Below are 56,263 nucleotides of genomic sequence, written 5' to 3' on the forward strand. Positions count from 1 at the left end.
TCAATCGCTGCGATTACTTCTGGCTAAACGCCGTCAATATTTGCCCGATATACCGTGTATAGCTTGCCAGAGCTTGATCAATGTGTGGCACCAGCATTGGTAAAGAAAAATACATCGCCGCAAAACCCACCGCCAAAGTCAGTGGAAAACCCACCGCAAACACATTCAACTGTGGCGCAGCCCGCGTCATTACACCAATCGCTAAATTGGTAATCAATAACGCCGCCAACACCGGCAATGACAACAACACCGCTGTGCGAAAAACAATCGCACCTAAATTGGCAATTTGTTTAAAGCCCCCCGCTGAAAGCGATATGCCCCCCACAGGCAGCTGCACCATGCTGTCAATTAATACCTGCAACACCATTAAATGACCGCTAATGGACAAAAACGCCAGTAACATAAATAAACTCATTAACTGAGAAATCACCAAGCTATTGTTAGCGCTTTGCGGTGAATAAAACGTGGCAAAGCCTAAGCCCATTTGTAAACCCGACAAATGCCCTGCCAGCTCCACCGCACTAAAAATTAGCCGCATCACAAAGCCCATTGATAAGCCAATCAATAGCTCACGCAATGCAATCAATATCCCTTCAGGAGAGACCACGGCAACACTTGGCATCGTCGGCAATAAGGGCGCGACCAGCACGGTGAGTAACAATGCCAAGCTAACACGCACTTTAATCGGAATCGAACGACTAGAAAAAAATGGATCTGCCAATAACAGACCTAAAATACGCAAGAATGGCCACCAGAACAAGGCCAGCCAAATTTCAATTTGGACTTGAGTAACTGTAATCATCCAATCAACTGAGGAATGCTTTGATACAGGCGAATGGTGTAATCACTTATTGTTTCAATCATCCACGGCAAAGCGAGTACCAGCACCAAAAAACAAGCGAGGATTTTAGGGATAAAAGAAAGCGTCGCCTCATTAATCTGCGTTGCCGCCTGAAAAATACTCACAATCAAACCAGCAATAAGCGCAGTGAGCAACACCGGCGCACCGAGCAAAATCATGACTTCCATCGCTCTTTGTAATAAAGTCACTACCGTTTCTGGTGTCATGAATTAACTCGGAATATAAAAACTTTGCACCAAGGAGCCCATCAAGAGCGTCCAGCCATCAACCAGTACAAACAACATAATTTTAAATGGCAAAGAAATAATCACCGGCGACACCATCATCATCCCCATCGCCATCAAAATACTGGCAATGACTAAATCAATAATTAAAAATGGAATAATGACCAAAAAGCCAATCTGAAAAGCAGTTTTCAACTCACTAGTCACAAAGGCCGGCACCAACACCCGCAAACTCACGTCTTCTGGTCCATTCGGTGCTTTTGCGCCGGACACCTCAATAAAAAACGCCAAATCCTTTTGCCGTGTTTGCTTGAGCATAAAATCTTTAAGCGGCACAGCGCCTTGCTCTAAGGCTTGATTAAAGGTGATTTTTTGTTCCGAAAAAGGCTGATAAGCCGTGGCGTAAATTTTGTCAAAAGTCGGTGCCATAATAAATAGCGTCAAAAACAGCGACAAGCCGACAATCACTTGATTGGGCGGACTTTGCATCGTACCCAAAGCTTGTCGCAACAAAGACAGCACAATGATAATTCGCGTAAACGACGTCATCATCAATAACATCGCCGGAATAAAGCCCAGCGCAGTCATAAACAGCAAGGTTTGAATCGGCAAAGAATACGCCGTTCCCGCCGCCGTTTGTGAGGAACTCATAAAGGGTATACCGGCAGGTTCAGCTGCCAGCAATACCGGACAAAGCAATACCCCGGCGAGTAGAACGATTTTCTTCATGATGAGGTATTCCGTTTAGCCATTGCCGCTTGCAGCCATTGTGCAAATGCAGGGGTTGCTGGTGTTGTCACTACATCCGCGGGCTTATCCAAGGTATGCAGCAAATTGACTTGCTGATGAGTGACGCCAACAACCAGCCAAGTCCCATCCACCTCAACGATCACCACCCGCTCTTTGGTGCCCACCATCACACCGGAAACAACCCGCAAATGCGTATTGCCAGCCCCCGGCACTAAGGCATAACGGCGCATCAGCCAAGCACCGCCAACAATACACGCCAGCACCAGCAACAAAGCCAAAATCACTTGAATCAGCTGCCCAACACCTGGTCCCGGTGCAGTTTGCGCTGCCGTTGCAGCCATAACGGAGAACGGCAGCCCCACAAGGCTGCCGCAAAGCAATCGAATTAGATTCATATGATTGGATTATTTATGCAAGCGACGAATGCGCTCTGCAGGGGTAATAATATCAGTGAGTCGAATACCAAATTTATCATTCACCACCACAACCTCACCCTGAGCAATCAAACAACCATTGACCAACACATCCATCGGCTCACCCGCCATCCCATCGAGCTCAACCACTGAGCCTTGTGCCAGCTGTAATAAACTACGAATTGCGATCTTAGTGCGCCCTAATTCCACCGTCAAATTGACCGGAATATCTAAAATCATATCAATATTATTCGGCGCATTGCTCGGTGCAGCCGCAGTATCAAAACGCTGAAAAATATCCGCCGCTTGTACTGTACTGGCAGTATCACTGGCGGCGTCGGTGACCTCTTGTTCAGCGAGAGCCGCCGCCCAATCGTCCATAATATCATCAGGATTTTCTGCTGCACCCGTGGTTTCTTCAGCCATTACCTTCTCCGCTATTCTCTTCGTCTTGCACGCCGTTCAAAGCCTCAGCTGAGCCCAGTACTTTGTCGACTTTTAATGCATATTGACCGTTAAGAATACCATACTTACACTCAAGCACTGGCACGCTATCCACGGATGCAATAATGGCTTCTGGAATATCCAAAGAAATCACATCACCCGTCTTTAAATTCAAAATATCGCCCAAAAGTAATTTTAGCGTTACCCAAGGTTGCCACCAGATTGACATCCGCATGATGTAATTGTTTGCGTAGCAACGATGACCAGCGATTATCCGATTCGATGCGATCCGTTTGCATCGAGCTATACAACATATCTCGAATCGGTTCGATCATTGAATACGGTAAGCAAATATGAAAATCACCGCCGCCAGCACCCAATTCAATTTTAAAGGTATATGCCACTACGACCTCAGTGGGTGTCGCAATATTGGCAAACTGTGTATTCATTTCTGAGCGCATATAACTAAATTCGCACTCAAAAACCGGCTTCCACGCTTTTTGATACTCTTCAAAAACCACTTCAAGCAAGCGCTGAATAATCCTTTGCTCGGTTGGCGTAAAGTCTCGCCCCTCAACCCTAACGTGGTAACGACCATCAGAGCCAAATAAATTATCCCACCACCAAAAAAACAAAATTCGGATCAAAAATAAATAAGCCTGTCCCACGTAACGGCTTCATTTGAATCATATTCAAATTGGTTGGTACGACTAAGTTGCGAATAAATTCACTGTATTTTTGCACCCGAATGGGGCCAACGCTAATTTCGGCGTTGCGACGCATAAAATTATACAAAGCTATTCGTAAGTTTCGTGCAAATCTTTCGTTAATAATTTCCAGCGTCGGCATCCGCCCACGCACAATGCGCTCTTGTCGACCAATATCATAATTGCGGACAGCCGATTGATCGACGTCATCGGCACCATCGTCCTCTTCACCAGTCACACCGCGCAGAAGCGCATCGACCTCTTCTTGAGAAAGAATATCGTCAGCCATTATCTCTTTTTATAACTCGGTTCTAATTTTTAACAAACTACTGATAAAAATACTTAGTAAAATTAACGCTTAATACACCTTCGTCTTTTGCTTCAACTTCTAAAATTGCATTAATTTTTTCTCTAATTTGTCTCGCTAATTCCTCTTGTCCCTGCGATGTTTTAACTTCTTCTAAGGTTTTGGCTCGCAATATAAACGATTCACCGCATCTAATATTTTAGGCTGCACGGAGGTAATTCGCTCTTTATCGGCTTCTTCAGCGAGTTCAACCATAATTTCAACTTGTAATACCGACTCAGCCTCCCCGCTTAAATTCACTGTAAATGGCTGATCTTGTAATTTGGCAAATACTGGCTTAGCGTGCTCATCCGCTTTTTTTTCTTTTTTCTTTTCTTTTTCTTTTTTTCTTCACCATGCGCTGCAGCTTCTGCAGTGGCTTCTTCAGCGTTTCCTTCAGCAGGGCTTTTCAATAAGAAAAAAGCTAGCGCGCCGCCGAGAACTAAAATTAAAACTAATACAGCAGCAACGACAATAAGCAGGATATATTTTTTTTGATTTTGGAGCGGCTTCTGCTTTTGCTTCCGACATATTGCATCCTTAAAATGAAAGCTCATGAATAGATTATCTTTCATGATTAACTTGAAATAACTATGCCCCAGCGTAGCCAGGGCGTAAAACTTCGCCAATATAGCGAAAGAGATACTATAAAACAAGCGCTAAGCAAGCATTATTGCGGCAGAGCATATGAAATCAGACAAATAAATTCAAGCCCCCTTTTTGGATGGGTAATCGCACCATCGCTGATTCCAGTGATTTTTCATCGACCATCCCCGCGGTCATTCCGTAAGTTAATCCCAGTTCTCGACCATTCTGAGCTTGCTGCTGACCTTGATTCATCCCAGCCCATTGCGATTGGTTTTGTTGTGCTTGCTGCTGTTGATGATGCTGCTGCTGCAAAGTATCTGAAGCCACTTGCACATTACTTAAAGTAAAACCTTGCTCAGCCAATAAAGCGGTCAAGCGCGGCATCGCCGCAGCGAGCGCATCGCGAACCGCCGCATTTTGCGAACTAAACACCACACTTGCTTGATCTTGCGCCACATTTAACTGCACTTCCATTGGCCCCAAATGCGCGGGGTTCAATTGCATTTGAATTTGTTGCTCTTGCCGTCCTAACATCAGCCCAACTCGTTGCGCCAACGCATCACCCCAGCGCATTTGCCCAACCGGCTCAGCCAAGTGATGCACTGGCACAGCGATTTCCTTATTCGGCAAAGCGGTGCTCACAGGATTGTTCGCAGCAAGGCTTCGCTGCTCATTCAGGGCAGTTAATTGCGTTTTAAAGTCGGTATTGGGCATTAACTCAAATGGGGTTTCGATGACTTCAGTGGCGTTTAATGTTGCCGTATCGACGGCAAGGTTTGCCGTTTCAGCGACATCCACTTTAGACTGCGACATCGCCGCTATTGCTGATGATGCGGTTTGATTGGCTTGCTTGTCAGTGCCCAGTTTGGCGCTATCGGTATTTTCGCTACTGCTTGCTGGATTTTTTACCATCAGTGCAGTCAATGGATTGAATACTGCTGGATTTTCCGCGTCAGGATCAGTGGCAATATCAGTCAGTGGCGCCGCTTCCTCTGTCAGCGCAACGCTCGTTCCAGTAGGCACAACTAAGGTGTTTTGTAGCATGGCTAACCAAGGATCAAGTACTGCCGCTTGTGTTTGCGGTGATTCGCTCGCTGGAGTTTCTTCTTTTTTGTCCGATTTTGCTGCGACTTTATTATTCGGCGTTGGCGTAGGCGCTTCTGCCCGATCTCGGCCTAATTCACGCTTAAATTCATCTTTAAAGTCACTTGCTTGACTCGATTCACGCGCAGTACGCGACTCAACTGCACGGCTCACAGGAGCTTGAACTTGCACTGGCACCGCAGAAGTTGTTGCCATAATTACACCCAATAAGAAGACTTTGCCTAGTAATAAGCAAAGACAATGCCAGCCACTGAAAACTGCAGGTAAACTTGCGCCATGGCAGAAGATTCAGACCTAGAAAAAACCGAACCGGCCTCCCCCAAGCGCATTGAAGATGCGCGAAAAAAGGGACAGGTCCCGCGTTCACACGAGCTCACCACCTTTGCCACCCTGATGGCAGGGCTGGTTGCGGTATTTACGCTCGCGCCGGATATATTTCATTCAATCCGCGAAATCATGGTGGATAACCTCAGCTTTGATCGCACAGATTTAATCAGCGCCAAGCAAATGCCCGAAGCCTTAATGGCGGCGATGCGCATAGCACTGGTGGCCTTACTACCTATTTTTGCTGCCTGCGCCTTAGTGGCGATTATGGTGCCAATTGCCATTGGTGGCTGGGTCTTTAGTACTGAAGCACTAGGGCCTAATTTTGAAAAACTCAGTCCAATCGCCGGTATTGGCCGAATTTTCTCGGTGCGCACCATTATTGAAACGCTCAAAACGATTTTAAAATCGGGATTAATCGGTGGCATTGCAGGCTGGATTTTATGGGATGAAAAAGAACAGTTTATTGCTCTGATTGCCATGCCTCCAGATGTTGGCTTTTATATGTTATGGCAAATGCTCAAATACACTCTCTTGATGACGGTCAGCGGGATGGCGATCATTGTGTTAATCGATGTGCCGTACCAACTTTGGGATTATTACAAAGGCCTTAGAATGACCAAAGAGGACGTTCGCCAAGAAAGTAAAGAGTCTGAAGGCGATCCGCATGTCAAAGGGCGCATTCGCCAATTACAAAGAGAAGCGGCTCGTAAGCGCATGATGGCGGAAATCCCCAAAGCCAATGTGGTGGTCACCAATCCAACGCACTATGCGGTCGCGATTCAATACGATGAGGCAATGCGCGCCCCCAAAGTGGTGGCCAAAGGGTCTTTTTTATTGGCCGAGCGCATTATTGAATTGGCCAAGGAACACAAAGTCACCGTTGTACGCACGCCACCTTTTGCGCGCGCGCTGTATCACCATGCCCAATTGGGCGAAGAAATTCCCGCTGCGTTGTATACTGCCGCTGCTGAAGTTTTAGCCTACATCTACCAGCTCAATCAATATCAAAAAGAAGGCGGCTTAGCGCCAACACTCAATACCGATTTACCCGTTCCTGCCGAACTCGACCCTGAGTCAGAAAAACAGGGTATATAACTGCAAGCAATATATAAAATAATGTTTATTTATACATACACTACACTAGGTATCTTAGATGTGGCGTAGCAAACTCACCACACTGGCCATGCCAGCAATGGTTTTGATGGTATTGGGCATGATGATTTTGCCCTTACCACCGGCCGTGCTCGACTTCTTTTTTACTTTCAATATTGCACTTTCGATCATCGTGTTGATGGTCAGCTTATATACCCATAAACCGCTGGAATTCTCTAGCTTTCCGACCGTACTGTTGATGACCACGCTACTGCGTTTGTCGCTCAATGTGGCGTCGACCAAGCTGGTCCTTACCGAAGGCCACGCCGGCGGCGATGCTGCGGGTAAAGTCATTGAATCTTTTGGTCACGTGCTGATTGGCGACAATATCGCCGTCGGGATTGTGGCGTTTATTATTCTGACCATTATTAACTTTGTCGTGATCACCAAAGGTGCTGGGCGTATTGCCGAGGTGTCGGCCCGCTTTACCCTAGATGCCATGCCCGGGAAACAAATGGCAATTGATGCCGATTTGAATGCCGGTTTGATTGGTGAAGAAGAAGCCCGAACTCGACGCGCGCAAATTTCTGACGAAGCCAATTTTTTCGGTTCGATGGATGGTGCCAGTAAGTTCGTTCGTGGAGACGCTGTCGCGGGTATTTTAGTGATGGTGATTAACCTGATTGGTGGCTTGCTGGTTGGTATGTTGCAACATGATATGTTGTTTGCCGATGCGGCCAAAACCTATACCTTGCTCACCATCGGTGACGGTTTGGTGGCCCAAGTTCCGGCGCTGATTATTTCGGTAGCCGCCGGTATTGTCGTCTCTCGCGTCGGTACTGACCAAGATTTATCCGATCAAATTTTGGGCCAATTGTTTGCTCGCCCGCAGGTGCTCTACGTCACCGCTGGCGTTTTGGGCCTACTCGGTATTATTCCGGGGATGCCGCACATTGCATTCTTAATGATGGCTGCAATCGCCGCTGGTTTAGCTTGGTTTGCCGAACAAAATATCCTCAAAGCCGCGACCGCCACCGCCACCGGTGGGGCACTACCAGCGGGCGCAGCACCGCCGCCACCTGTGGATGCGCCATTACAAGAAGTCAGCTGGAATGATGTGCAAACGGTCGATCCGGTGGGGCTGGAAGTCGGTTATCGGCTGATTCCTTTGGTTGATCGCAACCAAGATGGTGAACTATTGCGCCGCATTCGCGGGATTAGAAAAAAAATCGCCCAAGAATTGGGGTTTTTAGTGCCGGCAGTGCATATTCGCGACAATCTCGAACTGCGCCCCAATCAATACCGGATTCAACTTAAAGGCGTTGACGTTGGCGCTGGTGAAGCATTTGTCGGGCAATGGTTGGCGATTAATCCGGGCAATGCCGCTGGCACTTTGCCTGGCGCAGCCACCACCGATCCCACTTTTGGTCTGCCTGCAACTTGGGTTGACGCCAGCTTACGCGATCAAGCGCAAGCGATGGGTTACACCGTGGTTGATGCGTCGACCGTTATCGGTACGCATATCTCAAATATTTTGCAATCGAATGCCGCTGAATTACTCGGCCGCGAAGAAACCCAAGCGCTAGTCGATCACTTTGCCAAAGAATCGCCCAAGTTGATTGAAGAGCTGGTTCCTAAAGTGGTGCCCATTGGTACGCTGCAAAAAATATTGCAAGCACTACTTGAGGACGGACTGCATATTCGAGATTTACGCACCATTATCGAGACGCTGAGCGAACAAATTTTACGAACTACGGATATCGACGAATTAACCTCGGCAGTGCGGGTCGCATTAGGGCGCTCGATTGTTCATCAACTCTTTGCTGGGGAGCAAGAACTACAAGTTGTCGCATTAGAACCACAACTAGAAAGCATTTTACTCTCGGCCGCCAGTGGCAAATCGCAAGGCGGCTTAGAACCCGGCCTTGCCGAGCGCTTGCTCCAACAAGCCGCCGCCATGACCGAGCAACTGGAAATGCAAGGCATTAATCCCGTTTTAATTACCCCAGCGCAATTAAGACCGATGTTATCGCGTTTTTTTACGCCGTTCAATTCCCGGATTACGCGTCATTGCGCATACCGAGATTCCTGACAGCAAAACTTTACGCATTATTAACGTCTTAGGAGCATAAGAGCACAGTGTGAGGTCTCGGCAAAACGCCAACAATCCCTTATCGTCAGTACGCTATTCAATTGTGCAGAAGCACAGGAACAGTGATAATCATTGCTCGACCCCTTTTCTGGCGCGCACCAGAGGCAAAAAAAAAAACTACTTATTGCTTCTAGTTGCGAGTTTAATTTTTTGAGGCTGACTTTGTTGATGCAATTGAAAGCGCAACCGCGGTGATCATCGTTTCTTATGCTGGTTAAAAAATTCTTTGGTGCTACCACCCGTGACGCGCTGCGCCAAGTTCGCGATGAACTTGGCCCAGATGCGTTGATTCTGTCCAACCGGCAAGTGGCGGGTGGCGGGATCGAAATCATGGCGGTGGCCGACGCCGACGTCGCCGCACTCACCAGTATTCAAACCGTCGCCAGCTGCGCCCAAACCGGCAACGCGCGCGGCGCAAAATGGCGCGCGCTTAATGAGTTCCGCGCAACAAACCCCGGTCACACCGCATATCTCCAAAGCCTTGGCGCGCTCATACGCCATTCCTGACGATGAGCAAGAGCCCACGCTCGACGATGTACCTTATGAAATTCCGTCGGTGTTGCGCAGTAACCGTGCGCCCAAAGCCAGCACCATACGCAATGACCCCCCAATGAAGTAGCATTTACCGATTACATCAATCGGCCCGAAACAATCGCGCCACAGCCGCGAGTACAAGACAAACCCGCGCCATCGGCACCACGCGAACCGGAATTAAGTCACGAAGCCGAACGCCGTCCAATCCCACCACGTCGTCCAGCTGTGGCGGAGAAACCATTGCCAACCTTTAGTTTTGACGATGCGTCCGCTAAAAATGCGGCACCCGTTGCCGATCAAGCGGCAATGCAAGATATTGCGCGCGTGAAATTCGGATGCTACGCGGCTTGTTAGAAAGCCAAATGGCGGGCATGGCGTGGGGTGAATTATCCAAACACGCCCCTGAAAAATTAGAAATTTTGCGCCAACTACTCGGCGCTGGATTTTGCGCCGCACTGTCACGTCAGCTCATTGATAAAATGCCTGCGGCGATGAGTTTGGATACCGGAATGAAGTGGGTCAAAGCCGCGCTCACCCATAATTTACCCACCGTTAGCGCCAAAGACGATATCGTTGAACGCGGCGGCGTGTACGCCTTAATTGGCCCAACGGGCGTTGGCAAAACCACCACCGTTGCCAAGCTGGCTGCGCGTTGTGCGCTCACCTACGGCCCACAATCGGTCGCCTTATTGACCACCGATAGCTACCGAATTGGCGCTCACGATCAACTGCGAATTTATGGCCGAATTTTGGGTGTGCCGGTGCATGAAGTCAAAGATGAAACCGATTTACAACTCACGCTCGGCGAGCTCACCGATCGACATTTAGTACTGATCGATACCGTGGGCATGGGGCAGCGCGATCAGCGCATCGGTGAACAATTAGCGATGTTTGGGCATGATAATGTCGGCACTGTGTTGTTATTGTCGGCCAATGCTCAAGCGAGCACACTCGATGATGTGGCTCGACGCTATAAAAACAGCCATTTAGTCGGTTGCATTTTAACCAAGTTGGATGAAACCATGGCGCTGGGGGGTTGCCTTGATGTAGCGATTCGGCATAAATTGCCGCTGCACTTTGTGACCAATGGCCAGCGTGTTCCGGAAGATCTGCATCGGGCGAATTTGGCCTATCTGGTGGATCGTGCCTTTCGCAACCCACAAGAAAGTAGCGTATTTCAATTGCATAAAGACGAATATCCACTCTTTATGAGCACCCAAGATATTCCGACTGATTTTAGCCTTGCCACTTCACCACGATGAATCTGCTTTTTAGTTATTCCCCAGTAGGACCACATCGTGCCTAAACGCTGGCCAGACCAAGCCGCAGGTTTACGGCAACTTGTTGCCACGCCCAGCTGCCGCACCATTAGTTTATCGGGTGGCCGTGGCGATGCCGGTACCACCAGCTTGGTGATTAATTTAGCCGCCGCCTTGGCCGATCGACAAAGACAAGTCGTGGTATTGGATGAATTTACCGGTTTAAACAATATTGCGCATCGCTTGCATTTAACGCCTCGCTTTGCGCTGGAACAGGTGATACGGCGTGAAGCACGCCTGCTCGATACCTTAATCGAAAGCCAATACGGCTTTGGTATTTTACCGATTGCCGCCCCGCCGCATTTACTCGCCCAGCTCAATGACAATGAGCAACGCAGGTTAGCGAGTGAATTTGCGCAACTGACCGAATCGCTAGATTACCTCTTACTCGATACACGCCCTGCGGTGGCGCAAGGTGTGCCTAGCCTATCGCTTGCCGCTGATGATGTTGTCATTATTCTATCGAACCGAGCCGAATCCCTCACCGATGCTTATGCCACCATTAAGCAATTGGCGACTGAATATGCACGGCGTGATTTTCGAGTGCTGGTCAATCGCGTCGCCAGCTTAGGCGAAGCCATGACTTTGTTTGACCGGGTTCGCGTGGTGGCCCAGCAATATTTGGGGGAAGAAATTCAACTCAAATTGATTGGCTATGTCCCAGAAGATGAATGGCTTAACCGCGCCACACGCCTTGGTCGGCCGGTGCTAGAAGCCTTTCCCGATGCCGAGGCCAGCGCGGCAATTCGCCAGCTGGCTGACGCCTTATTACGCTGGGCGCCACCACGCCAAGCACAAGGTAATATGGCGAGCTTTATTTATCGTTTAATCGAGTCATCGCGTTTACTGGCCAATCGAATCGATCATGCGTCCTATTGAAGCCCAATTACGCCCTAGCACCACAGCCACTCAGTTTGAACTTTGCGGTGATTTAACCTTATCGACCACCGCAGCGCTATGGCAGCGTATTCAGCAACAACAATGGGCAGCGATTGAGATTGATGCCAGTGCCGTACAAATCATTGATGGCAGGAGCGGCGTTATTATTTGAATTGCAGCAACGCGGCGCGCAGATTTTAGGCTTACCAGCGCAAGGGCAACGTTTACTCAGTGCCCTATCTCCAGAATTGCCACTCTTAAAGCCTGCGCCCAAACAATCTATTACACCCATCGCCCAGCTGGGATCACAAGTTCGGCGCAGCAGCGTCGATTTTTATCAGCAGATCAGCTTTTTAGGTGGTATTTGTGCTGCGCTATGGCATAGCCGGCACTCGCTGAGACGCTTTCGTTGGCGCGAATTTGGTTTGCAGTGCGAGCTTGTCGGCGCCAATGCGGTACCGATTATCGCCTTAATCTCCATCTTGTTTGGCGTCATCCTCGCGTTTCAATCGGCGATTCCGATGCGGCAATTTGGCGCCGAACTGTATGTCGCCAATTTGCTCGGCCTGTCATTAGTTCGTGAACTCGGGCCCTTAATTACCGCCATTTTACTGGCTGGCCGCACGGGCGCCGCTTTTGCCGCCGAACTAGGCACGATGAAGGTGAACGAAGAAATCAATGCACTGGTCACTTTTGGTTTTGATCCCATTCGCTTTTTAGTCTTGCCGCGTTTATTAGCTGGCGTATTGATGGCGCCACTGCTGACCTTATTTGCTGAAGTCATCGGTCTATTTGGCGGTGCTTTAGTGATGAAAGGCTTTGGAATTCCGTTTGCTACGTATTATTCGCAAATTGCCGGTCAAGTGAACTTAATCGATTTGCTGTCGGGCCTGAGTAAAGCGGCTATTTTTGGCTTTATTGTCGCCGCTGTCGGTTGTTTTCGTGGCCTTTCTACTGGGAATGGCGCGAGTGCCGTCGGCGCAGCAACCACCCAAGCGGTGGTGCAAATTTTGGTGTTATTGGTCGTCGCCGATGGTTTATTTGCCGTAGTTGCTTACCATATGGGCTGGTAAAATGAGCGCCTTAATTGAAGTGCAAGGTTTAAGCTGCGGTTATGGCAACAAAACCATTTTAAAAGACGTCACCTTCAGCATTGAACGCGGTGAAGTAGTAGCGATTTTAGGCGGCTCAGGTTGTGGTAAATCCACCTTACTCAAACACCTGATTGGTCTGTATTCGCCACAAGCTGGCAGTATACGGATAGCAGGTAATGAGCTGGTGGGCACTACGGGCGCGGATCGCGAGGCAATACTGCGTCATTTTGGCGCAATGTTTCAAGCCGGCGCTTTATTTGGCTCAATGAGCGTACTCGACAATGTAATGCTGCCTTTGCAAAGCTTTAGCCAACTCGATGCGCACGCGATTGAAATCATTGCTCGCCTTAAATTACGCCTCGTTGGGCTAGAAGCTTTTGCTGACTATGCCCCCGCCGCACTATCGGGCGGGATGCAAAAACGCGCAGCGATTGCGCGAGCCATGGCACTGGATCCGGAAATATTATTTTTAGACGAGCCCTCTGCCGGTTTAGATCCGCTCACCTCGGCCGAACTCGATGCGCTCATTCGCCGCATCGCCGAAACCCAGCACGTTACCTGTGTGTTAGTGAGTCATGAATTGGCCAGCATTCATGCCATCGCCGATCGCGCCATTATGTTAGATCAATCAACACAAGGCATTATCGCCATTGATACACCGCAAGCGCTGGCACAATCGAGCGATGCACGCGTCAGTCGCTTTTTTAACCGTGGCCAAGTGATCGCGCCACCCGATTGCGCCGCCAGCGAGCCAACCCATCAAGGCTAAACCATGGAACAAAGATCTAATTTTCGCTTAGGCCTATTTATTCTCGTTGCCATTACCCTCGCAGCGGGACTAATGATCGCACTGGGCAGTGGCAAATGGTTTCGCCAGCAATTCATGCTCGAAACCTACTTTAATGAGTCGGTACAAGGCTTAGATATAGGCTCCAAAGTGCGCTATCGCGGCGTGGTCGTTGGCGAAGTCAGCGCGATTACGTTTACTTATACGCGTTACCAACAAGCACTACCGAGCGCACAGCGCTATCAATACGTCTTGATCGAGTCGCGGTTAAATACCGAAATGATGAGTGGAAAAGGTCTGCCAGCCCCGACGCAAGCGGCACTCAATGCTGAAATTGCCAAGGGCTTACGCGTTAAAATCGCCCCGCAAGGTGTCACTGGCACCAGTTATTTAGAAATCGACTATATGGGGGCCAACGCCGGCCAGCCCTTGCCCATCGCGTGGACGCCCGAACAACTTTATATCCCGTCCAATCCCAGTACCGTTAATCAAATCGTCACGGCCACGCAAAACTTAATCGCCAAAATGCAGCACGTCGATATCGAACAAACCATGGCCAGACTCGATCAATTGCTGCTCACCGCAGAGCAAAAACTCGCACCACTGCCTTTATTGAGCATGAGCGAAAAAATGAATACCGTTTTAGATCATGTTGCCCAATTGCCAATGGCCAGCATGGCCAAAGAAACCCAAGCTTTACTGCTTGAAGCACGGCAAAGCAATCAAGCTTTACAACATATTTTGGCGCAGCCCGGTTGGCTCAGTGCCCCAGCCGATTTAGCCATTGCCGCCGAAAGCGCCAAGAAAATCGCTACCGACCCACAAATCGCCAGCACGCTACAACGGATTGACCGGGTAAGCCAACGCCTCGATCGTCTGAGCAGCAATCGCGAAGCCGATGTAGACGCCTTGATTGAACAACTTAGCAGCGCCAGTTTGAGCCTGCAGCAATTACTCAACAAAGCCGAGCAACAGCCCAGCCAGCTGCTATTCTCTAACCCGCCGCCAGTGTATACGCCGCCAAAACCATGAAAACTATCCTGACTCTTTGCTGTATCAGTGCCTTGTTATTCGGCTGTAGCAGCACCACGCCGCCGCGTAAGGATTTTTTACTATCGAATTTGCCAACCAGCCAAACCAGCACAGACCGCTTGGCGACGCCGCACTTTAAAGGCAGTTTGCAAGTCGAAGATTTACATGCGCTCTCGCCCTACCGCAGCACATCGTTGATTTATCGCGAAAGCGCGCAGCGATTTGTACTCGACCCCTACAATGGTTTTCTCGCGCCGCCAGCCCAGCAAATAAGCAACTTGACGCGACAAGCCTTGGCAGCGAGCGGTTTGTTTACCGCCATCTTGCCGGTAGGCTCTAGCCTATTGCCAAGCTGGCGCTTAGAAGGTGAATTACAGCAGCTGTTTGTGGATGTAACCAACCCTGCTCAGCCCCGAGTTACCCTGAGCATTCGTTATGCTTTAAGCCAAATCGAGCACAATACACCGCGTATTTTTGCGTTCACACAAACTGAAGCCATTGTTGATGCCAGCCCCGAGCAAGCTGTAATTGGCTTTAATCGCGCTTTAAACACTATTTTATTGCAACTAGAATCGTCACTGCTTACCGTAAACACACCGTAGTGAGCTACACTAAGCAAGACGCCACTTAATTAAATGCCATGTCAGCCCATCGCGCGCTCTCTCTTTATCGTCGCACCCAAAATAGCAGCGAAGATCTTCGTGTTGAAAAGCACGCGCCTTTGGTGCGTAAAATCGCCTATCACATGATGAGCCGGCTGCCGGCCAGCGTGGACGTCGATGATTTAATTCAAGTCGGTTTTAATTGGCTTAATGGAAGCAGCGCGCAATTTTGACCCTGATGCGGGTGTGCAATTTGAAACCTTTGCCAGTCAACGCATTCGCGGTGCCATGCTCGATGAATTGCGCAATGCCGATTGGTTGCCACGCCAAGCACGGCGCAATATGCGTGAAATTGAACGCGCCACAGTGCAGTTAGAGCAAGTTTTAGGCCGTGCTGCGCTAGAGTCTGAAATTGCGCAAAAAATGAATCTGCCGCTCACCGAATACCAAGACATGCTTGGCGATGCGCGTGGCCATCAGTTATTGCATTATGAAGATTTCGAACAAGATGGCGATAATGATCAACTCGATCAATATGCGGCGGACACGCACAATAACCCAGCACAAGTGCTCACCGATGCCCATTTTCGCGATCAATTGATTGCCGGCATTGCCTTGCTACCCGAGCGAGAAAAGCTGTTGATGGCACTGTATTACGACGAAGAACTCAATTTAAAAGAAATCGGCGCGGTACTCGGCGTTTCAGAATCACGCGTTTGCCAGCTGCATAGCCAGGCAATTGCCCGCCTGCGCGGCAAATTAAAGGATTGGCTGGGCTAATGGATAAAATCAGCGTATTTGGCGTTATTTTAGGGCTTGTTGCTATTGTTCTCGGTCAATGGCTAGAAGGTGGCCATATCAGCTCATTGCTGCAATTTACTGCCTTTTTAATTGTGATGGGCGGCACCATTGGTGCGGTCATGCTACAAACGCAAATGCGCCACTTTATTGCTGGCATCAAAATGCTGCGCTGGATTTTTTTCCCGCCGGCAATGGATTTCAAAAAGCTACTGGCGACTTTAGTGAACTGGGCAACACAAGCTCGTCGTGGTGGATTGCTGGCATTAGAAGCTTTTTTTAATAGCGAAAAAGATCCCTTTGTGCGTCGTGGCTTACAAATGGTCGTCGATGGTGCCGAACCGGAAACCATACGCCGTGCAATGGAGCTCGATATTGACGCCTACGAAGATCAAGCTCGCGCCGCAGCTAAAATTTGGGAAGCTGCTGGCGGTTATTCTCCGACGTTTGGCATTTTAGGTGCCGTTTTAGGCCTGATTCATGTGATGGAAAATCTATCTGATCCGTCCAAATTAGGTGCCGGCATTGCCGTGGCTTTTGTGGCAACCATTTATGGCGTTGGCGCCGCCAATATGTTTTTCTTACCCGTGGCCAATAAATTAAAGCACTATATTTTGCTCGAAGTACGGCGCCGCGAAATGGTTGCCGAAGGGCTGGTCACCATCGCCAATGGCGAAAATCCCCGTTTACTTGAGAATAAACTCTCTGGTTTCTTGCATCATTGATTGATACATCCAATAGGTATGTCTCGCTAATTATTCGTAGAAAAGACCGAGCAAGATATACCCATAAATCAAGCAAACTCATCCTCAGCAATCAAAACACGCCTTTTACCATACCATACCTTACTATCACCTATAGTTAAATCCAGTTATTGATTTAAGGTATGCCATGCTTTGGCTGATTCGCGTCCTGATACGCAGCATTGCGGTGTTGGATTTACTGCTATTTACATTACTGATGCTGCTGCTTGCCGCATTACCACACGCCCTCATTCACGCCATTTATCCGCGTTTATTTCAAGCATGGTGTCGCTGTTTTGTTCGCGCCTTAGGCGTGCAGCTGCGCATACACCAGCACGCGCCCTTACCTGAGCAGTATATTTTGATCGCCAATCATCCTTCGGCACTCGAAGACGTTGGCATTCCTTCCTTATTTAAGGTGCGCAGCTTAGCCAAAATTGAAGTTCGCGATTGGTTTTTAGTTGGCAAAATTGCCACTGCGGCAGGCACTTTATTTGTACGACGAGAAGATAAAGCCTCACGGCAAGCGGCTTTGGCTGAGCTGATTGAGGCTGTCAACGCCGGTGATAATATCGCGATTTATCCTGAAGGCGGTTGTCACGGCAGGCTATTGGCCGAGCGTTTTCAGTTTGGCGCGTTTTCAGTCGCCTTCGCCACCAACACGCCGATTGTGCCGGTGTTTTTACATCATGAAGCACAAATCAGTTTTGAGTGGCGGGCCAATGAAAGCTTATTACAAAAAATATTCGCCATTTTTACCAGCCCGAATCCAGTCGTTCACTACCATGTTTTTCCGGCGCTTTATCCGGCTGACTTTGAGAATAAAGAAATCTTTTGTGAAACCTGCTATCAACATTACCTAACTTGGCAGAAACGTTTTTTAATTTAAATGTTTCAATTGTGATGATTGCCAACACCATGCGATTCATTTACAGCACTCAAAGCGCAAGCTTGCCCTTATAATCGCCTCAGCTTCTTGTTCCTTGATATATATATGCCCTTATTTCGCAAGAAAAACGTCGCCAATGTTTCGACCCGTGCTGCCTTACCGCCAGGCATGGCCAATTTGCTGCGCGAATCTTGGTGGTTAATTTTAGTCGTTTTGCTCGCCTACTTAGTCCTCGTGCTCTCTAGCTACCATCAGGCCGACCCAGGCTGGTCGCATAGCGCCACTGAAGCTCGAATTTATAATCGTGGTGGCAGTTTTGGTGCTTGGTTATCGGATGTGCTGCTGTATACCTTTGGTTTTTCGGCTTGGTGGTGGACGGTGTTTTGCTTGGCCGCCATTTTATGGGGCTATCGCCGCATTGATCGTGTCGCCGAATCATCACGTCCGGTGGTTTTTTTAGCGTGTAGCGGTTTTTTCCTGATGCTGATCGCCAGTAGTGCTTTTGAAGCTTTACGACTGCATTCCCTAACTGCCCCGTTGCCTTATGTGCCAGGCGGCATGTTGGGTTTAACTGTGGCCAGCTGGATGTCGCTTAGCCTTGGTTTTAGCGGTGCCACCTTATTTTTAATTACCCTGTTTGGTTTTGGTGTTTCATTATTTACTGGGCTGTCTTGGTTCAATGTGATGGAAAACATCGGTACTGTGGTTGAAAACAGTTTTTTCAACGTACTCAATGCCATTCAAGCGGCAAAAGATCGGCGTATCGGCCGCGAAACCAAAAAAGTTCGCAATGAACAAGTGGTCGCCGCCAAACAAAAACAAGCGGGCAAAGAGCCGCTGATTATCGAGCCCGCACAACTGGATATCCCCGTTGCGCGCCAAGTTGAAAAGCGCATTGTGCGAGAAAAGAAAGAACTCGAAAAACAACAAGTCGAAGTGGCTAAGCAAGCCGCGCAGCCCTTGTTATTTGCTGAAGATGATCTGCCGCCAGCCCCCATCAAACGCGCCAATATCAGCAACAAAACCGATGAGTCACTCCCCGCACTGGGCTTGCTTGCTCCTGCACAGCAGTCGCAAGAAACCATTAGCAAAGAAACGCTGGAATTTACCTCGCGGCTAATTGAACGCAAGTTGGCCGATTTTAATGTCGAGGTGAAAATTGTCGCCGCTTACCCTGGCCCCGTGATTACCCGGTATGAGATTGAGCCTGCTGTTGGCGTAAAAGGCTCACAAATCGTGAATTTAATGAAAGATTTGGCGCGGGCACTGGGCTTGGTATCGATTCGTGTGGTGGAAACCATTCCCGGCAAAACCTATATGGGCTTGGAATTACCTAATCCAACACGGCAAATGATTCGTCTTTCTGAGATTTTATCCAGCGAGCCGTATCACGACATGGGTAGCAAATTAACGATCGCGCTTGGTAAAGACATTACCGGCAAACCGATTGTCACCGATCTGGGTAAAGCGCCGCATATGTTGGTTGCCGGTACGACGGGTTCAGGGAAATCGGTCGGCGTGAATGCGATGATTTTGTCATTGGTCTATAAAGCTACGCCAGACGAAGTACGCTTTATTATGATCGACCCAAAAATGCTGGAGTTATCCATCTACGAAGGCATTCCGCATTTACTGGCGCCAGTGGTGACCGATATGAAGCTCGCTGCCAATGCGCTCAATTGGTGTGTTGCTGAAATGGAAAAACGGTTACCGCCTACTCAGTGCGATGGGCGTGCGCAATCTAGCGGGTTACAATCAAAAGATCAAAGACGCCGAAAAAGCCGGCAAGCACCTCACTAATCCGTTTAGTCTCACACCAGATGATCCTGAGCGGCTAGAACATTTACCGTTTATCGTCGTCGTGGTTGATGAATTTGCCGATTTAATGATGGTCGCAGGCAAGAAAATCGAAGAGCTCATCGCCCGCCTAGCGCAAAAAGCCCGTGCTGCTGGGATACATTTGATTTTGGCGACCCAGCGCCCGTCGGTCGACGTGATTACCGGTTTAATCAAGGCCAATATTCCAACTCGATTGGCGTTTCAAGTTTCAAGTAAAATCGATAGTCGAACTATTTTGGATCAAATGGGGGCCGAAGCCTTGCTCGGCCAAGGTGATATGTTATTTTTACCACCCGGTTCAGGCTATCCACTCCGAATTCACGGCGCATTTGTCGCCGATGATGAAGTCCACCATGTGGTTGATTACCTAAAATCTTTAGGTGAACCCAATTATATTGATGGCATTTTAAACGGTGGCTTTGATGCTGAAGCCGCCGCAGGCAGCAGCGGGAATGCAGATGCTGGTGAAGGCGACGCATTGTATGATGAGGCGGTGGCTTTTGTACTTAAAAGCCGCCGTGCATCGATTTCATCGGTACAGCGGCAACTGCGTATTGGCTACAACCGCGCAGCTCGCTTGATTGAGCAAATGGAAAGTGCCGGATTAGTCAGTTCTATGGAAACAAATGGCAACCGGACTGTACTTGCGCCACCAATCAGTGAATAATGTCGCCTGAGCATTTTCGCGATGCATTATGTTGTAAATCAGTCACTTCAGCGACTAAAGTCTGGAGTTTTTTCATTAATGGACTTGAATCGAATCTTCACTTTGTGATATAAACGTGGACTTTTCCAGTTCCGAACGTCAGGACAGAATCATGGCACGAGTATGTGTAGTCACGGGCAAAGGCCCAATGACAGGGAATAACGTTTCCCACGCCAATAACAGAACTAAACGCCGCTTCCTACCGAACCTGCAATCCCGCCGGTTTTGGGTTGAGAGCGAAAACTGCTTTATCCGCTTGCGCGTTTCGACCGCAGCTCTGCGCACCATCGATAAGAACGGCATCGATGTGGTTTTGGCAGATCTGCGCGCGCGCGGCGAACTGTAAGCTAAGGACTATAAATCATGCGTGATAAAATCAAGCTAGAATCTTCTGCTGGTACTGGTCATTTCTACACCACGACCAAGAACAAACGTACCATGCCAGAAAAAATGGAAATCAAGAAGTTCGATCCTGTTGTTCGTAAACATGTGATCTACAAAGAAACTAAACTGAAGTAATTCAGGGCAGTGACGCCATACTCGAGAACCCCGCTACCTCAGCGGGGTTTTTGTTTTTGATCAGCGGAACAAGCAACTCACAACTCGCTGGTTGTTAGCGCTAAAAATAGAATGTATACACCCCAAAGCTAAGGCCTAATTAGACCCTAGCTTAATACCCATTACTGGATAAGACACGCCGATTCTTCCTGCCATGTGGTACGCAAAGCTTTGATCAGCATATCAATCATGGGATCTTTTTCTCGATCGCTGGAATAAATAAACTGCAATAAAGCGCGCGTAGCCACTTCACCATTGCGCCACAACACAATCGAGCCATCCGCCGCATAGCGATGCGCCGTACGCTCAGCCAAAATCGCAATGCCAACACCCGATTTAATCAATTCGAGCAGCGTGGCCTCTTCATCAAACTCACCGACTAATTTAGGGGCAATATTTTGGCTGCGCCACAGCTCTTGCGAAATATCGGCCAAGCTAGTGAACTGCGATAGACCCAACCACAAAGCCGACCCCAAAGTCTTCCAATCTGCATCTTGCAAATACGCCATGGTCGGCGGCAATGCCACGCAAAAACCAATTTCGCTCAATGGCACAGTGTTAACATTTTGGTACGGATTTCGTCCTAAATAAAATCCAGCATCCAACATTTTTTTGCGAACTTCGTTCAAGATCCCAACCGAAATCCCATGCGTGGTCTGCACGGTCAATAAAGGATAACTTTCTCGCAATTGCGCTAACCATGGGCCGAGCTTTAAACGTCCTGGCACACCGATCGTACCAATTCTGACTTTACCTTTGGGTTCATTTTGCAACGCTTTAGCTCGATAGAGCAGGCTGCGGGCTTGCGCCAAGATCTGCTGTGCATCGGGCAGGATTAATTTCCCCGCCTCAGTCAGTTGGACGCCGCCGGGGTAGCGCTCAAATAACGCCACGCCAAATTCTTCTTCCAACGCCTTAATCTGTGCCGTCACTGCCGGCTGGGATAAATGCAGCAATTCAGCGGCTTGCGTGAGATGCCCCTGCTGCGCCACGGTAACAAATGTGCGAAGTTGATAGATTTCCATCTGCCGATTATCACCTACTCCTTGCCTTTTTGTGAACTAATTACACGAGTTATGTAGCTTTAAAATCAGTAATTACAAACACCTTCGTAAGGTGTACGCAATGCAACATAAGTCGAACTGATTTAGAGCATCAAAAAATGCAATTAGCTTAAGTTAGCCACTCTCACATAAATTAGCGGCACAACACCCATCTGGGTTTGACGATTGATTTATCCGAGGAGGCAACGCATGCAAGATCATACGATTGAACGCATTCAGCAGAACCCCAAATTTCAAGAATTGGTGCGGAAAAAATCCAGCCTCTCTTGGCTACTCTCTTTTGTGATGCTGGCGATTTATTACGGCTTTATTCTGGTAGTGGCTTTTTCACCGGCTACGCTAGGGCAGTCACTTTCTGGTGGCGTCACCACGATTGGTATTCCAATTGGCGTGTTAATTATTTTATCGGCGTTTGTGATTACCGGTATTTATGTACGTCGAGCCAATACAGAATTCGACCAATTGACCCGTGAAGTCGTTGAGGACGCGAAAAAATGATCAAATCTACTTTGCAACGCCTGTCTCTCGCTAGCTTGATGCTCGCTAGCAGTCTACCGGCTTGGGCTGCTGGCAGTATTGACGGCGCAGTCGAAAAACGTCACGACCTCAATCTCCCTGCAATTGTGATGTTCTTGATTTTCGTTGCCTTTACTCTAGGTATTACCTACTGGGCAGCACGCCGTACCAAATCAGCCAAAGACTTCTACGCTGCTGCGGGCGGTGGAATTAGCGGCTTTCAAAATGGTTTGGCGATTGCGGGTGACTATATGTCGGCCGCATCGTTCCTCGGTATTTCCGCGATGGTGTTCGGTGTTGGTTACGATGGTTTGATTTATTCCATTGGCTTTTTGGTCGGCTGGCCTTTGATCACCTTCCTGATTGCCGAACGCTTGCGTAACTTGGGTAAATACACCTTTGCTGACGTGGCTTCGTATCGCTTATCCCAAACACCAGTGCGTATTTTTGCGGCAACCGGCACTTTAGTCGTGGTGGCGCTGTATTTGATCGCGCAAATGGTTGGCGCAGGTAAATTGATTCAAGTGTTGTTTGGCTTGGATTACACCTATGCCGTCATCTTGGTCGGTATTTTGATGATTATGTATGTCACCTTCGGCGGCATGTTAGCCACCACTTGGGTGCAAATCATTAAAGCCATCTTGTTGCTGTCAGGCGCATCATTTATGGCCTTTATGGTAATGAAACACGTTGGCTTTAGCTTTGAAACGCTATTCCAACAAGCTGTTGCGGTAAAACATGCTGGCGCTGAAGCCTTGGCACTCAAGGCCAACGTGGCGGCAGAAGCAGCGGCGGCGGCGGTTGCTAGCAATGCACCGAACGCCTCTGCGGCGGTTGCTAGTGCTGCTGCGGCTTCAAAAGCGGCGGTTGCTGCTGCTAAAGCCAATATCATGGCACCCGGTGGCTTGGTATCGAATCCTATCGATGCGATTTCTCTGGGTATGGCCTTGATGTTTGGTACTGCAGGTTTGCCACACATCTTGATGCGTTTCTTTACCGTATCGAACGCCAAAGAAGCCCGTAAATCAGTATTTTATGCGACTGGCTTTATCGGTTACTTCTATATTTTGACCTTCATCATTGGCTTTGGTGCGATTGTGCTGTTGTCGGGCGAAGCAGGGATGAAATTTAAAGAAGTCTCTGGCGCCTTGATTGGCGGCTCGAATATGGCGGCGATTCACTTGTCTGACGCAGTCGGTGGTGATTACTTCCTAGGCTTTATCTCGGCCGTCGCATTTGCAACCATTCTTGCTGTCGTTGCCGGTTTGACCTTGTCGGGCGCATCAGCGGTTTCGCATGATATTTACGCCTCGGTCATCAAAAAAGGCAAAGCCAACGAAGCCGATGAGATTCGCGTTTCAAAAATCACCACCATCGGCCTTGGCGTATTGGCGATGTTCTTGGGGATTGCCTTTGAAAAGCAAAACATCGCGTTCATGGTCGGTCTAGCGTTCTCGATTGCGGCATCGGCTAACTTCCCAGTGCTGTTCTTGTCAATGTTCTGGAAAGGTCTGACAACCCGTGGCGCAGTGGTGGGTGGTTTTGTTGGCTTAATCAGCGCTCTGGCACTGATTATCCTTGGCCCATCGGTTTGGGTTGAAGTACTCGGTCACGAAAAAGGCAGCGAATGGTTCCCGTACAAAAACCCAACAATCTTCTCAATGACGCTGGCCTTCATTGTGATTTGGTTGGTTTCAGTACTCGATACCAGCAAGCAAGCGGCAGAAGAAAAAGCTAAATTCATGCCACAATTTATCCGCTCTATGACAGGTATTGGCGCAGAAGGCGCAACTGATAAGCATTAAGAGTAGATACATCGCAACACGCCCTACACGCTTCGCGATGTAGGGCGTTTTTGATGCAAGGTACATTATGTCGACGCTATTTGAGTTTTCTGCTCTCCCTTATCGCAGCCTAAAGCCCAGTGAACGCGAACGCTTTGAAAATGCGCTCGATATTCAATACTTTGCCAGTGGCCACACCGTTATTGCGGCTGGCGCCCCCCATCATGCACTGCTGATTTTAAATAAAGGACTGATTGCTGAAGAAGAAAACAGCGAGGTATTAACCGTCTACAGCGAGCTAGAAACCATTAACAGTAAAGCGCTGCTCAATGAAACCGCCCAACAGCAATGGGTGGCGATTGACGACAGCATTGTCTTTAGCATTCCACGCGAATTAATTTTAGAGCTCATCCGTAGCAACCCACAGTTTGGCGCCTATTTTTATCAAGATATTGCCGTACGGATGACGTCCTTGGCGCATCAAGCCCCCGAAGAAAATGAATTACAAGCTTTGCTACTGGCCCCCGTTACGGCCGCCTATATTCAGCCAGTGAAATGGCTGAGCGCCGATGCCAGCATCCTTGATGCCGCCCATCGCATGCAAAGTGAGCACTGCACTGCGGTGCTGATTAAAAATGCCGAACACATTGGCATCTTTACTCAACGAGATTTACGCGACTTCGTGATCAGCGAATTGCCAGCACGCAGCACCGCGATCGCCAATTATGCCCATTATCGTTTGCATAGCGTGGCCGATGACGAACCGATCCATGCCGCCATGCTGTTAATGACTAAGCACACCATTAGCCGAGTGATTGTGCGCCGCGCAGATGGGGCACTTGGGATTTTAGAGCAAGTCGATTTGCTGGCTTTTCTCACGCAACATTCACACTTAATTCAAAGTCAAATTGAGCGCGCGGTGTCGATTGATGAATTGGCACAAGCGTGGTCGCACGTCGATCAATTGATACGGCAGCAACAGCGTCAAGGCGTTAAAGTCACGCTGATTGCCGATACGATGCGTGAGCTACACCGCAAATTACTCGCCAAAACTTGGCAACTCCTCGCGCCAGCAGAGATCAGCGCCAATGTCTGTTTGCTGTGCTTGGGCTCAGAAGGACGCGGCGAACAAATTTTGGCCAACGATCAAGACAATGCCTTGATTATTGCCGATGGCTTTAGCCACCCCGATTTAGCCGCCATCTGCGCAGCATTTAATCACGCGCTGATTCGCTTTGGTTACCCGCCCTGCCCTGGGCAAATCATGGTCAACAATCCGTATTGGCGGCGTAGTGAAAGTGAATTTAAAATTTTACTCGATGAATGGCAGGTACAAACGCATCGTGAAAACATGCTGCATCTGGCAATTTGGCTCGATGCCTATCCGGTGTATGGCAATAAAGCGCTGTTTGCCCGATTGCGCGATTACTTTTATCAAAGCCTGGTTGAAAAATGACAGCCTACTGGCGCACTTTGCTTTGCCAATCGAACAGTTTGATACGCCGCTGGGTTTTTCTCCCAATTGCGTAGCAAGGGGGGCTTACTCGATTTAAAAAAAGGGCGGCATCTTTACTTTAGTGCATGGTATACGCAGCTTAGCCTTGAAGGCGAAGCTCTCAGAGCGTAATACCTACCGAAGAATTGAAATACTCAAACAAAAAGAAATCCTCTCGCCAACGTTAGCTAGCGACATTCGAGAGTCACTGGCCTACCTGCAAAGTTTGCAATTGAAATATGGCTTAATCAAAGCACAGCAAGGCAAATTACTCGACTACGGCATTGAACTGGCCCAGCTCACAACACTCGAGCGCGACTTACTCAAAGATACGCTCACCGTAGTGAAGCGCTTTAAACAGACCATTGCCCATCAATTTAAATTGAATACGCTATGATCCAAACATTCAAATACTGGCAGGCCAAGCGACGTTTACGCGATCCACAGTTTGAGTTTTTATTTGCCAAACCACCGCATAATGAATGGGTCAGTATTGATTGCGAAACCACCAGCCTCAATCCAAAGCAGGCCGAAATCCTCTCCATTGCTGCGGTGATTATTCGCGGCAATTGCATTTTAAGATCCAGCAGCCAGCAGTGGCTCGTTAAGCCCAGCGGCGCGATTGATCCCAAAACGATTCCGATTCATGGCCTACGCCAGCAAGACGTCGCCCAAGGTTTAACACTTCACGAAGCGCTGAGCCAATTACTGCATTTCATCGGCAGCCGGCCCATTGTGGGGTATTACCTTGAGTTTGATTTAGCGGTGATTAATCGACAGCTCAAGCCATGGTTGGGCATTACGCTACCCAATCAAGGCATTGAAGTATCGGGCTTGTATTACGACAAAAAAGTCAGTGCTTATCGGCCTGATGTGGATTTGAGCTTAGAGACAATACTCACCGAGTTAGATATTCCCACGCTACCTCGCCACAACCCGCTCAACGATGCCGTGATTGCCGCGCTGATTTTCTTAAAACTCAAAGCCAACACCGATTGACTCACATTACGCGCTCTTGGTCTCAATCTGTCCTCGGGATTAAGGGCGAAAAAACCAAGTAATTCAACTCATTGCCCAGCACATCAGCCTGACTGATTTACCGCATCAAAAAAGACAATTAGCTTTCAGCACTGTAATCCCATAAATTTGATCTCAGATTATTTCCAACTCAGTTTCTTTCCTAAGGGGTTCACTCATGAGTGGTATCGATTCAGTATTAAAAGAAAACCGTTTATTCCAACCCTCTGATGAATTTCGCACCAATGCGACCGTCTCAGGCATGGAAGGCTACAACGCGCTGTGTGAAAAAGCCACAGCCGACTACGAAGGCTTTTGGGCTGATTTAGGCCGCAATCTACTGAGCTGGAAAAAACCCTTTACTCAAATTTTGAATCAAGACAATCCACCGTTTTTTAAATGGTTTGAAGATGGCTTGATTAATGTGTCGTACAACTGTCTGGATCGCCATTTAGAAAGCAAAGCCAATAAAGTCGCGATTATTTTTGAAGCCGACGATGGCTCAGTAACTCGCGTAACTTACCGTGAGCTGTATCACCGCGTTTGCCAATTTGCCAATGGCCTGAAAAGCCTTGGTGTGGTCAAAGGTGACCGCGTTGTCATCTATATGCCACACACCGTTGAAGCTGTGATTGCCATGCAAGCTTGCGCTCGTATCGGCGCGATTCACTCGGTGGTATTCGGTGGCTTCTCCGCCGGCGCCTTGCGTGATCGCATCCAAGATGCCGCAGCCAAACTGGTGATTACGGCCAATGAATCAATCCGTGGCGGCAAACCAACGCCACTTAAATCAATGGTCGACGAAGCCTTGGGCTTAGGTGGCTGCGATTCAGTCGAAAAAGTCATTGTTTTCCAACGCACCAGCAACAAACCAGAACACTGGAATGCTGAGCGTAATGTTTGGTGGCACAAATTGGTGCAAGACCAAGCCGACGTGTGCGAACCAGAATGGGTTGAATCTGAGCACCCACTATTTATTCTTTACACTTCAGGTTCAACGGGTAAACCAAAAGGCGTACAACACTCATCAGCGGGTTACCTGCTCGGCACGCAAGTGACGATGAAATGGGTATTCGATTACAAAGAAACCGACGTTTATTGGTGCACTGCCGACGTGGGCTGGATTACGGGTCACAGCTATATCGCCTACGGCCCACTGGGCATTGGCGCAACACAAGTGGTGTTTGAAGGCGTGCCTACCTATCCAGATGCATCACGCTTCTGGCAAATGATTGAAAAACACGAAGTCACCACGTTCTACACCGCACCGACTGCGATTCGTTCATTGATCAAACTCGGTGGCGATTTGCCAAAACAATATGATCTCTTTCATCATTGCGCCTATTGGGCACGGTGGGTGAGCCGATCAATCCAGATGCATGGATGTGGTACTACGAAGTAATCGGCGGTGGCCGTTGCCCTATCGTTGATACTTGGTGGCAAACCGAAACCGGTTGCAATATGATTGCACCGTTGCCAGGCGCAGTTGCGATCAAACCGGGCTCTTGCACCTTGCCAATTCCAGGCATTATGGCCGATATCGTCGATGAATCTGGCGCGCCAGTCACGGCAGGCAAAGGTGGCTTCTTGGTCATTAGCAAGCCGTGGCCATCGATGGTGCGTAATATCTGGGGCGACTCTGAGCGCTTTGCCAAAACCTATTTCCCAGAAGACTACAACGGTAAATTGTATCTCGCTGGCGACTCAGCGCATTACGACGAAAACGGCTACATCTGGATCATGGGCCGCATTGACGACGTGCTGAACGTTTCTGGTCACCGCCTTGGCACCATGGAAATTGAATCGGCTCTCGCCGCCAATCCATTGGTTGCTGAAGCTGCCGTAGTGGGTAAACCACACGATATTAAAGGCGAAGCTGTGGTGGCTTATGTGGTGCTCAAAGGTCAACGCCCAGAAGGCGACGACGCCAAACGCATCGCCAAAGAACTACGTGAATGGGTCGCGCATGAAATCGGTAAGATCGCCCAACCGGACGAAATTCGTTTCGGCGACAATCTACCGAAAACCCGCTCAGGCAAAATCATGCGTCGTCTGTTGCGTGACATCGCCAAAGGCCAAGAAATCACAGCGGATACTTCAACCCTAGAAAACCCAGCGATTTTGGAACAACTACGCCAAAGCGCGATTTAATCGCCAGCGTTCTCAGTTTTACGAGAGTCTTCATACCCCGTCCTTGTGGCGGGGTATTTTTTTGCGCGGCCAAAGATAGCACTCACATTAACTTCCCGATTTTTAAACGCTCATCAATCAGCGCTCAGCCGCTCCACCGCCTTGACGCTTATTTTCCTACTAGCTCTTAGCGGCAGTAATTCGTCGATGCGGCTGTTTGGCCAAGTAGGAAGCTTTCCTAGGGTATCGGTGAGCCAGGCCATTGGATCGAGTTCGTTGAGTTTGGCTGTGCCCAGCAGCGTTTGGATCGCGGCGGCGCTTTGTCCGGCCCGTTCACTCCCCGCAAATAACCCGTTTTTTTGCCAATCGCAATCGGCCGAATACTGTTTTGGACTGGGTTATTGTCCATCAGTCCGATGCCACTTTGGGCGTGGCGTTCAAACGCCACCCAACACCGTTGGCTATAAATAATCGCTTTGGCTAATGCGCTACTGGGTGCAACTTTGCTGTCGGTTATCTTTAGCCTGCGCTTGAAGTGCATACAGATTTTACGCGCGTTTTTTACCCCGCCAGCAATGGCGGGTATTTTTTGCCGGCGTGAAAAAAGCAGGTCTACATAGGTCTCATATGAGACCCATAATTGCGCTTAAAATCCACTCCTTGAAAAGGATAGGCCATGAAATCTGCAACTAAAATGATTCATACCCGCGTGGATAGTGCATTAATATGGGCGAATTGAAAAAGGCCATGCTGCTACTGATCGCCAATGACGAGCCACTACCTGCCGCATCCCTCGACCACCCACTCAAAGTGGATTGGGCGAGCTATCGAGAATGTCATATTGCATATTGGCGGCGATTTTCTGTTGATTTATCAGACACTAGACAGCAGCGTTTACTTTGTAAGAACCGGAACGCATAGCGAATTATTCAAATAAGGGTCTAGTGCAACTGCTGCGACCGATTTAATGACTACCATCGCGTACCAAGCGCTGACCAGCCAGTACGCCACGCAATACGCAATTACTCACCCAGCAGAGTTAAATAGTCGGTCACCCAAGCAAAACCCACTCTTTCCTGCTCCAAACGAATCTGTTTTACCAGCGCACCACTTTGATGGCTAGCACAAAGGCGCTGATAAACAGCAGTTTCTGCTGGATTCAAACGCGGCAATTCGCGCAACACGGGCGTCAACTCAACGCCCCACAACGCCTGATGCGCCAGCAAGGTCGCTTGGTCCATCAGCAGTGATTTCGCCAGCGGAAACACCGCGCGCAATTGATCAAGAATCGCAAAACCGTGCGTATCAATATCGCCCCAGTAGTGTATTGGCTTGTCGTGCAGCCAATCGGCGCCTGCCAGCATTTCAAAACCATAACCCGCACCGAATATGACCATGCTACGTGCGGGTAGCGGCAAACTTAAAAAATTGATTTCATTTTCAGTGATTAACACCCGCTCAACAGCGGCATTCAATTGCGCAAAATCAGCCTGAGTCAGCGTCACATCGGTCCCACCCAATCCCAAATCAGCCCAGCGAAAACGCACCCGCAGCGGCTTATCCAAAAAACCATAACGCTGGCAAAATCCACTCACACCTCGAGCTGCGTCATTAATATCTGTACTGGGCAGCGCTAGATCAAGTAATTCAAGCAGCACACCGCGATGCGCTTCGATCAATTTGCTATGCACACCGGGCAAATCAATCTGCCGCAAATAAATACCGGGGCGCGGATGCGCTTGCAGCCATTGCACCACCGCCAGCAATAGCGACCAATCGGCCCCTAAATCCAGCAATTTCAAACTGCGTTTTTGCAACCACGGCAACAGTACAACAGACAAATGCGCAGGCACTTGCGCCAATAAAGCCTGATAACGTATCGCTTCGCGGGTTTTGCCAATCAAAGCCAAGGCCGCCGCTAAATCATCCAGCCAAACCGCCTGCGGCAATACATTATTGCCAATGATTCGGTGCGCAATCTCGCGCATTTCCAGTCGAAAATGGCGTGACTGCTGCAAAGCAATAATCCAATCTTGCACCGCGCCAAACTGGTTCGCCAGCTCACTGCTGCTTGGGCCTTTTAGCGCAATTCGCAGCGGAAACAATGGCGCATCGTCCAGCAGGCTAGCCAATAGCTCACCTTTGTCCCAACGCTTTTGCAATTGCGCTTTAATTTCTTTCTCACTGGTCCAACTCATTGCTGTTGCTTCTCTTGCTGATACTGCGTAATGCTTAAATTTCGTAAGCGCGAAGCGCGGCCTTCGTGGTTGTGCACAAAGCCAACGCAAGCGACAAAGGGCTCGATGATATGAATTTTTTGCAATGGTGTCACAATCAATAGTTGCAAATTAAGCTGCTTAAATAGGTGTAATCCATAGCGCGCCGAATCATCCGAACCTCGGCCAAAAGCTTCATCAATCACCACAAAACGGAATGATTTCGAACGCACCGCGCCCCATTCCAAGCCAAATTGATACGCCAAACTCGCGGCCAAGATGGTGTAGGCGAGTTTCTCTTTTTGCCCGCCCGATTTACCACCCGAATCAGAATAATGCTCATGCTCGCTATCATCTTCGCGCCAGCGCTCGCTGGCCGAAAAGCCAAACCATTGCCGCACATCGCTCACTTTGGCAGTCCAGCGCTTATCCAACTCGCTTAAGCCATCCCGCCCGCGAAAACGTTGGATAATCGCACTCACCTGAATGAATTTGCGTTCAGAATATTGCTCATCCTCCGAGCCCGTTAACGCGCCTTCAGTGCATTCGCGCAGTTGAGTTTGAAACTCGCGTACTTCTGCATCGCCAGTGAGCTGCGCCTCCAGCACAATATAACGGCCAGGATTGTAATTAATCTGCGTCAGCGACTGATTAATCAGCGTAATGCGCTCTTTAATGGTTTCGCGTTCTTGCGCCAGTCGCGATTGAAAATTGGCCACTTCCCGAATGGTGTTTTCATTGAGTAGCTGTTTGAATCGCGCTTCAAAACGTGGCAAATCATCGCTATTGAGTTGCGCCAACATTTGAGCGTATTCAGTAGCGGCCGCCACACTCGCGTCGACCTCTTGCGTGTCGAGTGGATAAGCTAATTTATACTCGCTCATCGCGCGCACAATTTTGCCTGCCAGCGTACTGGCATTACCACTTTTGCTATCAATCGAAGTCTGCAACACCGAACGCAGCTCAGATTCTCGCCCGTCGGAGGACTCCACCGTCAAAGAACTAGCAGGGGTATTGTCACGTAGCTCTTGTATCTTATCGAACTGAATCGTATACCCTTGATAGTCATCCGCAGCTAAAATCAGGTTCACGCTTTGCAATGCGGCGCTTGCATTGCTGATTTTGACCTCAATCCCGCCGAATAATTGATGCTTGGTAGACAACGCCGCCTCGGTCTCTTTCATATCCTGATTGAGCATAACTAAGCGTTCATTCAAATAGCGCAATACATCCGATGCCGCTTCTAGCTCGGCTAACTCCGTCGCCAAAGTAGCAATCTGCGCGGCGGGCGCGCGCCAGTCAAAAGCATAAAAATCATCGTACTCCACCAATTTGCTGAGCGTATCGAGCTGCTCACGCAGCGTTTTTTGCTCGGTTTGCAAGCTCGCCATGTGAGCGCCTTGCTCAGCCAATTGCTGCTCCACGCGCCGTAGCTCAATGGCTAAAGCGGCAATTTTGGCGCTATTACTCCAGCCCAATACATAACGCCTTTGATCATCAATGCGACTGCGATCATCTTTTTCATGCCGTTCGCCTGCCGATTTAATTTGCCCAGCACGGCTTAAGGCGCGGCTTTCACGCCGAAATTGCTCGGGACTGGCGCAGCAGGCCAAATCAAACCGATGCGCCACTTCACGCTCCAGCCAGTCATACAGCGGTGAATCAGGCTTGAGCGCCAATTTTTTCACCAGCGAATCGGGATGCAATAACGGCATCTCCCTGCTGGAGCTACTCCGCGCACGAAAATACACCAAGCGCCCGCGCAAGTGCGTCTGCTCAACCCACTCTACGACCTTGGTATAATGTTGCTCAGGCACAATCAGCGATAGTGCAAAACCATGCAGCACCCGCTCAATCGCGCCTTGCCAGTCTTTCTCATTATCTCGCACCTGAATCAATTCACCCGCAAAGGGTATATCGCTCTCAGCCAAATCTAAAGCAGCACACAAGCGCATACGTAGCTCAATTTGCTGCATATCAATATTACTGCGCCGCGATTTCAGACTGCTAACTTCAGCCGAAAGCTCGGTGTGTTCACGCCGTAAAGCTGTAAAGGCATAATTTTTTTCGCCTAAAGCGTGCAAGATTTCATCTTCGCGCTGCTCAACCTGAGCGCGTGCCGTGAGCAGCACTTGCTGCTGCGCGACAAACATCGCTAGCGTTTCAGGCGCGGGCTGCGCTAGTTTTTGCAAAAGTTCACTGTAGCGCTCGAAGCATTTTAACCGTGTGTTTTTTAGCTGTTCTTGCTGCGTGATTTCAATGCCAAGACGAGCAATCCGGTCACCGCCATTTTGCGCAATCTGCTCGCCCAGTTCGCGCTGTTGCAATAATTGCGACTCTTTTTTATCGAGTAACTTGATAATTTGTTGCTGTTGCCGTTCCAAATCCTGCGCTAGCACCACGAGTCGCTGCGTGAGCAAATCGGCTTTTTTTCATGGCAAAAAAAGCTTTCAGCGCTTCACGGCAAGCGCGCAAATCGGTAATTTCAATATTTAGCCCCGCAAAACGATCACAATCGATCATCATCGGCGTGAGCAATGCCACTTGTCGCTTGGTTTTCAATACGGCCTCGTGCGCCCGATTTAGATCGTCAAAATGCGTAATCAAGGCCGCAATCCGTGGCGCGACGTCGAAAGGCTCTAGCATATGGCTGCGAATAAAATCGGTGAGATTGCCAACCGATTTCAATGATACGGTTTGATGAAATAACTCCAGCGCTTGCTCATGTTCAATGCCAAAGCGCCGCCTAAAATGCGCACCATACGCTGGAAAGCTATCAAATAGCTCGACTCCCGTGCGGCGTAAACGCTTACGCAACTGGCTCATATCGGTGCCAAAATTGGCAAAATCTTGCGCAATACTCAGCGACTGTTCCGCCACCACAAAAAAGCGAGCGGGCTGGCTTTGTGTGTCTTTTAGCCAGAAAACCTGCGCTAAAGTCACCGTTTGATCGTACCCGGCATTGTAAAATTCGCCCAAAATCACCGAATAACTATTGGCATCGCGCAGCGCCACGGCCTTGGCGACACCCGAGTCGCTGCGCTCAGATTTATAATGCCCCAGTACATACGAGCGCAAAGAGCGCTCTTTAGCATCTGCGCCAGCGGCTTTGTTGTACGCCACTCGATGCGCAGGCACCAGCAAGGTGGTCACCGCATCAACCAAGGTCGATTTTCCCGAGCCAATATCCCCGGTCAGCAGCGCATTTTGCCCATCAAGCTGCATACTCCAGACTTGCTCAGTAAACGTGCCCCAGTTATAGACTTCGATGCGTTTTAAACGAAAGCCCGACAAAGCATCGTCGCCGGTAAAATCAAAACCGTCATTATGCAAATCACTCATCGGTATTGTCTCCGACGTCAAGCTGTACATGCTCGCGATACGCGGCTAGCTTTTCGGCAAACTCGGTCAGCCACTGCGCGTCGATAAACGCTTTTAAGATCCGCCGCACTTCATACATTGGCGTGTCGCCCTTTAAAACCCGAACAAATCCCAGCTCGATCACGCGTTTCAAATGCGACTCCACTTGGTCAATCAAACGCGTGTCGTGACTACCTACGGGCAAAAACACCCGAATTAATTCCACGATCTCATCGCGCGATAACACCAAGCGCGTATCACCTCCTAGCGCATCAAATTCCAGCATTTTTTTACGCAACAATACCAACAGCAAACTCACCGGAAACGATAAAGGTCGGCGGGCCACCAAGCGCGGCAAAGCATGGCTAGTCTCATCCTCGCTCCCTGCGTGTGCGCGCAAAAATGCGTAGCCTTCGGCTTCATCTAGCACCAGCGACAAGCCCAGCACGGCCACGTAATCTCGCACGCTAGCGCGTAAATCCAGCAAAGACGCCCACAGCACCGCGTCATTTTCTAGGTATACTACGCCTTTTAACAGCCCGATTAACACCACCGACAAGGCATTATCGCGTGGTTGGGTAACGGCTTCTGCTGCTGTTTCTAACATAAATTCTCTCATCTGCCGAGGCTAATTCGTGGGTGGGTATATCAGTGCAGCTATTTATAAATAATGGCTACAAGTAAATACCAATTAAGTACTGGTGCAAATTTTTATGGCAAGGCGTCCAAGCCGTACATGAGTACAACCAAAAGGCAAGACCAGATGGCCTTAAGCCAAAGCTTTTGCTTTAGCCTTAGCGAACAAAAATCACGCGCGGCAACTTAGCTTGTTTGTGGAGACCATCGGGCGTAGCCCAAATCAGCGTGTCATTGATCGTATCATCGACGATGGTTTTAGGCTGTTCCCCCGCCAGCTGCAAATAGCCGATCAATTCGGCCAAACCCTGCTCTAAAGGGTAGCTACTGAGTAAGTTGCTCAGTGTAATCTGGCTAACCGATTGCAGCGCATGCCGCACATTGCGGGTCAATCGCGCTTTGTCGATCACAAATTGTCCAAATAGCACCGATGTATCGTCCATCCCTGCATCGCCCAACTCTAATTCGGCCGAACTGAGTACTGTTTTGATTTTTGGCGTGTACAGCGTTCGCTCCATCGTCAAATCAATCGCCGCCGCCGACTGTGCCACGCTGGTAAATTCCCCGACCGGCGCGCAGTCACGCACACCGAGTGCATGGCGCTCGATCCCTTGTAAAATTTCCATAATTCGGCGATTTTCCAAATACGCTTGATCATCCAGAAAAAACGCCGCAATTGCTGCGACAAGAGCGCGACGGTGCGCTGTGTATGCTCTCCCGCTTCCAACCAATCATAATGCACACGTCGAGTGCGAATATCGGGCTTGAGTGCACTCACCGGTGGGAGCTGCAAAACGATATCGAGCATTTGAGTCAGCTCGTCTTGTCGCGATTGCGACATCATCAAATCCCAAAATGCCCGAAAACTTTTGCCTTGATCTGAATCGGCAATCAAATCACGCTCGCCCATGATTTCATCCAGTAGTGCGCCCTTGCTGCCATCCCACAGCGCAATGCGCTCACGCACCCGACGATCCAAGCCACGAAAGTTATGTTCTACTTCGCGAAAATCGGCTAGCAATTCACGCGCCAAACCAGAAAACTGTTGAAAACGATCACGAATGGCGGTGTCGTCCAGCAATGGAATATGCCCACCTTGAATCCGCACAATTTCACTATCGAGCGCAGCGCGCTGCTTATAGAGCTCGGCCAAGCGCGTTTGTGGATCGGTCTGGGCCCCAGTACAAATTTGTTTTAACAAATCAAACAGGGTCAGCAGCCGTGATTCAGTACCGACAAAACTACGTTCCCCCAGGCTGGCCAGCCAAGCAATGGCTTTTTCGGTGGCAGGAGTCAGATCAAAATGCGGCTCGTCCGAGCCTGTGGGATAAAATTTACGCAGCCAAGCAGCATCGTTAGCGGCCCAATCATTGAGGTAGGCTTGCGGTAATTTGGGGTATATATCCGCGCCAAAACGATCGCGCAGCGCATACAACTCGTCAGCCAACATTTCGAGTAAATCCGCCTGTGCAATCACTCGCACATTCGGAGTCACAAACACCCGCTGCAAAAAACTGGCAATCAGCGGCGCATTACTCGCCACCAATAAACGCCACGCCGGATGAGAGCGGCGCAACGCATCCAAGGTGGCATGATCGAGTTTCATCATCGCAGCAATCTCAATGGCATCAAGTTACTGGCAGTATACCGCTGCCAGCATTATTTAAAAAAGACTAGCAACAGATACCCATTAGAACTGAAGCAACACTGCCGCGCCGCCACTAGGGCTGCGAGCAATTTCTACTTTGCCACCGTAAGCACCGACAATATCGGCAACAACCGCAAGGCCAATGCCTTGCTCAGCCAATTGCTTGGGTAATTCGAGTTGGCCTTGCGGATTTAACTCGGTCATCGCGATCAGCAAATACACCGCGCTTTGCAACCGCGCAAAATGACTGTCGCACAGGTGTTGACTGTAAATGCCTTGCACTGCCAAGCCGGTCACACAGAAAAACGCCAGCAAAACAATGCTGGCGCCTAGATGTAGTCGGTTTCGAATCGATAAATTTTTTAGCTGAATCACATGACTTCCAATGCAAAGCGATCACCGTGTCCACGCACCGTTTCGATGCTCGGCACCACGCTATCTTGATCGAGCTTGCGGCGCAGGCGGCTGAGCAATACTTCGATCACATTACTATCGCGGTCGGCTTCGTGCGGATATAAATAATCGGCCAGCGCCAATTTACTCACCACATTCGGACGCTGGTAAATCAGGTGTTCCAATAGGCGGTATTCAAATGCCGTCAAATCAATCACCCCAGTAGGATTGCGCACTTGTTGGCGCGCAAAATCAATTTGCAACACCCCAAAACCAAGGCCGCTGGGCAAAGCATTCAGTGCGCGGCGCAGCAAGGCCATCACGCGCGCCGCCAGTTCTGGATATTCGAACGGCTTGGTCAGATAATCATCGGCGCCCGCTTCTAGACCGGTGACTTTTTCTTGCCAATGGGTAGCGCGCGGTCAAAATCAGAATCGGCATCCTATGCCCAGTGGCGCGCGCACGCGCTCAATCAATTGAATACCGTTCAACTTGGGCAGGCCAAAATCGACAATCAGCAACTCAAACGGATATTCGCAAGCTTGAAACCGTCCGTCCTCGCCGTCGGCCGCGGTGTCCACGCGATAACCTTCTACCGTTAAGCTAGCCGCCAGTGACTCGCGCAGCGCGGTTTCATCTTCGATCAGGAGTATGCGCATGGCCTAGGGCTGCACTGATGTCTTGCTGAATCGTCATTCCCGCTCAGGCGAGAATCCAGTAATTCTGCTGGATCGCCGATAAAATCACTCAGGGATGACCAATCAATACATCCTTGGTCAACTTTGGCATTAGTAAACTTTACCTGTTGCTTCATCCACAAACACCGCGCGCACTTCGCCAGTACCAGTCAATACTTTTACCCGCCAAAGGTTTTTATCGCCTTCGACGAATTTCTCCACCGACATCACGCGGCCACCGTTGGTTTTCTTTTGTGCCAAGGCCGACGCATCATCGCGGCTCACTGCGGCATAGGCCGAGCCCACCAATAAACATGTCGTACACAACAAGACTTTGAATAGCGCTTTCATGGCTTTTTCCTTTTTACTCAACAGCAATTGTACCTGCAAGCGCAGCGATGCAGCGTGGGGATAATCACAAACCCTAATCCAATCGCATCTAATCATCCAATTCAACCAACGCCCGCACCGGCAAACGCGATCCCACGTCTCCTAGATAACGCAGCATCATCGTAGTGTACATTTGCGAACGGTATTCATACGCACCAGATAATCCCGCACTTGCTGACGATAATCGTTCACCGGATGGCAACGCTGTACTGCGCGATTCAGGGTATTGGTTGGCACGGTGCCACGATACGGATCTGCCACATAATCACCGATCATCGCACCAATCAAAGTCCCCGCCACAATCGCCACATTGCGGCCACGACCTTTACCGACTTGCGTACCCATAGCCCACCCGCTGCGCCGCCAATAATGGCACCACCATAATTCGGGCTTGTGGGCTGAGCAACGATTTCCATCACCCATTCAGAGCGACATTCTTGCCGAGGTTGGCCGATTGACTCATAGCGCGGCTGTACCGAGCGAATTACGGCAGAATCTCGTTGCTGCCACTTGGGCTGATGACGTTTATGCGAATCATCACCCCAATCTCGATCCGCCTGCGCCGCACCACTCAACAGCGCCATGAGAAACATAACTAACATTGATTTTTGCATGCCCAGCCTCACTTCGCGATTCACTTTTAATACCAGCTAGAATGCGCGTAGTGAGCTGAATCGATACTGAACAAAAAAAATTCTTTGCGGACTGGGTATGTAACGATGGCTAAATGGCTACGGCACAACCATGTACTTAAGCAGTAAAAATAAAAACCGACGCAAAAAACACAATCAGCCACCGTTTTTTTTAAGCCCCAGCATCGTGGCACAGCATCAAACCTAAATTGCAAATTTACTAGGGTCTGTTGACGTTTGGTTTTCGGTCGCGCTGGCGCGATTTTCGCGGCAGATCAAGGCATTTTATGCGACCAATAACCCGTTATTCGAGCATGAAATAACACAGAGATGCCGCGAAAAGCGCCCAGCCCTTAGGGTTTGGCTGCTTTTGGCCTGACACTACGTTGAAAAACGCTTGCATAGAATGACTATGCCACGCGTCTTTCGCCTTGTTTCAGGCCAAAATCAGCACAAACGCGATCCGCAAACCAAACGTCAACAGGCCCTAAGGGTATATAGCCACAGGCATTAAAAAATAATAGCCACCAGCAAATACCCATCAATAAAATCCTCCCGATATCGATCAGCAACACACCACCATCCTGACCGCGCTGGCACAAGTGGGTAAAGAATATGCTTTCAACTTTGACGTAGTGACGCGCCAACGAATGGTCTACTCAGAACGGGCTTATGTGGTCTTCCCTGAATTGCCGTGGCCGATTTCCAAAGCGCTCGGCCGCTACACAATCAGCCCCAATAATGTCGCGCAACTGGTCACCTGTTCGATCCGCTCATCCTGTACCGCGACGGGGTGACAATCAAAGCCGGCGTTCGCGAAACCTTAAGCCGCTCAATCAAGCCCAAAACAACGCGCATTGCGAAACAATAATCACCTTCCGGTGCGCAAGGCTTGAGTCCGGCAGCACATCCGCCCACAATGTAACGTCTTGCTCGATATCAGGTTCGCCATGTTTGTTGAATACCCCAATTCGCCGTATAAGTTATTTCAGCCATTCCCGCCTGCAGGGGATCAACCCAAAGCCATCGAACAACTCATCGAAGGCTTGGACGATGGACTCAAGTACCAAACTTTACTCGGCGTAACGGGCTCAGGTAAAACCTTTACCATGGCGAACGTAATTGCGCGCACTGGGCGGCCGGCGATTATTATGGCGCCCAATAAAACCCTCGCCGCGCAGTTGTATTCCGAAATGCGCGAGTTTTTCCCTGAAAACGCCGTCGAATATTTCGTTTCGTATTACGACTACTATCAGCCCGAAGCTTATGTGCCCAGCCGCGATTTATTTATCGAAAAAGACAGCGCGATTAACGAGCATATCGAACAAATGCGGCTGTCAGCCACCAAGGCAATGCTCGAGCGTCCCGATTGTATTATCGTCGCCACCGTATCAGCGATTTACGGGATTGGCGATCCATCCGATTATCACGCGATGATTTTGCATCTGTCTGAGGGCGAAAAAATCGGCCAGCGCGACATCATCAAACGCCTCACTACCATGCAGTACGACCGTAATGAGATTGAATTTGCCCGTGGGCATTTCCGTGTGCGTGGCGATGTGATTGATATCTTTCCTGCCGAGAGCGCCGATTTAGCGGTGCGCGTATCCATGTTCGACGATGAAATCGAACGCATCAGCCTGTTTGATCCGCTCACTGGCCACGTCAAGCAACGCATGGGGCGTTACACGATTTTCCCGTCAAGCCATTACGTTACCCCGCGCGAAAAAGTGCTGCTGGCGATTGAAACCATTAAAGAAGAGCTACGTGATCGCTTAGCGTTTTATTACCAAGAACACAAACTAGTCGAAGCGCAACGGCTCGAGCAACGCACGCGTTTTGATTTAGAAATGCTCGGTGAAATGGGTTTTTGCAAAGGCATCGAGAATTACTCACGGCATTTTTCTGGCAAACCGGCGGGCTCTGCGCCACCGACTTTGCTCGACTATTTGCCAAAAAACAGCTTAATGATCTTAGACGAAAGCCATGTGATGATCGGCCAAATTGGCGCGATGTATAAGGGCGATCGTTCCCGCAAAGAAAACCTGGTTGATTACGGCTTTCGCATGCCGTCCGCGCTGGATAATCGCCCGCTCAAATTTGAAGAATTTGAGCGCTTAATGCCGCAAACGATTTTTGTTTCAGCCACGCGCCAGCGGCGTATGAAGCTGAGCATCAAGGGCAAGTGGTCGAGCAACTGGTGCGACCAACCGGGCTAGTCGATCCGCTGATTGAAGTGCGTCCAGTGGGCACGCAAGTTGATGATTTATTGTCTGAAATTAATATCCGCACTGCCATTGGCGAGCGGGTATTGGTCACCACGCTGACTAAAAAAATGTCGGAGCAACTCACGGAATATTTATCCGAACATGGCGTTAAAGTGCGTTATTTACACTCAGATATTGATACCGTGGAGCGCGTTGAAATCTTGCGGGATCTGCGCCTTGGCGTGTTTGACGTGCTGATCGGGATTAACTTATTGCGTGAAGGTTTAGATATTCCCGAAGTCTCTTTAGTGGCGATTTTGGATGCCGATAAAGAAGGCTTTTTGCGTAGCGAGCGCAGCCTGATTCAAACCATCGGCCGCGCGGCGCGAAATCTAAACGGTAAAGCGATTTTATACGGTGATCGAATCACCAATTCCATGGAAAAAGCCATCGGCGAAACGCAGCGCCGCCGCGAAAAACAAATTGCCTACAACGTCGAACACGGCATCACCCCACGCGGCGTAGTCAAACGCATTAAGGACATTATCGACGGGGGTGTACAACGCCGAAGAAGCGGTCGCAGCCAGATTGGAAGAGAAAAAGACCCGCATTGTGGCCGAAATGGATCAAAAGCAATTGGCAAAAGAGCTCAAACGCTTAGAAAAAGATATGCTCAAAGCCGCACAGAATTTGGAATTTGAAAAAGCGGCGCAATTACGTGATGAACTAAAACAACTTCGCGAACGCGCTTTTGGTCACGACTAGGGTATATCTCTCTACTTTATGAAAATAATCAGCCAGCTAGCAATACCCTACTCATCATGACGCTGACTGGCATCGCTTCGGCGCAAGCGGCGGATGAGCAACTCAACTCAGGCGCTTTTGGCGCGCATACCCCCGATTTTTTGCAGGCGATGAATACCGAGCAAGCGTGGAAAACTTGGATTGTAACGCCGGTACTCACCCGCCATTTTAATCGGCAAGCGGTGATTGACGATAATCTAAATGAGCGCAATCCCGGCTTAGGGATTGAGCGCAGCAATGGGCGCTGGCATTGGATGCTCGGCGCTTACCGCAACTCAATTCGGCAAACATCGGTCTACGCTCAGCTCGGTTGGACACCACTGCAGTGGCAGTTTAGCGACGCAGGCAATCTCTCGCTCGGCGCTGCCGCTGGCTTATTAACCGGTTATCACAATACCGAAAAAGGCTATCCCATCGTGCCTGCTGGCGGCTTTTTGGCCTCGCTGGAAACGCCTTACCATTTTGGGGTGAACTTATTTATTGTCCCCACGGTGAAAACGTTTCAAGTCGAAGGCTTTGTTGCGCTGCAGCTTAAAGCTTATTTTTAATCCTAAATCAGCGCCGGTTTCAGCGATACCACCCACTCACGCAAAGCCTGATCGAGCAACTCAGGCTTGAGTGGTTTGGCCAAGAAATCATCCATCCCAGCCTCAAGACAGCGCAGGCGATCTTCAGCCATCGCATTGGCTGTTAAGGCAATAATTGGCAACCGTGGCTGAGGCACCGTTAATTCTTGCTGACGGATGCGCCGTGTGGCTTCAAGACCGTCCATTTCGGGCATTTGCATATCCATCAACACCACATCCACCGCTTGGCGCGCCAAAATCTCCAGCACCCATTGACCGTTTTCAGCGCTGATGACGGTATGGCCTTGTTTTTCTAATAAGCGCGTTGCCACCAAACGATTGGTTGGATTATCTTCGGCCAAGAGCACCTGCAGTGGACGAATGGCTTCGAGTGGCTGTGGTTTCTCAATGACAACTTCAGTGCTTGGTGCATAAGGCCATAGCAAATCAAACTGAAACGTTGTGCCACCTTCAGCATTGCCGCGGGCCTCCAGCTCACCGCCCATGCCACGCACCAAACGCCGTGCAATGGTTAAGCCCAAACCCGTACCACCATAAGCCCGTGTTGACGAGCCATCGGCTTGAACAAAGGCGTCAAAAATATACGGCAATTGCGCCGCAGCAATACCAATGCCACTATCCTTAACGGCAATTTCAATCCGGCAATGGCTCGCCTCGCTGTGGGTATGCACTTGCAAAGTAACTTCACCTTGCTCAGTAAACTTCAGCGCATTACCTAATAAATTGACCAAAACCTGTCGCAAACGCAGCGCATCGCCCAATAGCGTTAAATCTGCCGCGCCTTGATAATCCAATCGCCACCGTAAACCTTGGCTTTTGGCGCGCAGGCAAAACATCTGTTCAACCTCCGCCAGTACCTGCGGTAAATGCACCGTTTGCGCCACAATATCTAAACGATTAGCTTCAATTTTGGATAAATCCAATACGTCATTCACCAGCGCCAATAACAAATCGGCCGATTGATTAATGACATCGACTTTTTCTTGTTGCATCGGTGTTAACGGGGTTTGCGCTAATAAATGCGCCATGCCAACAATGCCATTCATGGGTGTGCGAATTTCATGGCTCACATTGGCGATAAATTCAGTCTTGGCGCGATTGGCTTGCTCGGCTTGATTACGTGCTTGAGCCAAATCTTCTGCCAAGCGTGTTTGCGCTAATTCCAGCTCTAAACTTTCAACAATGGTATCGCGGTAATTGGCCGCGCTTTTAAGCAAAGTAATAAACAAAAAGATAAACATAATCCCCAACGTCATATTCATCGACGTTGGATCAAATATCGCATTCAGCCAAATCGGCAGCGTCATAAAAAACGCATAAATCCGCATGGCATTGAGCATGGGCGATAGGACGGGCATCGAGCCGACCGTGAGACCAGAAAAAATCAATGCCGTTAACACCGATAGCACAATCGGGCTAGACAGCATTAGATAGGTGCCACCGCCCCCACAACACGCTGGTTATCGTCACGCCTTGCAAATGAATCTTTTGCCAGTACGCATCAGCACGCTGCGCCGCATGCTGCCGATAACGTCGAAATACCGACAAGCGATACAGTGCAAACCCACACACACAGAGCCACCACAGCAGCAAAAAACCACGTGAATGCGCATCAAAATGTAAAGCAAGTAAAGCAGTCGCGGCAACCATGCCAGCAAACTGCCCACCAATTGCTCCGCGATAGCTTAAGGCGGTAATGCGTTGTAATACCACGGCATCTTTTAAATTCATGCTGATCACCACGCCAAGGTTTAACAATAAAAAAGCGGCCTAAGGCCGCTTCAGGGTATTTTCTCAAATTACAGCAACAATAGTAAGTTTAATGCAATTTAAGTCGCAATTTGTGCCACTAACATGGTGTTGCAATTACATGGTTTCCAAGACTTTAATCCCAAGTAAATTCAAACCTGTTGCCAACACCTTGGCGGTTAAATCACATACTTTCAAACGCGATGCATTGGTCACACCATCTTGATTCACTGGGCAGTTTTCATAAAAGCGCGAGAACATCGTCGCCACGCTATACAAATATGCGCACAACAAATGCGGGCTGGCTGTCTTTAGCCACCGCATGCACCACATCGCTAAAGCGCGCTAATTCCAACGCCAAGGCGTGCTCAGCCGGCTCGGTCAACACAATCGCCGCGTTTTGGTCGTAATCAGTCACTTTGCGGAAAATACTCTTCACACGGGTATAGGCATATTGCAGATACGGCGCGGTATTGCCCTCAAAGCTGAGCATTGAGTTCCAGTTAAAGATGTAATCGGTGGTGCGGCTTTTCGACAAATCGGCGTATTTCAAAGCACCGATACCGACGGCATTGGCGATCTCACGGCGTGTGGCTTCATCCAAATTAGGATTTTTTTTCCGACACCAGATCAAACGCACGTTGCTGTGCTTCGTCGAGTAAATCGACTAATTTCACCACGTCGCCCGAGCGGGTTTTAAACGGCTTGCCGTCTTCGCCCATCATGGTGCCAAAGGCAATATGCTCTAACGACACCGAGTCTGGCGCGAAATGCGCTTTTTTGGCGATGGTAAACAATTGCTGGAAATGCAACGCTTGGCGCGCATCCACCACGTACAAGCAACGATCGATTTTTAGCTCGCGAACCCGGAAACGGATCGCGCCCAAATCGGTGGTTGAATACAAAAACCCACCGTCTTTCTTTTGAATAATGCTGGCTTGTGGCTCGCCGTCTTTGTTTTTGAATTCATCCAAAAACACCACTTGCGCGCCTTCGCTCTCCACCAGCAAACCTTGCTGACGCAATTCATCGACGATAATCGGCAAATCAGCGTTATAAAAACTCTCACCGCGCACATCGCCATCATCAAGCAACACATTGAGTTTTTGGTAAACGGCGTTGCAATGCGATAAGGACACTTCAACAAAGCGCGCCCACAATGCCCGCACTTCCGCATCACCACCTTGCAGCTTCACCACATAATCCCGCGCGGTATTGGCAAAGGTTTCATCTTCATCAAAACGCGCTTTTGCGCGGCGATAAAAGCCCTCTAAATCTTTTAGCGCAATATCGGCATTGCCCTCTTGCTGCTGCTCGATCAAAAACGCCACCAACATCCCAAACTGCGTACCCCAGTCGCCAACGTGATTTTGTCGCGTCACATTCATGCCAACGTAGGCTTGCACGCGCGCCAAAGCGTCACCAATAATCGTCGAGCGCAAATGGCCGACGTGCATTTCTTTGGCCAAATTCACCGATGAATATTCAACCATCACATGCTGCGCTGCGCTTTGCTCAACGCCAAGATGCGCGTCTTGCAGCGCCGTCGCCACGCGATCAGCCAAAAACGCATTATCCAATTTGATATTAATAAAACCTGGGCCGGCGATTTCAAGCGAGCTGGCGATGCCCGCCAAATCCACTGCATCAATAATTTTTTGCGCTAACTCACGTGGATTAAGCTTGAGCACTTTGGCTGCGCCCATCACCCCGTTCATTTGATAATCGCCAAACTCAGGTCGGCTGGCGGCTTGCACCAAGGGCTGTGCATCAGGCGCACCGACCGCAACCAAGGCCGCGGCAAAGCGAGTATTTAATAAAGGTAATAAAGACACAGGCAGCTCCGAAAAAAACCAACGCCGCACCAATGCTGCGACGTAAAAAATGAATTACCCGCAATTCTACGGGTGGGGGCAAGACGGGCAAACCGAAAACCGTATTTTAATACCAAGTCGATCAATTAATTTGCCCGCTACTAGCGAAGATGATCTGCCAGTAGCATCAAAAATACGCCGAATTTGAAAAACTGCCGCACTCAAACTAAGCAGCACCAGCCTAGCAACAACGATAGAAATCAGCCACATTGCGCGAATAAAAAACCATAAAAAACGCCGACTTCAAGTCGGCGTTTTGATGTATTGCTCTGTAGCACATATTGTATATGGTCTATATCCATATACCCATTAGCGCAGGGCTTGCAAGGCGGCGATTCGATCTTCCATCGGCGGATGCGAGCTGAACATCGCTGACCATCCTGCTTTATCGGCAATCCCTGATGACGCCATATTGCTTGGCAAGGCATTAGGCTCCATGCCACCTAGGCGGCGCAAGGCATCGACCATTGGTGCTGATTCACCCAATAATTGGGCTGCACCCGCGTCAGCACGAAACTCGCGTTGGCGCGAGAAATACATCACGATCACGCTGGCCAAAATACCAAATACGATATCGCACACCACCACAGTAATGTAATAACCCATTCCCGGGCCAGATGACTCTTCGTTGTCGCGCTTTAAGAACGAATCAACCAGATAGCCGACCACGCGCGCCAAGAAAAAGACAAAGGTATTCACCACGCCTTGGATCAAGGTTAGCGTCACCATATCGCCGTTTTTCACGTGCGCTACTTCGTGCGCCAATACCGCTTCGATTTCACGATGCGTCATGCTGTAGAGCAAGCCCGTTGACACGGCAACCAGCGAATTATTCTTACTCGGGCCGGTGGCAAAGGCATTCGGTTCGCCTTCATAAATCGCCACTTCAGGCATGGCGATCTGGGCGCGCTGCGCCAGTTTGGCGACGGTATCAAACAGCCATTGCTCGTCGGCATTGCGCGGCTGAGCGATGACTTGGGCGCCGGTACTCCATTTGGCCATGGTTTTGGACATGGCCAGCGAAATAAACGCCCCACCAAACCCCATTACCGCAGCGAACATCAGTAACATCGGCAAATTCAAGCCGTTGGCGCTCATAAAGCGATTTAAACCAAAAATATTTACAAAAATACCTAAGACCACCATGATGGCAATATTGGTGCCAATCAGTAATAGCGTTCTTTTCATCCATTATCTCCTGTGTTGTTTGGCGCTTGGACTAATCCTGATCGCAATTAGTTCCTTCTGCTTGGCGCTACGACCAAAATAGTAAGCCATTACAGCGGCAATGAAGACAGCCATCAACATTAAACTAAAACTCATTCATCTTCCTTTATTGTGAAACCTCACCTGCACTCAGGTGAATTTAATCATCATCGCCAGCCAAGCTGGCCAATCAAGTCAAGCTATTTCGCCGCGCGAGAAGTCGTCAAACCTCTCGCGACTCGCACATTCACTTAGGATGGTGTAGCCAGCATATGGTTGGCCTCTTCGGCATATTGCATTTCAGTGGCGAGTAATTTTCGGCTCGCCACGCTGCGGGTTATTTTTTGTCGTTTGGCGTTTAAGCGCTGCAGGGTTTGTGCTGCACGATGAATGGCTTTATCCACCACCGCGCGTAAATCACTACCGCGCTCGTGAACAATCACCGATTCATGTCCGGGCAAGATGAGTTTCACTTGTACCGATTTATCGTCGCCCCCTTTGGGACCATTTTCATCGCTTAAGCGCACAGTAATTGCGCCAATCCGGCTTAAGGTTCGATCAAGAGCGAGGCGTAAACGATGCAAAATATAACTGTGCATCGTGTCATCAATCGAAAGCTTGTGAGTCAAAATAAGTGGTCGCATTGCTCGATCTCCTGCTGGTTAGTCCAAACTCAATATCTACCCCATCGCACCGCCAGATCACGCGACAGCCATGAGAATCACTTCACGATGATGCTGTGCACTCACTGCGGTGAATCAGGTAGTGCATTCACCATAACGTATATTTTCTATCGACAAAATCAGAGCATAACTGATTAACCTTCAACTTTTCTCGATACAATTACCCGTAAAATAAATCGAACTAAGTCGAAAATAACGACTCAAAGACCACCTGAATCAATGATTTATTCAATCAGGCCGCTTAGTCCGACTCCCGCCATAAGCGATTTTTACATTGCCGGCACATGATCTGCCGCCGCCAATCGGTGTATTGCAATAAGCCCAAATCCAAATGCTCGGCCGCGCCGCAATGACAGCACAGGGTTTGTTCGCCACGAGCGCATTGCGGGTGCCGTTGCCGATATTGCGCCAATGTCGGCAGGCGCTCCCAATCGGTTTGTGCTGTGGGGTTGTAAATCACGTAATACCAAAACAAGGCCGCCAGCAAGACAACGGTCACTAGGCCCAATCCAGTCAGCATGGTTTGCTCTCATCGCAATTAATTATGTCGTAATTTTAAACTGGCTTTACAGAATCCAACATCAGGCTTACATTGCGGCATCATCAGTTTTTTTCGACACTCGCTCATGCATGATTTAATCAATTACCGGCATTTGTATTATTTTTGGGTGGTGAGCCAAGAAGGCAGTATTAGTGCCGCTGCGCGTAAACTTGAGATGACGCCGCAGACCATTAGCAGCCAATTAGCACGCCTTGAAGCGCAAATGGGTAAGTCGCTATTTACCCAAGTGGGTCGGCAGTTGGAATTGACTGAGGCCGCACGCACCGTGCTGCCGTTTGCCGATCAGATTTTTATGCTTGGCGAACAATTGCAACAAACCTTGGCCAGCGATAGCACGCCCAGACAGCGCTTTAATATTGGGGTGGCCGATGCGCTGCCCAAAACCGTTGCCCAACAGCTCTTGGCCAAGACGCACAATGACCACACACGGCTATGCTGTACCGAAGGCTCGCCCGATGAGCTGATGGCCAAGCTGGCTTTGCACCAGCTCGATGTCGTGCTGGCAGATCGCCCTGCGGCGCACGGCGCATTACGCCTCGAAAGCCAACGACTGGCGCAATGCCCAGTGATGATTTTAGCCAGCCCAGCATTAGCAGTACTTTATGGTGAGGATTTTCCGGCCGGCCTCAATGGCGCGCCGATGCTGCTACCGACTCGCGATAGCACGCTGAGAATTCAATTAGATATTTGGTTTTCGGCACAGCAAATCGTGCCCGATATTGTCGGAGAGTTTGCCGATAGCGCTTTGATGCAAGCGTTTGGTATTGCAGGTATTGGCCTCTACCCTTCGCCTATTATTATGCCTGAGGCAATACCTAGCGAGCAGTTGCAAAGCCTAGGTCATCTTGATGGACAGTATGCCGATTACTACGCGATCTACGCGCCCAAAAAAATCAATCACCCCGCCTTAGATCAACTGCTGCATCAGTGCGCCCAATAGCTGTAACGCGCCAATGATCTAACGGCGTTGCGATTCACCCAAGCAATCTCGATGCGCAACAGTCAGCCACGTCGCGCCCAGCAAATATCGCGTCTAGCCAGCCTCGGCGTATTCACGCCGAGTACTTATCAATGGTGTTTATTTCTTGGTAGTTTTAGTGCGAGCTGGTTTGGCTTTAGCGCTGGTATTTTTAGCTTTAGATGGGGTGGCTTTACGCTGACTGGTTTTTACTACTTTTAAGCGCGGATTTTTTGCTCGATTTGACTTGAGCTGATTTGGCCGATGAGCGTGTTGATTTTTTCACCGCTTTATTGCGACTGGATGGCTTATTTTTGCTATAGCGAGTTGGGCTCGCTGTTTGCTGGCTTACCTTGGCTGGCGTCGAAACTTCTTTTTTTACCGGAGCTTTACGCACAATCGGCACTGCAGCAGCAGGATCATCAAACGGCAAAGGGGCATCTTCAGCCCATACCACTATAGCCAATGCCATTGAAACCATGGCCGCTAATAATTTTCGCAACACGTCATTCCTTTGTATTCAATCTCAACTACTGCGCCCATGCGCTGCAAAGCATTATATAACGAGCAATCATAAAACTTCGCAGTACTTTCCTACAAAACCACCGCCTTTCCGTGGTGCAAAATCACAGCGTACCGTCAGTAAGGGTAATTAATTTACCCCGGTAGGCTGACGAAATTGCACTAAAAATACGCCGAATAAAATCAATCCGGCCCCAAGATAATGATAACCATGCAAGGTTTCGCCCAACACCAGCACCGCAATCAAGGCGGTCAATAAGGGCAGTAGATTCATAAAAATCGCCGTTTTTTCGCTGCCCATGCGAGCAATGCCCTGCATCCAGCAATAAGCGGCCACAATCGACGAGGCGATCCCAGCAAATAACACCATGCTGATCGCCGCCGGCGCAATCGCCAAACTCTGCGCACTCAGCGCTACGGGAATCAAAAACAGTACGCCAAATCCAATCTGCAAATATAAATTCAACCACGGCGAAAACGGCAAGGCCCAGCGCTTTAACAAAATGCCATACAGCGCATACGCCAGCGCACCGATCAACATCAAGCCATCACCACGGTTAATCCCTCCGGCCAATAAACGACTTGGCTGGCCTTGACCGAGCAAATATATAAAACGCCAAGCAAGGACAAACCCACGCCTAGCATCGCCCTGCCATTGGGCCTAAAGCGAAAAAACGCCCAGTTGAGCACCAAACCCAATAAGGGGATCAATGCACAAATCACGCCCATATTGGTCGCGGTGGTAGTGTGCGCCGCAAAATACGCCAAGCATTGATACAGCACCATGCCCAGTAAAGCCAATACGGCAAACTTGGGCCAATAGGGCCAAATCGCCTGCCGTTGCCGCCAGAGTTTAGGCGCCATGACCGGCGTTAAAATCAGCCCGGCGATCAGCCAGCGATAAAACGAAATCGCCGCCGGATCAATCACCCCTGCCGCCGCTTTAGAAACCACGGTATTACCCGCCCAAATCGCCACGGCCACCAATGGAAAAAGCCAGTTCATCCTCACCTCATGCAAACCACAATACGCCACAGCAGCGCTGATTCACTCACGTGGTATTGATGACGCAGTGTAATCCTGTCTGATTCAATAGCTATAATGCAAACCCGACAAACGTATCGTGCATTTCGGACCATTTATGCCGCCAGATCCAGTGCCTTCGCCACCGTACAACTCTAGCGATCTGTTGCTTGACGCGCCCAAACTCTTGCAGCTGCGCCACGAAGCGGTCGAGGCCCACACTGGCTACGCATTGCATCGCCATCCTTGGGGACAAATTAATCGCATTAATCTGGGGCTGATCGAAATCACCCTCGGTTTGCCACCCCACGAGCAGCATTTAATCGCCCCAGCGGATTATTTAGTCTGGGTACCGGCCCAAATGCCGCATACCGCTTATATCCGCCAAGCGCTCAGTTATACCTCAGCGTATCTTGGCGATGAATGGGCGCAGCAACTGCCGCAAACCGCGTGCTTAATCAGCCAAACCCCGTTGATTCGAGCGCTATTTGATGACTATGCGGCTCGGCAAATCTGCGATACCCGCCCTGCCAACGAGCAAGCTCAAGCCACTTTGCTGCTAGAACGACTGATCAGCGCCGATCAACACACCAGCTATTTACCCGACACCGCGCACAGGCAACTGCGCCCGATTCTCGATGCTTTGTTCGTCCACCCAGGCGACACCACTACGCTGGCGCAATGGGCGCAACATGTGCATAGCACCGAGCGCACGCTGGCTCGACAGTTTCAGCGCGAGCTCGGACTGAGCTTTATTCAATGGCGTAATCGCCTACGGCTGTTACGCGCGCAAGCCGCGCTCAAAGAACACCATGCGATTCAAGATATTGCGTGGCAATTAGGCTACAGCCACCCTTCGGCGTTTATTGCAATGTTTCGCCAACACACCGGCCTCTCGCCCGAACGCTACCGTCGGCAATGGCTCAGTCATGCAAGCGATTGAATATAAAAAAACCCATGATCATTAGGTATTGTCCGCTATGTACTGACAGTCATAGGCTGCATCGTAATACCCATCAATAAAAACTAAATCACTACCAACTCTCTCCGCATGCCCCCTGCACGCCAACGATGTTTGTCGGCGCTATTTCGCCCTTAAAAATTACTAAAGGCTGACTATTTAATTGCTGAATCAGTATTTTCCCTATTAATCCCGATTAAAAATGAATGATAAATTACATTAGCATTTTTTTAATATGTCAGCTTCAGCACACCCACACAGCACGTTTTACCCAGCACAACACCGCATTAGACGGTGAAACCCCCTCTTGGAGAACACCATGCGAGTAGGCTTAGTCACAGACTCTTGCTGCGATTTACCGCGCGAATTTTTAGACCAGCATCAAATCGTCATCTTGCCGATCACCATTCAAGGCAGTGATAGTCAATTTATTGACCACCGCGATCCCGTCGCCACGCGTAGTTTTTATCGCCGCCAAGCCGAACTAGGTACGTCGGACTTTGAATCCAAACCCTTCTCGGTCGAGCAAATCCGTGAATTATTCAAAAGCCGACTGATCTTAGAATTTGATTCGGTGTTCTGTTTGACGGTGATGCAATCGCGCAGCCAAATTTTTAATCACTGCACCCAAGCCGCTCGCAGCATCCTGACTGAATACCGGCCGATTCGCGAAGCGGCCAATCTGAGCAAACCTTTTGCCGTTCGCGTTTTTGATAGCGCCAATTTATTTTGCGGCCAAGGGCTGATCGTCGCTGAAATCGCCCAACTGATTAGTGAACAAGCCAGCCGCTCGACCATCACTCAACACATTGAGCGGCTTAGTCGCAGCGTACAAAGCTTTTTAATGCCGGCCGATCTTGGCCAACTGCGCCATCAAGCACGCCGCAAAGGCGATAAAAGCGTCGGATTTTTATCCTACGCCTTTGGCAGTGCGCTCGACATCAAGCCGGTGATCCGCGGCTATCGCGGCGAAACCAGCCCTGTCGGCCGCATTCATGGTTTTCAAACCGGCGTTGAAAAACTCTTTGCCATGGCCGAAAAGCAAATCGAGCAAGGCTTAGTCGCCAACACCATTTGTGTGAGTTATGGCGGCGACCCTAGCGTGATCAGCGATATGCCAGCGTATCAACAATTACAACGCGCCTGCGCGCACGCCAAGGTGCAATTGCTGCTGTGTGAAATGAGCACCACCGCTGGCGTCAATATCGGCGCAGGCGGTCTGGCCATCGCCTTTGCTGCCGAGGCTGAAGCCGTGCTCAATTAGCCGGGGGGCGATATTTAGCCGAATATTCACGTCGTAAGGCGTCCCACCCCAACCCTCCCCTCCAAGGGGAAGGGAATGCGCCTGCGTGCTCACAATACGAATATGAATACTCGACATAAAATTAGGGTATTTATCAGTAAGCTAATTAAATATTGGCATAGCAGGCTATACCCTAGCATAGGGTCACATCCAAGCTGGTAATTTCATTCGTAGCATCCTCGCGGGATAGCCGAGAATATGCCGACGACATCATTTACATGTAACCCTCGTGTTTTCCCGCATAGCGCAACAGTTGATCGTAAGAAATTGCAAGCTCAAGCACATATCCGCACAATAGCCAAAACATCAGAAAACAATAATATAGTTACAGGGGATAACACCATGGCTCAAGGTACGCCTTTCTCACTACGCGCGCGCTTACTCTTTGCCGCAGCAGTCACCGTCATTACTTTGATTTTGCTGGTCTGTATGATGCTGCTGCAATTACGCGGCGAAATGCTGGATGATCGTAAAGACAAAGTCCGTAATCTTGCCGAGTCAGCGCAATCGATTGTGGCGCATTATGAGGCGCTCAGTCGCCAAGGCAAAATGGATCAGGCCAGCGCACAAGCGGCCGCATTGCTGGCCGTGAAAGCGATTCGTTACGATGGCAAAGAATATTTCTGGATCAACGACACCACCCCCACCATGCTGATGCATCCGCTCAAACCCGAGCTCGATGGCAAAAACCTCAGCAATAGCAAAGACCCTAATGGCAAAGCACTCTTTGTTGAAATGGCCAATGTGGTTCGCAGCCAAGGCGCTGGCTTTGTTGAATACCAATGGCCCAAAGCCGGTAGCGATACACCGGTGGATAAAATTTCCTACGTCACCGGCTTTCAGCCTTGGGGTTGGGTGATTGGTACTGGAATCTATTTAGATGACATTAACCAACATTTCATCTCGGTGCTCCAAATCTTATTGCCCATCAGCCTGATTAGTTTGGCACTGATTTGCTATGTTTTATGGGCACTGGGGGCTTATCTATTTCGCTTACTCGGCGGCGAGCCACAGGTGGCGGTGGATCTAGCGCGCAATGTGGCACAAGGGCAATTACAACAAGCAATTCACTGCGACCCTCGGGATCAAACCAGCTTAATCGCCGCAATGCGCGAGATGCAGCAAGCGCTACGCAGCGTGATTGGTGAAGTGCACGCCAGCGCCGCGCAGATCGACAGTGCCGCCAAGCATTTAGGACAAAACTCGAGCGAGGTGGCGCTGCGCGCCCAACAACAAAGCGAATCAGCGGCGTCAATGGCGGCGGCTGTAGAAGAAATGTCAGTCTCCATCGACCATGTCACCGCCAATACCGACGAAGCCAGCGAGCTGGCGCGCCAAGCGGGCCAACAATCGACACGCGGCGTACAAGTGATCCATAGCGCCACCAGTGAAGTGCATAAAATCGCCAATTTGGTCAAAGATTCATCGAGCAAAATCGAAGAACTCGGCCGACAATCGCAAGAAATCTCATCGATTGTCAGTACCATTAAAGACATTGCCGATCAGACTAATTTATTGGCGCTCAATGCCGCCATTGAAGCGGCACGCGCTGGCGAGCAAGGCCGTGGTTTTGCCGTGGTGGCCGATGAAGTACGTAAATTGGCCGAGCGCACCAGTCAATCCACCGTCGAAATTGCCAAGATGGTGGGCCAAATTCAAAGCGGTACTCGCCAAGCCATCACGCAAATGGAAAGTGGCGTAGAGCAAGCCAATACCGGCGTTTCTTTTGCCAATGAAGCTGGCGTGGCCATTGATGAGATTCGCCAAGGTGCCGAGCAAGTTCGCGAAGTGGTCGACAATATTAGCAGCGCAATTCGCGAGCAAAGCGTGGCTACCACCGAGATTGCCCGCAGTGTCGAGCAAATCGCGCAAATGGCCGAGGCCAGCGCGCTGGACGTGCAATCGAATGCCCATGCGGCCAAAGATTTGCAAAACCTCTCAAGCCGGCTCAGCCAAGCGGTGCAACAATTTAAACTCTAACGCCAAAACGACCACACGCCTCGCCGCATCAACCCGATCGGCGAGGCCAGAAAAATACACTCCAACCGCAAAACCCTCAATTAGACCTACAACGCGCTGTGTCACGGGCGGTTCGACGAATCATTCCCTGCGTAATGCCAGCCTACTACTATCGTATTTAATTGAATTAATTCACTTCAATTATCCCATATAGATAATTTTCAGCATTAACTTCATTGATGCCACATTATTTAAAATATATAAAAATATCAATTTGCAGTTTTATAACGAGACAGACTATCAAATAAATAAGAACAAGTTAACCTTATTGATGAACAACAAAGTTTGTCTAGTTAATCATCCGCATTTAATTACAAATCACTCAATTCCCACGCATTACATCGCGCATATCGTAAAAACCATTAATTGACTAGGCAATTATCACCATCGAGCGATGGCTGTTAATTTTTGCCAAAGCGACATTACAATGAAGATTCACACACAAAAAAAATAATAAAAATTCAATGAATTCAACTCAATAAGCCAAGGCTTACTACGATATTTTAATTACTTTCGTTGTCCCTGGTTTGTTGCTTGCGTCATCAGAATTTTATTAATTAGTTTTAAATGGAATCGATATGCAACCTCAAGTAAAAATAATTTCAGTACTCGTCGGCGCTTTATTTTCAGGTTTGTCCGTTGCCAGCCCTAGCGCAGAAACTTTAGCCAAACAATTGCAAGTGCATGTAGAAATTAAAGGTGCAGAAGCTGAAAATACCTGTCAGCAACTTGGCGCTGATTGGGCCACTTGCTACCGCTCTACCATTACATTGAGCAATACCGGCAAAACATTAAACGACAAAGATTTCTCAATTATTATTCCTTCACCAAGAAGAATTTTAAGTGTGGTTGGCGATCAATTAAAATTGAACACATCACCGGTGATTTAAACCGTTTAACGCCAACCGATAAATTTGCAGGGATTGCTGCTGGCAAAAGCATCCAAATTAATTTAATCAGTGAATATTGGCACGTTAGTGATTTTGATACCTTCCCACGCTGGATGGTGAGCGCCAATGGCCAAACCAAAACCATCAAAAACACCGATACCGAAGACG

The 56,263-nt window shown here is 49.4% G+C and carries 61 protein-coding genes and 8 pseudogenes (1 of these 69 running past the window's edge); 31 read left to right on the forward strand and 38 right to left on the reverse strand.

What is annotated here, in order from left to right:
- Window positions 1–13: 13 nt before the first annotated feature.
- The 12 genes from fliR to GKO28_RS04915 form a co-directional block, all read right to left on the reverse strand.
- Window positions 14–802 carry a flagellar biosynthetic protein FliR gene (gene fliR / locus GKO28_RS04870; RefSeq protein ID WP_182075535.1) on the reverse strand — a complete coding sequence of 263 codons (789 nt, stop codon included), beginning with the start codon at window positions 800–802 and terminating at the stop codon, window positions 14–16.
- Complete coding sequence (fliQ, locus tag GKO28_RS04875; protein WP_182075536.1) at window positions 799–1,068, reverse strand: flagellar biosynthesis protein FliQ; 270 nt, start codon at window positions 1,066–1,068, stop codon at window positions 799–801. The genes fliR and fliQ overlap by 4 nt, the downstream gene beginning before the upstream one ends.
- 3 nt (window positions 1,069–1,071) lie before the next feature.
- Window positions 1,072–1,815, reverse strand: a complete 744-nt coding sequence (gene fliP, locus GKO28_RS04880) for a flagellar type III secretion system pore protein FliP (protein WP_182075537.1) — start codon at window positions 1,813–1,815, stop codon at window positions 1,072–1,074.
- Window positions 1,812–2,177: a flagellar biosynthetic protein FliO gene (gene fliO / locus GKO28_RS04885; RefSeq protein ID WP_182075538.1), complete on the reverse strand. Its 366-nt coding sequence runs from the start codon at window positions 2,175–2,177 to the stop codon at window positions 1,812–1,814. Before fliO ends, fliP begins: the two co-directional genes overlap by 4 nt.
- A gap of 63 nt (window positions 2,178–2,240) precedes the next feature.
- The gene (gene fliN, locus GKO28_RS04890) at window positions 2,241–2,675 is read right to left on the reverse strand and encodes a flagellar motor switch protein FliN (RefSeq protein ID WP_182075539.1); all 435 of its coding nucleotides are present in this window, start codon (window positions 2,673–2,675) and stop codon (window positions 2,241–2,243) included.
- Window positions 2,668–2,868 carry a FliM/FliN family flagellar motor switch protein gene (locus GKO28_RS19280; protein ID WP_247646378.1) on the reverse strand — a complete coding sequence of 67 codons (201 nt, stop codon included), beginning with the start codon at window positions 2,866–2,868 and terminating at the stop codon, window positions 2,668–2,670. Before GKO28_RS19280 ends, fliN begins: the two co-directional genes overlap by 8 nt.
- On the reverse strand, window positions 2,849–3,340 hold the full coding sequence (locus tag GKO28_RS19285; RefSeq protein WP_247646379.1) for a hypothetical protein: 492 nt from the start codon (window positions 3,338–3,340) through the stop codon (window positions 2,849–2,851). The genes GKO28_RS19280 and GKO28_RS19285 overlap by 20 nt, the downstream gene beginning before the upstream one ends.
- The gene (locus GKO28_RS19290; RefSeq protein ID WP_247646380.1) at window positions 3,306–3,689 is read right to left on the reverse strand and encodes a hypothetical protein; all 384 of its coding nucleotides are present in this window, start codon (window positions 3,687–3,689) and stop codon (window positions 3,306–3,308) included. Before GKO28_RS19290 ends, GKO28_RS19285 begins: the two co-directional genes overlap by 35 nt.
- 37 nt (window positions 3,690–3,726) lie before the next feature.
- Entirely contained in the window at window positions 3,727–3,879 is a 153-nt protein-coding gene (locus GKO28_RS22665; RefSeq protein WP_182075540.1) for a flagellar basal body-associated FliL family protein, read from the reverse strand.
- Entirely contained in the window at window positions 3,861–4,007 is a 147-nt protein-coding gene (locus tag GKO28_RS04905) for a hypothetical protein (protein ID WP_182075541.1), read from the reverse strand. Before GKO28_RS04905 ends, GKO28_RS22665 begins: the two co-directional genes overlap by 19 nt.
- A complete protein-coding gene (locus GKO28_RS04910) occupies window positions 4,004–4,321 on the reverse strand; it encodes a hypothetical protein (protein WP_182075542.1) in 318 nt (105 codons plus the stop codon). The genes GKO28_RS04905 and GKO28_RS04910 overlap by 4 nt, the downstream gene beginning before the upstream one ends.
- A gap of 118 nt (window positions 4,322–4,439) precedes the next feature.
- The gene (locus GKO28_RS04915) at window positions 4,440–5,633 is read right to left on the reverse strand and encodes a flagellar hook-length control protein FliK (RefSeq protein WP_182075543.1); all 1,194 of its coding nucleotides are present in this window, start codon (window positions 5,631–5,633) and stop codon (window positions 4,440–4,442) included.
- Between the two features lie 81 nt (window positions 5,634–5,714).
- On the opposite strand from GKO28_RS04915, the gene flhB reads away from it, so the two are divergent.
- The gene (gene flhB / locus GKO28_RS04920) at window positions 5,715–6,860 is read left to right on the forward strand and encodes a flagellar biosynthesis protein FlhB (RefSeq protein ID WP_182075544.1); all 1,146 of its coding nucleotides are present in this window, start codon (window positions 5,715–5,717) and stop codon (window positions 6,858–6,860) included.
- 58 nt (window positions 6,861–6,918) lie between these two features.
- On the forward strand, window positions 6,919–8,949 hold the full coding sequence (gene flhA, locus GKO28_RS04925; RefSeq protein ID WP_247646381.1) for a flagellar biosynthesis protein FlhA: 2,031 nt from the start codon (window positions 6,919–6,921) through the stop codon (window positions 8,947–8,949).
- A 255-nt stretch (window positions 8,950–9,204) separates the two neighbouring features.
- On the opposite strand, the gene GKO28_RS04930 is transcribed toward flhA, so the two are convergent.
- Complete coding sequence (locus tag GKO28_RS04930) at window positions 9,205–9,384, reverse strand: hypothetical protein (protein ID WP_203563921.1); 180 nt, start codon at window positions 9,382–9,384, stop codon at window positions 9,205–9,207.
- A 58-nt stretch (window positions 9,385–9,442) separates the two neighbouring features.
- On the opposite strand from GKO28_RS04930, the gene GKO28_RS04935 reads away from it, so the two are divergent.
- Window positions 9,443–9,628: a hypothetical protein gene (locus GKO28_RS04935; RefSeq protein WP_203563922.1), complete on the forward strand. Its 186-nt coding sequence runs from the start codon at window positions 9,443–9,445 to the stop codon at window positions 9,626–9,628.
- 15 nt (window positions 9,629–9,643) lie between these two features.
- Here the strand turns inward: GKO28_RS04935 and GKO28_RS04940 are convergent, their stop codons facing one another.
- Window positions 9,644–9,784 (reverse strand): hypothetical protein, encoded by a 141-nt coding sequence (locus tag GKO28_RS04940; protein ID WP_182075546.1) that lies wholly within the window; start codon window positions 9,782–9,784, stop codon window positions 9,644–9,646.
- A gap of 94 nt (window positions 9,785–9,878) precedes the next feature.
- Here GKO28_RS04940 and flhF point away from each other — a divergent pair, with 94 nt between their 5' ends.
- The 13 genes and pseudogenes from flhF to rpmG all read left to right on the forward strand — a co-directional run bounded on the left by flhF (window position 9,879) and on the right by rpmG (window position 20,750).
- The gene (flhF, locus tag GKO28_RS04945) at window positions 9,879–10,805 is read left to right on the forward strand and encodes a flagellar biosynthesis protein FlhF (RefSeq protein ID WP_182075547.1); all 927 of its coding nucleotides are present in this window, start codon (window positions 9,879–9,881) and stop codon (window positions 10,803–10,805) included.
- A 36-nt stretch (window positions 10,806–10,841) separates the two neighbouring features.
- Entirely contained in the window at window positions 10,842–11,741 is a 900-nt protein-coding gene (locus GKO28_RS04950) for an AAA family ATPase (protein WP_182075548.1), read from the forward strand.
- Window positions 11,728–11,913 (forward strand): hypothetical protein, encoded by a 186-nt coding sequence (locus GKO28_RS04955; protein ID WP_182075549.1) that lies wholly within the window; start codon window positions 11,728–11,730, stop codon window positions 11,911–11,913. Before GKO28_RS04950 ends, GKO28_RS04955 begins: the two co-directional genes overlap by 14 nt.
- Window positions 11,864–12,814 (forward strand): ABC transporter permease, encoded by a 951-nt coding sequence (locus GKO28_RS04960; RefSeq protein WP_182075550.1) that lies wholly within the window; start codon window positions 11,864–11,866, stop codon window positions 12,812–12,814. The genes GKO28_RS04955 and GKO28_RS04960 overlap by 50 nt, the downstream gene beginning before the upstream one ends.
- 1 nt (window position 12,815) lies before the next feature.
- Complete coding sequence (locus tag GKO28_RS04965) at window positions 12,816–13,604, forward strand: ABC transporter ATP-binding protein (protein ID WP_182075551.1); 789 nt, start codon at window positions 12,816–12,818, stop codon at window positions 13,602–13,604.
- 3 nt (window positions 13,605–13,607) lie between these two features.
- Window positions 13,608–14,654 (forward strand): MlaD family protein, encoded by a 1,047-nt coding sequence (locus GKO28_RS04970; RefSeq protein WP_182075552.1) that lies wholly within the window; start codon window positions 13,608–13,610, stop codon window positions 14,652–14,654.
- Window positions 14,651–15,256 carry an ABC-type transport auxiliary lipoprotein family protein gene (locus GKO28_RS04975; RefSeq protein WP_182075553.1) on the forward strand — a complete coding sequence of 202 codons (606 nt, stop codon included), beginning with the start codon at window positions 14,651–14,653 and terminating at the stop codon, window positions 15,254–15,256. Before GKO28_RS04970 ends, GKO28_RS04975 begins: the two co-directional genes overlap by 4 nt.
- 38 nt (window positions 15,257–15,294) lie before the next feature.
- Window positions 15,295–16,036 (forward strand): annotated as a pseudogene (locus GKO28_RS04980) (RNA polymerase sigma factor FliA).
- Window positions 16,036–16,779, forward strand: coding sequence for a flagellar motor protein (locus tag GKO28_RS04985; protein WP_182075554.1), 744 nt, complete (start codon window positions 16,036–16,038; stop codon window positions 16,777–16,779). Before GKO28_RS04980 ends, GKO28_RS04985 begins: the two are co-directional and overlap by 1 nt.
- A gap of 166 nt (window positions 16,780–16,945) precedes the next feature.
- Window positions 16,946–17,686: a 1-acyl-sn-glycerol-3-phosphate acyltransferase gene (locus tag GKO28_RS04990; RefSeq protein WP_182075555.1), complete on the forward strand. Its 741-nt coding sequence runs from the start codon at window positions 16,946–16,948 to the stop codon at window positions 17,684–17,686.
- Between the two features lie 105 nt (window positions 17,687–17,791).
- Window positions 17,792–20,192: pseudogene (locus tag GKO28_RS04995) on the forward strand (DNA translocase FtsK).
- Between the two features lie 151 nt (window positions 20,193–20,343).
- A complete protein-coding gene (gene rpmB / locus GKO28_RS05005; RefSeq protein WP_173532261.1) occupies window positions 20,344–20,577 on the forward strand; it encodes a 50S ribosomal protein L28 in 234 nt (77 codons plus the stop codon).
- A 17-nt stretch (window positions 20,578–20,594) separates the two neighbouring features.
- Window positions 20,595–20,750: a 50S ribosomal protein L33 gene (rpmG, locus tag GKO28_RS05010; protein WP_027469283.1), complete on the forward strand. Its 156-nt coding sequence runs from the start codon at window positions 20,595–20,597 to the stop codon at window positions 20,748–20,750.
- Window positions 20,751–20,911: 161 nt separating this feature from the next.
- On the opposite strand, the gene GKO28_RS05015 is transcribed toward rpmG, so the two are convergent.
- Window positions 20,912–21,814 carry a LysR family transcriptional regulator gene (locus tag GKO28_RS05015; RefSeq protein ID WP_182075557.1) on the reverse strand — a complete coding sequence of 301 codons (903 nt, stop codon included), beginning with the start codon at window positions 21,812–21,814 and terminating at the stop codon, window positions 20,912–20,914.
- A 228-nt stretch (window positions 21,815–22,042) separates the two neighbouring features.
- On the opposite strand from GKO28_RS05015, the gene GKO28_RS05020 reads away from it, so the two are divergent.
- The 6 genes and pseudogenes from GKO28_RS05020 (at window position 22,043) to acs (ending at window position 28,816) form a co-directional block, all read left to right on the forward strand.
- Entirely contained in the window at window positions 22,043–22,351 is a 309-nt protein-coding gene (locus GKO28_RS05020) for a DUF485 domain-containing protein (protein WP_182075558.1), read from the forward strand.
- A gap of 38 nt (window positions 22,352–22,389) precedes the next feature.
- The gene (locus tag GKO28_RS05025) at window positions 22,390–24,174 is read left to right on the forward strand and encodes a cation acetate symporter (protein WP_182077399.1); all 1,785 of its coding nucleotides are present in this window, start codon (window positions 22,390–22,392) and stop codon (window positions 24,172–24,174) included.
- Window positions 24,175–24,241: 67 nt separating this feature from the next.
- Entirely contained in the window at window positions 24,242–25,609 is a 1,368-nt protein-coding gene (locus GKO28_RS05030) for a DUF294 nucleotidyltransferase-like domain-containing protein (protein WP_182075559.1), read from the forward strand.
- 109 nt (window positions 25,610–25,718) lie between these two features.
- Window positions 25,719–26,045 carry a putative nucleotidyltransferase substrate binding domain-containing protein gene (locus tag GKO28_RS05035; protein ID WP_307839079.1) on the forward strand — a complete coding sequence of 109 codons (327 nt, stop codon included), beginning with the start codon at window positions 25,719–25,721 and terminating at the stop codon, window positions 26,043–26,045.
- The gene (locus GKO28_RS05040) at window positions 26,042–26,647 is read left to right on the forward strand and encodes a 3'-5' exonuclease (protein ID WP_182075561.1); all 606 of its coding nucleotides are present in this window, start codon (window positions 26,042–26,044) and stop codon (window positions 26,645–26,647) included. The genes GKO28_RS05035 and GKO28_RS05040 overlap by 4 nt, the downstream gene beginning before the upstream one ends.
- A gap of 196 nt (window positions 26,648–26,843) precedes the next feature.
- A pseudogene (acs, locus tag GKO28_RS05045) lies at window positions 26,844–28,816 on the forward strand (acetate--CoA ligase).
- A 113-nt stretch (window positions 28,817–28,929) separates the two neighbouring features.
- Here the strand turns inward: acs and GKO28_RS19295 are convergent.
- Window positions 28,930–29,309 (reverse strand): annotated as a pseudogene (locus GKO28_RS19295) (transposase domain-containing protein); the annotation flags it as partial.
- Window positions 29,310–29,521: 212 nt separating this feature from the next.
- Here GKO28_RS19295 and GKO28_RS21145 point away from each other — a divergent pair.
- A pseudogene (locus GKO28_RS21145) lies at window positions 29,522–29,587 on the forward strand (hypothetical protein); the annotation flags it as partial.
- The gene (locus GKO28_RS22160) at window positions 29,562–29,732 is read left to right on the forward strand and encodes a type II toxin-antitoxin system YafQ family toxin (protein WP_307839080.1); all 171 of its coding nucleotides are present in this window, start codon (window positions 29,562–29,564) and stop codon (window positions 29,730–29,732) included. The pseudogene GKO28_RS21145 and the gene GKO28_RS22160, both read left to right, overlap by 26 nt.
- A gap of 85 nt (window positions 29,733–29,817) precedes the next feature.
- Here GKO28_RS22160 and GKO28_RS05065 read toward each other — a convergent pair whose 3' ends face one another.
- The 13 genes from GKO28_RS05065 to GKO28_RS05120 form a co-directional block, all read right to left on the reverse strand.
- Complete coding sequence (locus tag GKO28_RS05065; protein ID WP_182075562.1) at window positions 29,818–30,993, reverse strand: DUF3322 domain-containing protein; 1,176 nt, start codon at window positions 30,991–30,993, stop codon at window positions 29,818–29,820.
- Window positions 30,990–33,413: an ATP-binding protein gene (locus GKO28_RS22165; RefSeq protein WP_203563925.1), complete on the reverse strand. Its 2,424-nt coding sequence runs from the start codon at window positions 33,411–33,413 to the stop codon at window positions 30,990–30,992. Before GKO28_RS22165 ends, GKO28_RS05065 begins: the two co-directional genes overlap by 4 nt.
- Window positions 33,355–34,353, reverse strand: a complete 999-nt coding sequence (locus GKO28_RS05075; RefSeq protein WP_203563926.1) for an ATP-binding protein — start codon at window positions 34,351–34,353, stop codon at window positions 33,355–33,357. Before GKO28_RS05075 ends, GKO28_RS22165 begins: the two co-directional genes overlap by 59 nt.
- Window positions 34,346–34,978 carry a DUF4194 domain-containing protein gene (locus GKO28_RS05080; protein ID WP_182075563.1) on the reverse strand — a complete coding sequence of 211 codons (633 nt, stop codon included), beginning with the start codon at window positions 34,976–34,978 and terminating at the stop codon, window positions 34,346–34,348. Before GKO28_RS05080 ends, GKO28_RS05075 begins: the two co-directional genes overlap by 8 nt.
- Before the next feature lie 187 nt (window positions 34,979–35,165).
- Window positions 35,166–35,633, reverse strand: a complete 468-nt coding sequence (locus GKO28_RS05085) for a DUF3375 family protein (RefSeq protein ID WP_203563927.1) — start codon at window positions 35,631–35,633, stop codon at window positions 35,166–35,168.
- Window positions 35,528–36,616 carry a DUF3375 domain-containing protein gene (locus tag GKO28_RS05090; protein WP_203563928.1) on the reverse strand — a complete coding sequence of 363 codons (1,089 nt, stop codon included), beginning with the start codon at window positions 36,614–36,616 and terminating at the stop codon, window positions 35,528–35,530. The genes GKO28_RS05085 and GKO28_RS05090 overlap by 106 nt, the downstream gene beginning before the upstream one ends.
- An 81-nt stretch (window positions 36,617–36,697) precedes the next feature.
- Window positions 36,698–37,030 carry a hypothetical protein gene (locus GKO28_RS05095; RefSeq protein ID WP_182075564.1) on the reverse strand — a complete coding sequence of 111 codons (333 nt, stop codon included), beginning with the start codon at window positions 37,028–37,030 and terminating at the stop codon, window positions 36,698–36,700.
- The gene (locus tag GKO28_RS19305) at window positions 37,027–37,368 is read right to left on the reverse strand and encodes a winged helix-turn-helix domain-containing protein (RefSeq protein WP_247646698.1); all 342 of its coding nucleotides are present in this window, start codon (window positions 37,366–37,368) and stop codon (window positions 37,027–37,029) included. The genes GKO28_RS05095 and GKO28_RS19305 overlap by 4 nt, the downstream gene beginning before the upstream one ends.
- A gap of 108 nt (window positions 37,369–37,476) precedes the next feature.
- Window positions 37,477–37,707: a response regulator gene (locus GKO28_RS19310; RefSeq protein ID WP_247646384.1), complete on the reverse strand. Its 231-nt coding sequence runs from the start codon at window positions 37,705–37,707 to the stop codon at window positions 37,477–37,479.
- A 129-nt stretch (window positions 37,708–37,836) separates the two neighbouring features.
- Window positions 37,837–38,076 carry a PepSY domain-containing protein gene (locus tag GKO28_RS05105; RefSeq protein ID WP_182075565.1) on the reverse strand — a complete coding sequence of 80 codons (240 nt, stop codon included), beginning with the start codon at window positions 38,074–38,076 and terminating at the stop codon, window positions 37,837–37,839.
- 156 nt (window positions 38,077–38,232) lie between these two features.
- A complete protein-coding gene (locus GKO28_RS05110; protein WP_182075566.1) occupies window positions 38,233–38,415 on the reverse strand; it encodes a hypothetical protein in 183 nt (60 codons plus the stop codon).
- Window positions 38,400–38,717, reverse strand: coding sequence for a hypothetical protein (locus GKO28_RS05115; RefSeq protein WP_203563929.1), 318 nt, complete (start codon window positions 38,715–38,717; stop codon window positions 38,400–38,402). The genes GKO28_RS05110 and GKO28_RS05115 overlap by 16 nt, the downstream gene beginning before the upstream one ends.
- 440 nt (window positions 38,718–39,157) lie before the next feature.
- Window positions 39,158–39,322 carry a hypothetical protein gene (locus GKO28_RS05120; RefSeq protein WP_182075568.1) on the reverse strand — a complete coding sequence of 55 codons (165 nt, stop codon included), beginning with the start codon at window positions 39,320–39,322 and terminating at the stop codon, window positions 39,158–39,160.
- A 375-nt stretch (window positions 39,323–39,697) separates the two neighbouring features.
- Between GKO28_RS05120 and uvrB the strand changes: the two are divergent.
- Window positions 39,698–41,719, forward strand: a pseudogene (gene uvrB / locus GKO28_RS05125) (excinuclease ABC subunit UvrB).
- Between the two features lie 56 nt (window positions 41,720–41,775).
- The gene (locus tag GKO28_RS05130) at window positions 41,776–42,306 is read left to right on the forward strand and encodes a hypothetical protein (protein ID WP_182075569.1); all 531 of its coding nucleotides are present in this window, start codon (window positions 41,776–41,778) and stop codon (window positions 42,304–42,306) included.
- Between the two features lie 2 nt (window positions 42,307–42,308).
- Here the strand turns inward: GKO28_RS05130 and GKO28_RS05135 are convergent, their stop codons facing one another.
- The 6 genes and pseudogenes from GKO28_RS05135 to GKO28_RS05160 form a co-directional block, all read right to left on the reverse strand.
- Window positions 42,309–43,772: a response regulator gene (locus tag GKO28_RS05135; protein WP_182075570.1), complete on the reverse strand. Its 1,464-nt coding sequence runs from the start codon at window positions 43,770–43,772 to the stop codon at window positions 42,309–42,311.
- The gene (locus GKO28_RS05140) at window positions 43,762–44,076 is read right to left on the reverse strand and encodes a hypothetical protein (protein WP_182075571.1); all 315 of its coding nucleotides are present in this window, start codon (window positions 44,074–44,076) and stop codon (window positions 43,762–43,764) included. Before GKO28_RS05140 ends, GKO28_RS05135 begins: the two co-directional genes overlap by 11 nt.
- Before the next feature lie 135 nt (window positions 44,077–44,211).
- Window positions 44,212–45,929, reverse strand: a pseudogene (argS, locus tag GKO28_RS05145) (arginine--tRNA ligase).
- A 348-nt stretch (window positions 45,930–46,277) separates the two neighbouring features.
- Window positions 46,278–47,156 carry a protease HtpX gene (gene htpX / locus GKO28_RS05150; RefSeq protein WP_182075572.1) on the reverse strand — a complete coding sequence of 293 codons (879 nt, stop codon included), beginning with the start codon at window positions 47,154–47,156 and terminating at the stop codon, window positions 46,278–46,280.
- 269 nt (window positions 47,157–47,425) lie between these two features.
- A complete protein-coding gene (locus GKO28_RS05155; RefSeq protein ID WP_182075573.1) occupies window positions 47,426–47,818 on the reverse strand; it encodes an HPF/RaiA family ribosome-associated protein in 393 nt (130 codons plus the stop codon).
- Window positions 47,819–48,098: 280 nt separating this feature from the next.
- Window positions 48,099–48,377, reverse strand: a complete 279-nt coding sequence (locus GKO28_RS05160; RefSeq protein WP_182075574.1) for a hypothetical protein — start codon at window positions 48,375–48,377, stop codon at window positions 48,099–48,101.
- A 106-nt stretch (window positions 48,378–48,483) separates the two neighbouring features.
- Here GKO28_RS05160 and GKO28_RS05165 point away from each other — a divergent pair, with 106 nt between their 5' ends.
- Window positions 48,484–49,359 carry a LysR family transcriptional regulator gene (locus GKO28_RS05165; RefSeq protein ID WP_182075575.1) on the forward strand — a complete coding sequence of 292 codons (876 nt, stop codon included), beginning with the start codon at window positions 48,484–48,486 and terminating at the stop codon, window positions 49,357–49,359.
- A gap of 211 nt (window positions 49,360–49,570) precedes the next feature.
- Here GKO28_RS05165 and GKO28_RS05170 read toward each other — a convergent pair whose 3' ends face one another.
- From GKO28_RS05170 to GKO28_RS19320, 3 genes are all read right to left on the reverse strand, one after another.
- The gene (locus GKO28_RS05170) at window positions 49,571–49,879 is read right to left on the reverse strand and encodes a hypothetical protein (RefSeq protein ID WP_182075576.1); all 309 of its coding nucleotides are present in this window, start codon (window positions 49,877–49,879) and stop codon (window positions 49,571–49,573) included.
- A gap of 150 nt (window positions 49,880–50,029) precedes the next feature.
- On the reverse strand, window positions 50,030–50,503 hold the full coding sequence (locus GKO28_RS19315; RefSeq protein WP_247646385.1) for a DMT family transporter: 474 nt from the start codon (window positions 50,501–50,503) through the stop codon (window positions 50,030–50,032).
- Window positions 50,440–50,904: a DMT family transporter gene (locus tag GKO28_RS19320; RefSeq protein ID WP_247646386.1), complete on the reverse strand. Its 465-nt coding sequence runs from the start codon at window positions 50,902–50,904 to the stop codon at window positions 50,440–50,442. The genes GKO28_RS19315 and GKO28_RS19320 overlap by 64 nt, the downstream gene beginning before the upstream one ends.
- Before the next feature lie 136 nt (window positions 50,905–51,040).
- Here GKO28_RS19320 and GKO28_RS05180 point away from each other — a divergent pair, with 136 nt between their 5' ends.
- The 4 genes and pseudogenes from GKO28_RS05180 to GKO28_RS21155 form a co-directional block, all read left to right on the forward strand.
- Window positions 51,041–51,865, forward strand: a complete 825-nt coding sequence (locus GKO28_RS05180) for a helix-turn-helix domain-containing protein (RefSeq protein ID WP_182075577.1) — start codon at window positions 51,041–51,043, stop codon at window positions 51,863–51,865.
- A 337-nt stretch (window positions 51,866–52,202) separates the two neighbouring features.
- A complete protein-coding gene (locus GKO28_RS05185; RefSeq protein ID WP_182075578.1) occupies window positions 52,203–53,147 on the forward strand; it encodes a DegV family protein in 945 nt (314 codons plus the stop codon).
- Between the two features lie 381 nt (window positions 53,148–53,528).
- A complete protein-coding gene (locus GKO28_RS05190) occupies window positions 53,529–55,166 on the forward strand; it encodes a methyl-accepting chemotaxis protein (RefSeq protein ID WP_182075579.1) in 1,638 nt (545 codons plus the stop codon).
- A 617-nt stretch (window positions 55,167–55,783) separates the two neighbouring features.
- A pseudogene (locus GKO28_RS21155) lies at window positions 55,784–56,263 on the forward strand (carbohydate-binding domain-containing protein) (its annotated part continues 485 nt past the right edge of the window); the annotation flags it as partial.

The sequence above is a fragment of the Deefgea sp. CFH1-16 genome, assembly GCF_016881365.1.
Lineage (GTDB): Bacteria > Pseudomonadota > Gammaproteobacteria > Burkholderiales > Chitinibacteraceae > Deefgea.

Bases quoted from the DNA above. Each gene is read 5' to 3' on its own strand.
- fliR (WP_182075535.1), bottom strand. From the start codon at position 802: ATGATTACAGTTACTCAAGTCCAAATTGAAATTTGGCTGGCCTTGTTC.
- fliQ (WP_182075536.1), bottom strand. From the start codon at position 1,068: ATGACACCAGAAACGGTAGTGACTTTATTACAAAGAGCGATGGAAGTC.
- fliP (WP_182075537.1), bottom strand. From the start codon at position 1,815: ATGAAGAAAATCGTTCTACTCGCCGGGGTATTGCTTTGTCCGGTATTG.
- fliO (WP_182075538.1), bottom strand. From the start codon at position 2,177: ATGGCTGCAACGGCAGCGCAAACTGCACCGGGACCAGGTGTTGGGCAG.
- fliN (WP_182075539.1), bottom strand. From the start codon at position 2,675: ATGGCTGAAGAAACCACGGGTGCAGCAGAAAATCCTGATGATATTATG.
- GKO28_RS19290 (WP_247646380.1), bottom strand. From the start codon at position 3,689: ATGGCTGACGATATTCTTTCTCAAGAAGAGGTCGATGCGCTTCTGCGC.
- GKO28_RS04910 (WP_182075542.1), bottom strand. From the start codon at position 4,321: ATGAAAGATAATCTATTCATGAGCTTTCATTTTAAGGATGCAATATGT.
- GKO28_RS04915 (WP_182075543.1), bottom strand. From the start codon at position 5,633: ATGGCAACAACTTCTGCGGTGCCAGTGCAAGTTCAAGCTCCTGTGAGC.
- flhB (WP_182075544.1), top strand. From the start codon at position 5,715: ATGGCAGAAGATTCAGACCTAGAAAAAACCGAACCGGCCTCCCCCAAG.
- flhA (WP_247646381.1), top strand. From the start codon at position 6,919: ATGTGGCGTAGCAAACTCACCACACTGGCCATGCCAGCAATGGTTTTG.
- GKO28_RS04935 (WP_203563922.1), top strand. From the start codon at position 9,443: ATGAGTTCCGCGCAACAAACCCCGGTCACACCGCATATCTCCAAAGCC.
- GKO28_RS04940 (WP_182075546.1), bottom strand. From the start codon at position 9,784: ATGGTTTCTCCGCCACAGCTGGACGACGTGGTGGGATTGGACGGCGTT.
- flhF (WP_182075547.1), top strand. From the start codon at position 9,879: ATGCTACGCGGCTTGTTAGAAAGCCAAATGGCGGGCATGGCGTGGGGT.
- GKO28_RS04955 (WP_182075549.1), top strand. From the start codon at position 11,728: ATGCGTCCTATTGAAGCCCAATTACGCCCTAGCACCACAGCCACTCAG.
- GKO28_RS04960 (WP_182075550.1), top strand. From the start codon at position 11,864: ATGCCAGTGCCGTACAAATCATTGATGGCAGGAGCGGCGTTATTATTT.
- GKO28_RS04965 (WP_182075551.1), top strand. From the start codon at position 12,816: ATGAGCGCCTTAATTGAAGTGCAAGGTTTAAGCTGCGGTTATGGCAAC.
- GKO28_RS04970 (WP_182075552.1), top strand. From the start codon at position 13,608: ATGGAACAAAGATCTAATTTTCGCTTAGGCCTATTTATTCTCGTTGCC.
- GKO28_RS04975 (WP_182075553.1), top strand. From the start codon at position 14,651: ATGAAAACTATCCTGACTCTTTGCTGTATCAGTGCCTTGTTATTCGGC.
- GKO28_RS04985 (WP_182075554.1), top strand. From the start codon at position 16,036: ATGGATAAAATCAGCGTATTTGGCGTTATTTTAGGGCTTGTTGCTATT.
- GKO28_RS04990 (WP_182075555.1), top strand. From the start codon at position 16,946: ATGCTTTGGCTGATTCGCGTCCTGATACGCAGCATTGCGGTGTTGGAT.
- rpmB (WP_173532261.1), top strand. From the start codon at position 20,344: ATGGCACGAGTATGTGTAGTCACGGGCAAAGGCCCAATGACAGGGAAT.
- rpmG (WP_027469283.1), top strand. From the start codon at position 20,595: ATGCGTGATAAAATCAAGCTAGAATCTTCTGCTGGTACTGGTCATTTC.
- GKO28_RS05015 (WP_182075557.1), bottom strand. From the start codon at position 21,814: ATGGAAATCTATCAACTTCGCACATTTGTTACCGTGGCGCAGCAGGGG.
- GKO28_RS05020 (WP_182075558.1), top strand. From the start codon at position 22,043: ATGCAAGATCATACGATTGAACGCATTCAGCAGAACCCCAAATTTCAA.
- GKO28_RS05025 (WP_182077399.1), top strand. From the start codon at position 22,390: ATGCTCGCTAGCAGTCTACCGGCTTGGGCTGCTGGCAGTATTGACGGC.
- GKO28_RS05030 (WP_182075559.1), top strand. From the start codon at position 24,242: ATGTCGACGCTATTTGAGTTTTCTGCTCTCCCTTATCGCAGCCTAAAG.
- GKO28_RS05040 (WP_182075561.1), top strand. From the start codon at position 26,042: ATGATCCAAACATTCAAATACTGGCAGGCCAAGCGACGTTTACGCGAT.
- GKO28_RS22160 (WP_307839080.1), top strand. From the start codon at position 29,562: ATGACGAGCCACTACCTGCCGCATCCCTCGACCACCCACTCAAAGTGG.
- GKO28_RS05065 (WP_182075562.1), bottom strand. From the start codon at position 30,993: ATGAGTTGGACCAGTGAGAAAGAAATTAAAGCGCAATTGCAAAAGCGT.
- GKO28_RS05075 (WP_203563926.1), bottom strand. From the start codon at position 34,353: ATGAGTGATTTGCATAATGACGGTTTTGATTTTACCGGCGACGATGCT.
- GKO28_RS05080 (WP_182075563.1), bottom strand. From the start codon at position 34,978: ATGTTAGAAACAGCAGCAGAAGCCGTTACCCAACCACGCGATAATGCC.
- GKO28_RS05085 (WP_203563927.1), bottom strand. From the start codon at position 35,633: ATGGAAATTTTACAAGGGATCGAGCGCCATGCACTCGGTGTGCGTGAC.
- GKO28_RS05090 (WP_203563928.1), bottom strand. From the start codon at position 36,616: ATGATGAAACTCGATCATGCCACCTTGGATGCGTTGCGCCGCTCTCAT.
- GKO28_RS19305 (WP_247646698.1), bottom strand. From the start codon at position 37,368: ATGGCCTTGCTGCGCCGCGCACTGAATGCTTTGCCCAGCGGCCTTGGT.
- GKO28_RS19310 (WP_247646384.1), bottom strand. From the start codon at position 37,707: ATGCGCATACTCCTGATCGAAGATGAAACCGCGCTGCGCGAGTCACTG.
- GKO28_RS05105 (WP_182075565.1), bottom strand. From the start codon at position 38,076: ATGAAAGCGCTATTCAAAGTCTTGTTGTGTACGACATGTTTATTGGTG.
- GKO28_RS05115 (WP_203563929.1), bottom strand. From the start codon at position 38,717: ATGTTAGTTATGTTTCTCATGGCGCTGTTGAGTGGTGCGGCGCAGGCG.
- GKO28_RS05130 (WP_182075569.1), top strand. From the start codon at position 41,776: ATGACGCTGACTGGCATCGCTTCGGCGCAAGCGGCGGATGAGCAACTC.
- GKO28_RS05135 (WP_182075570.1), bottom strand. From the start codon at position 43,772: ATGCTGTCTAGCCCGATTGTGCTATCGGTGTTAACGGCATTGATTTTT.
- GKO28_RS05140 (WP_182075571.1), bottom strand. From the start codon at position 44,076: ATGAATTTAAAAGATGCCGTGGTATTACAACGCATTACCGCCTTAAGC.
- htpX (WP_182075572.1), bottom strand. From the start codon at position 47,156: ATGAAAAGAACGCTATTACTGATTGGCACCAATATTGCCATCATGGTG.
- GKO28_RS05155 (WP_182075573.1), bottom strand. From the start codon at position 47,818: ATGCGACCACTTATTTTGACTCACAAGCTTTCGATTGATGACACGATG.
- GKO28_RS05160 (WP_182075574.1), bottom strand. From the start codon at position 48,377: ATGCTGACTGGATTGGGCCTAGTGACCGTTGTCTTGCTGGCGGCCTTG.
- GKO28_RS05165 (WP_182075575.1), top strand. From the start codon at position 48,484: ATGCATGATTTAATCAATTACCGGCATTTGTATTATTTTTGGGTGGTG.
- GKO28_RS19320 (WP_247646386.1), bottom strand. From the start codon at position 50,904: ATGAACTGGCTTTTTCCATTGGTGGCCGTGGCGATTTGGGCGGGTAAT.
- GKO28_RS05180 (WP_182075577.1), top strand. From the start codon at position 51,041: ATGCCGCCAGATCCAGTGCCTTCGCCACCGTACAACTCTAGCGATCTG.
- GKO28_RS05185 (WP_182075578.1), top strand. From the start codon at position 52,203: ATGCGAGTAGGCTTAGTCACAGACTCTTGCTGCGATTTACCGCGCGAA.
- GKO28_RS05190 (WP_182075579.1), top strand. From the start codon at position 53,529: ATGGCTCAAGGTACGCCTTTCTCACTACGCGCGCGCTTACTCTTTGCC.